Origin of the sequence: Actinomadura sp. 6N118, assembly GCF_044326415.1 — a bacterium.
Lineage (GTDB): Bacteria > Actinomycetota > Actinomycetes > Streptosporangiales > Streptosporangiaceae > Spirillospora.
Window position 1 is genome coordinate 57,223 of sequence record NZ_JBIRAZ010000001.1, and the last position, 57,671, is coordinate 114,893.

The 57,671-nt window shown below is 69.4% G+C and carries 39 protein-coding genes (2 of these 39 only partly in view); 29 read left to right on the top strand and 10 right to left on the bottom strand.

The features are described from left to right. From yicI to ACH34W_RS00285, 9 genes are all read left to right on the top strand, one after another. On the top strand, window positions 1–1,283 hold the 3' portion of the coding sequence (yicI, locus tag ACH34W_RS00245) for an alpha-xylosidase (RefSeq protein ID WP_395958570.1). 1,087 nt of this gene lie to the left of the window's left edge; 1,283 of the gene's 2,370 nt are visible here — the last part of the coding sequence; its start codon lies off the left edge, out of view; it ends in the stop codon at window positions 1,281–1,283. Continuing rightward, window positions 1,283–2,686, top strand: coding sequence for a GH1 family beta-glucosidase (locus ACH34W_RS00250; RefSeq protein WP_395958571.1), 1,404 nt, complete (start codon window positions 1,283–1,285; stop codon window positions 2,684–2,686). Before yicI ends, ACH34W_RS00250 begins: the two co-directional genes overlap by 1 nt. Then, entirely contained in the window at window positions 2,683–3,954 is a 1,272-nt protein-coding gene (locus ACH34W_RS00255) for an MFS transporter (protein ID WP_395958572.1), read from the top strand. Before ACH34W_RS00250 ends, ACH34W_RS00255 begins: the two co-directional genes overlap by 4 nt. Before the next feature lie 70 nt (window positions 3,955–4,024). Next, window positions 4,025–5,119 (top strand): LacI family DNA-binding transcriptional regulator, encoded by a 1,095-nt coding sequence (locus tag ACH34W_RS00260; RefSeq protein ID WP_395958573.1) that lies wholly within the window; start codon window positions 4,025–4,027, stop codon window positions 5,117–5,119. A gap of 185 nt (window positions 5,120–5,304) precedes the next feature. Further along, window positions 5,305–8,304, top strand: a complete 3,000-nt coding sequence (locus tag ACH34W_RS00265) for a glycoside hydrolase family 3 C-terminal domain-containing protein (protein ID WP_395958574.1) — start codon at window positions 5,305–5,307, stop codon at window positions 8,302–8,304. 153 nt (window positions 8,305–8,457) lie between these two features. Beyond that, window positions 8,458–10,998 carry a glycoside hydrolase family 2 TIM barrel-domain containing protein gene (locus tag ACH34W_RS00270; protein ID WP_395958575.1) on the top strand — a complete coding sequence of 847 codons (2,541 nt, stop codon included), beginning with the start codon at window positions 8,458–8,460 and terminating at the stop codon, window positions 10,996–10,998. A gap of 143 nt (window positions 10,999–11,141) precedes the next feature. Then, window positions 11,142–14,006, top strand: coding sequence for a beta-galactosidase (locus tag ACH34W_RS00275; RefSeq protein WP_395958576.1), 2,865 nt, complete (start codon window positions 11,142–11,144; stop codon window positions 14,004–14,006). After that, window positions 14,003–15,457, top strand: a complete 1,455-nt coding sequence (locus ACH34W_RS00280) for an alpha-L-fucosidase (RefSeq protein ID WP_395958577.1) — start codon at window positions 14,003–14,005, stop codon at window positions 15,455–15,457. Before ACH34W_RS00275 ends, ACH34W_RS00280 begins: the two co-directional genes overlap by 4 nt. A gap of 49 nt (window positions 15,458–15,506) precedes the next feature. After that, complete coding sequence (locus ACH34W_RS00285) at window positions 15,507–16,028, top strand: hypothetical protein (protein WP_395958578.1); 522 nt, start codon at window positions 15,507–15,509, stop codon at window positions 16,026–16,028. 386 nt (window positions 16,029–16,414) lie between these two features. Here the strand turns inward: ACH34W_RS00285 and ACH34W_RS00290 are convergent, their stop codons facing one another. The 3 genes from ACH34W_RS00290 to ACH34W_RS00300 all read right to left on the bottom strand — a co-directional run bounded on the left by ACH34W_RS00290 (window position 16,415) and on the right by ACH34W_RS00300 (window position 21,995). Then, window positions 16,415–17,500, bottom strand: a complete 1,086-nt coding sequence (locus ACH34W_RS00290; protein WP_395958579.1) for a cellulose binding domain-containing protein — start codon at window positions 17,498–17,500, stop codon at window positions 16,415–16,417. Window positions 17,501–17,511: 11 nt separating this feature from the next. Beyond that, window positions 17,512–20,439, bottom strand: a complete 2,928-nt coding sequence (locus ACH34W_RS00295) for a glycoside hydrolase family 48 protein (protein WP_395958580.1) — start codon at window positions 20,437–20,439, stop codon at window positions 17,512–17,514. A 257-nt stretch (window positions 20,440–20,696) separates the two neighbouring features. Next, window positions 20,697–21,995: a substrate-binding domain-containing protein gene (locus ACH34W_RS00300; protein ID WP_395958581.1), complete on the bottom strand. Its 1,299-nt coding sequence runs from the start codon at window positions 21,993–21,995 to the stop codon at window positions 20,697–20,699. Window positions 21,996–22,222: 227 nt separating this feature from the next. On the opposite strand from ACH34W_RS00300, the gene ACH34W_RS00305 reads away from it, so the two are divergent. The 5 genes from ACH34W_RS00305 (at window position 22,223) to ACH34W_RS00325 (ending at window position 30,210) form a co-directional block, all read left to right on the top strand. Further along, entirely contained in the window at window positions 22,223–23,020 is a 798-nt protein-coding gene (locus tag ACH34W_RS00305; protein ID WP_395958582.1) for a hypothetical protein, read from the top strand. A gap of 188 nt (window positions 23,021–23,208) precedes the next feature. Further along, window positions 23,209–24,654 (top strand): cellulase family glycosylhydrolase, encoded by a 1,446-nt coding sequence (locus tag ACH34W_RS00310; protein WP_395958583.1) that lies wholly within the window; start codon window positions 23,209–23,211, stop codon window positions 24,652–24,654. Between the two features lie 98 nt (window positions 24,655–24,752). After that, entirely contained in the window at window positions 24,753–26,480 is a 1,728-nt protein-coding gene (locus tag ACH34W_RS00315; protein ID WP_395958584.1) for a glycoside hydrolase family 6 protein, read from the top strand. 365 nt (window positions 26,481–26,845) lie between these two features. Continuing rightward, complete coding sequence (locus tag ACH34W_RS00320) at window positions 26,846–27,604, top strand: alpha/beta fold hydrolase (protein ID WP_395958585.1); 759 nt, start codon at window positions 26,846–26,848, stop codon at window positions 27,602–27,604. A 1,337-nt stretch (window positions 27,605–28,941) separates the two neighbouring features. Continuing rightward, a complete protein-coding gene (locus ACH34W_RS00325) occupies window positions 28,942–30,210 on the top strand; it encodes a DUF222 domain-containing protein (protein ID WP_395958586.1) in 1,269 nt (422 codons plus the stop codon). Window positions 30,211–30,835: 625 nt separating this feature from the next. Here the strand turns inward: ACH34W_RS00325 and ACH34W_RS00330 are convergent. The 5 genes from ACH34W_RS00330 to ACH34W_RS00350 form a co-directional block, all read right to left on the bottom strand. Then, the gene (locus tag ACH34W_RS00330; RefSeq protein WP_395958587.1) at window positions 30,836–31,312 is read right to left on the bottom strand and encodes a hypothetical protein; all 477 of its coding nucleotides are present in this window, start codon (window positions 31,310–31,312) and stop codon (window positions 30,836–30,838) included. A gap of 93 nt (window positions 31,313–31,405) precedes the next feature. After that, window positions 31,406–34,000, bottom strand: coding sequence for a cellulose binding domain-containing protein (locus tag ACH34W_RS00335; protein WP_395958588.1), 2,595 nt, complete (start codon window positions 33,998–34,000; stop codon window positions 31,406–31,408). Between the two features lie 163 nt (window positions 34,001–34,163). Next, the gene (locus tag ACH34W_RS00340; RefSeq protein ID WP_395958589.1) at window positions 34,164–35,702 is read right to left on the bottom strand and encodes a glycoside hydrolase family 43 protein; all 1,539 of its coding nucleotides are present in this window, start codon (window positions 35,700–35,702) and stop codon (window positions 34,164–34,166) included. After that, complete coding sequence (locus ACH34W_RS00345; RefSeq protein WP_395958590.1) at window positions 35,702–38,038, bottom strand: glycoside hydrolase family 3 N-terminal domain-containing protein; 2,337 nt, start codon at window positions 38,036–38,038, stop codon at window positions 35,702–35,704. Before ACH34W_RS00345 ends, ACH34W_RS00340 begins: the two co-directional genes overlap by 1 nt. Beyond that, window positions 38,010–39,140, bottom strand: coding sequence for a LacI family DNA-binding transcriptional regulator (locus ACH34W_RS00350; RefSeq protein WP_395958591.1), 1,131 nt, complete (start codon window positions 39,138–39,140; stop codon window positions 38,010–38,012). Before ACH34W_RS00350 ends, ACH34W_RS00345 begins: the two co-directional genes overlap by 29 nt. A 225-nt stretch (window positions 39,141–39,365) precedes the next feature. On the opposite strand from ACH34W_RS00350, the gene ACH34W_RS00355 reads away from it, so the two are divergent. The 7 genes from ACH34W_RS00355 to ACH34W_RS00385 are packed head-to-tail and all read left to right on the top strand — an operon-like array spanning window position 39,366 to window position 46,841. Continuing rightward, window positions 39,366–40,661, top strand: coding sequence for an extracellular solute-binding protein (locus tag ACH34W_RS00355; protein WP_395958592.1), 1,296 nt, complete (start codon window positions 39,366–39,368; stop codon window positions 40,659–40,661). A 7-nt stretch (window positions 40,662–40,668) separates the two neighbouring features. Further along, a complete protein-coding gene (locus ACH34W_RS00360) occupies window positions 40,669–41,682 on the top strand; it encodes a carbohydrate ABC transporter permease (RefSeq protein WP_395958593.1) in 1,014 nt (337 codons plus the stop codon). Beyond that, entirely contained in the window at window positions 41,679–42,575 is an 897-nt protein-coding gene (locus tag ACH34W_RS00365) for a carbohydrate ABC transporter permease (protein ID WP_395958594.1), read from the top strand. The genes ACH34W_RS00360 and ACH34W_RS00365 overlap by 4 nt, the downstream gene beginning before the upstream one ends. A 51-nt stretch (window positions 42,576–42,626) precedes the next feature. After that, a complete protein-coding gene (locus ACH34W_RS00370; protein WP_395958595.1) occupies window positions 42,627–44,108 on the top strand; it encodes a glycoside hydrolase in 1,482 nt (493 codons plus the stop codon). Then, window positions 44,105–45,202, top strand: coding sequence for a Gfo/Idh/MocA family protein (locus ACH34W_RS00375; RefSeq protein ID WP_395958596.1), 1,098 nt, complete (start codon window positions 44,105–44,107; stop codon window positions 45,200–45,202). The genes ACH34W_RS00370 and ACH34W_RS00375 overlap by 4 nt, the downstream gene beginning before the upstream one ends. Beyond that, entirely contained in the window at window positions 45,199–46,113 is a 915-nt protein-coding gene (locus tag ACH34W_RS00380) for a PmoA family protein (protein ID WP_395958597.1), read from the top strand. Before ACH34W_RS00375 ends, ACH34W_RS00380 begins: the two co-directional genes overlap by 4 nt. Beyond that, on the top strand, window positions 46,107–46,841 hold the full coding sequence (locus ACH34W_RS00385; protein ID WP_395958598.1) for a cupin domain-containing protein: 735 nt from the start codon (window positions 46,107–46,109) through the stop codon (window positions 46,839–46,841). Before ACH34W_RS00380 ends, ACH34W_RS00385 begins: the two co-directional genes overlap by 7 nt. A 141-nt stretch (window positions 46,842–46,982) precedes the next feature. Here ACH34W_RS00385 and ACH34W_RS00390 read toward each other — a convergent pair whose 3' ends face one another. Together ACH34W_RS00390 and ACH34W_RS00395 are read right to left on the bottom strand one after the other, a co-directional pair. Beyond that, complete coding sequence (locus ACH34W_RS00390) at window positions 46,983–48,026, bottom strand: aldose epimerase family protein (protein ID WP_395958599.1); 1,044 nt, start codon at window positions 48,024–48,026, stop codon at window positions 46,983–46,985. After that, complete coding sequence (locus ACH34W_RS00395) at window positions 48,026–49,027, bottom strand: LacI family DNA-binding transcriptional regulator (protein ID WP_395958600.1); 1,002 nt, start codon at window positions 49,025–49,027, stop codon at window positions 48,026–48,028. The genes ACH34W_RS00390 and ACH34W_RS00395 overlap by 1 nt, the downstream gene beginning before the upstream one ends. Before the next feature lie 334 nt (window positions 49,028–49,361). Here ACH34W_RS00395 and ACH34W_RS00400 point away from each other — a divergent pair, with 334 nt between their 5' ends. The 8 genes from ACH34W_RS00400 to ACH34W_RS00435 form a co-directional block, all read left to right on the top strand. Continuing rightward, the gene (locus ACH34W_RS00400; RefSeq protein ID WP_395958601.1) at window positions 49,362–50,282 is read left to right on the top strand and encodes a carbohydrate ABC transporter permease; all 921 of its coding nucleotides are present in this window, start codon (window positions 49,362–49,364) and stop codon (window positions 50,280–50,282) included. After that, window positions 50,279–51,211, top strand: a complete 933-nt coding sequence (locus tag ACH34W_RS00405; RefSeq protein WP_395958602.1) for a carbohydrate ABC transporter permease — start codon at window positions 50,279–50,281, stop codon at window positions 51,209–51,211. The genes ACH34W_RS00400 and ACH34W_RS00405 overlap by 4 nt, the downstream gene beginning before the upstream one ends. A gap of 26 nt (window positions 51,212–51,237) precedes the next feature. Further along, a complete protein-coding gene (locus tag ACH34W_RS00410; RefSeq protein ID WP_395958603.1) occupies window positions 51,238–52,155 on the top strand; it encodes an NAD-dependent epimerase/dehydratase family protein in 918 nt (305 codons plus the stop codon). Then, complete coding sequence (locus tag ACH34W_RS00415) at window positions 52,155–53,066, top strand: 5-dehydro-4-deoxyglucarate dehydratase (protein ID WP_395958604.1); 912 nt, start codon at window positions 52,155–52,157, stop codon at window positions 53,064–53,066. Before ACH34W_RS00410 ends, ACH34W_RS00415 begins: the two co-directional genes overlap by 1 nt. Window positions 53,067–53,137: 71 nt before the next feature. Next, window positions 53,138–54,175 (top strand): mandelate racemase/muconate lactonizing enzyme family protein, encoded by a 1,038-nt coding sequence (locus tag ACH34W_RS00420; protein WP_395959274.1) that lies wholly within the window; start codon window positions 53,138–53,140, stop codon window positions 54,173–54,175. A gap of 29 nt (window positions 54,176–54,204) precedes the next feature. Beyond that, entirely contained in the window at window positions 54,205–55,371 is a 1,167-nt protein-coding gene (locus ACH34W_RS00425) for a Gfo/Idh/MocA family protein (protein WP_395958605.1), read from the top strand. Continuing rightward, the gene (locus ACH34W_RS00430) at window positions 55,368–56,240 is read left to right on the top strand and encodes a PmoA family protein (protein WP_395958606.1); all 873 of its coding nucleotides are present in this window, start codon (window positions 55,368–55,370) and stop codon (window positions 56,238–56,240) included. Before ACH34W_RS00425 ends, ACH34W_RS00430 begins: the two co-directional genes overlap by 4 nt. After that, a protein-coding gene (locus tag ACH34W_RS00435; RefSeq protein ID WP_395958607.1) for a family 43 glycosylhydrolase crosses the window boundary here: on the top strand, window positions 56,228–57,671 show its 5' portion. The gene runs 152 nt beyond the window's last position; only the first 1,444 of its 1,596 coding nucleotides appear in the window; its start codon is at window positions 56,228–56,230; the stop codon falls past the right edge of the window. Before ACH34W_RS00430 ends, ACH34W_RS00435 begins: the two co-directional genes overlap by 13 nt.

The window sequence follows — 57,671 nt, forward strand, 5'->3', positions numbered from 1 at the left end:
GCAAGGCCCGCGGCTACCTGCTGAAGCGGCCGAACGGCGACGTGTGGCAGTGGGACAAGTGGCAGCCGGGATGCGCGGTGGTCGACTTCACCAACCCCGAAGCGCGCGAGTGGTACGTGGCCAAGTTGGACGCGCTGCTCGACATGGGTGTCGACAGTTTCAAGACGGACTTCGGCGAACGCATCCCGACCGATGTCGTCTACTACGACGGCTCCGACCCGGAGCGCGCGCACAACTACTACACGTACCTCTACAACCAGGCTGTCTTCGAGCTGCTGCGCAAGCGGCGGGGTGAGGGCGACGCCGTCGTCTTCGCCCGCTCCGCCACGGTCGGGTCCCAGCGCTTTCCGGTGCACTGGGGCGGCGACTGCGAGTCGACGTTCGAGGCGATGGGGGAGAGCCTGCGCGGAGGGCTGTCGCTGGGGCTGTCGGGCTTCGGCTACTGGAGCCATGACATCGGCGGTTTTGAGGGGACGCCCGACCCGGCGCTCTTCAAGCGGTGGATCGCCTTCGGCATGTTGTCCTCGCACAGCCGCCTGCACGGCAGCCACTCCTACCGCGTGCCGTGGGCGTTCGACGAGGAGTCGGTGGACGTGCTGCGGACGTTCACCAGGCTCAAGATGCGGCTCATGCCCTACCTGGTCGGCGCCGCGCGGCAGGCGTACGAAGGCGGGACGCCCATGATGCGCGCGATGGTGCTCGAGTTCCCGGGCGACCCGGCCTGCACCCATCTGGAACGGCAGTACATGCTCGGCGACGACCTGCTTGTGGCCCCGGTTCTGGACGAGAGCGGGGAGGTTTCGTACTACGTGCCCGACGGCGTCTGGACGCACTACCTGACCGGCGAGCGGGTGCGCGGCGGCCGGTGGGTGAGGGAGCGGCACGGCTTCGAGAGTGTGCCGCTGCTCGTCCGGCCCGGCGCGGTGATCCCCGAGGGAGCCGTCGCGGACCGGCCCGACTACGACCACGCCGAGGGCGTGACGCTGCGGGTGTACGAGCTGGCCGACGGCGCCGCCGTGACGACCGAGATCCCCGCCACGGACGGGACCACCGCCGCGTCGTTCACCACTTCCCGGAGCGGTGCGGCTGTCCGCGTCACGGCGGGCACGGGCGAGGGCACGGCGGCGGGCACGGGTGAGGACACGGCTGATTGGAACGTTCTGCTGGTCGGCGTCCGCTCGGTGTCCGGGGTGTCGGGCGGGGACGCCGAGGCGCATGAGCAGGGCACCATGATCCGCGCGACCGGCGGCTCGGTCGAGATCACCCTGGCCGAGGAGGGCTGATGGTGTTCCCGGAAGGCTTTTTGTGGGGCGCGGCGACCGCCTCGTACCAGATCGAGGGCGCGGCGAACGAGGACGGGCGCGCGCCGTCGATCTGGGACACGTTCAGCCATACTCCCGGCAGGGTCCTGGACGGCGACACCGGCGACGTGGCGGCCGACCACTACCGGCGGTGGCGCGAGGACCTCGCGGCGATGGCCGAACTGGGGCTGGACGCGTACCGATTCTCGATCTCATGGTCGAGGGTGTTGCCCGAGGGCACGCATGGGCCGCTCAACCGCAAGGGCGTCGACTTCTATTCGCGGCTCGTCGACGGGCTCCTGGAGCACGGCATCGCGCCGGTCGCCACCCTCTACCACTGGGACCTGCCGCAGGACCTGGAGGACGCAGGCGGGTGGCCGGTGCGCGACACCGCGTTCCGCTTCGCCGAGTACGCCGAACGGATCGGGGGCGAACTCGGCGATCGCGTGCAAATGTGGACGACGCTGAACGAGCCGTGGTGCTCGGCGTTCCTCGGCTACGCGTCCGGGGTGCACGCCCCTGGCCGCACCGACGCGGCCGCCGCGCTCGCCGCCGCCCACCACCTCAACCTCGCGCACGGGCTGGCGGTGCGCGCGCTGCGCGGCGTCGTGTCGCCGGACGCGCGGCACTCGGTCACGCTCAACCTGCACCACCTGCGGGGCGAGCCGGAGGCCGTGCGCCGGGTGGACGCGGTGGCCAACCGGGTCTTCCTCGGCCCGATGCTGGGCACCGGCTACCCCGCCGACCTGCTGGAGGACACCGCGTCGATCACCGACTGGTCGTTCGTCCGTGATGGGGACGCGGAGACCTGCGCCCCCTTGATCGACGTCCTTGGCGTGAACTACTACCAGCCGACCCTGGTCTCGCTGGGACCCTCCTCAGCTGAGCCGGGGGCCGACGGGCACGCGGTCAGCGAGGCAACGCCGTTCGTCGGCTGCGAGGACGTCGCGTTCCTGCCGCAGGAGGGGGAGCACACCGCGATGGGCTGGGTCGTCGACGCGACCGGCCTGGACGAGATGTTGCTCCGGCTGCACCGCGACTATCCCGGGCTGCCCTTGATGGTCACCGAGAACGGCGCGGCGTTCGACGACACGGTGGACGACGACGGCCGGGTGCGGGACGAGCGGCGCGTCGCCTACCTGCGCGATCACGTCGCGGCGGCCGAGCGGGCGCTCGACGCCGGGGTGGACCTGCGGGGCTACTTCGCCTGGTCGCTGATGGACAACTTCGAATGGTCCTACGGGTACTCCAGGCGGTTCGGCATCATCCACGTCGACTACGCGACGGGCACGCGCACGTGGAAGGACAGCGCGTTCTGGTATCGGGACCTGATCACCACGGGCGGGCCCGGATGTGTCCGAAGCCGGGGAGCCAGAAGCCAATGAGCCGGAAGGCCGTGGGCGGGAAGGGCGTGCGCGGGAAGGGCGTGGACGGGAAGGGCGCGGGCCTTAGGTCGGGGAGGCGGAATCTCTCCGGCGCGGCGGCCGTCGGCGCTCTGGCGGTCGCGGCCTTCTGCTACGGCTCCACCGAGACCCTCCCGATCGGCCTGCTGCAACTCGTCGCTGCGGACTTGCAGACTTCGCAGACCGCGGTGGGGATGCTGGTGACCGGCTACGGGCTGATGGTCGCGGTGGTGTCGGTGCCGCTCACCCTGGTGGTGGGCCGGGTCGACCGGCGGCGGCTCATGCTTGTCGTGCTGGCGGTCTTCGTCGCGGCGACCGCGGTGACAGCCGTCGCGAACTCCTACTGGGTGCTGCTCGCGGCCCGGATCACGACGGCGCTCGCGCACGCGGTGTTCTGGCCGGTGGCCGTGGTGGTGGCCGCCGGGTTGCTGGCCCCGGAGATCCGGGGGAGGGCTGCGGCGTTCGTCTTCACCGGGGGATCGCTGGCGGTGGTGCTCGGCGTCCCGGCCGGGACCTGGCTGGGGCAGCAGGTGGGCTGGCGGTGGTCGTTCGCGGTGCTGAGCGTGCTCGGCACGCTGGCCCTGGCCGCCACCGCCGCGTTGCTGCCCGCCACGCCGCCGGGGGAGAGCCATGCCGACACCGCCACTGCTCCGGACCGCCGCCGCTATCTGCTCCTGGTCGCGGTGACGGTGCTCACGGTGGCCGGCACGTTCACGTTCTTCACCTACATCACCGCCTTCCTCACCGAGGTGAGCGGCGTGCCGGAACACGCGATCAGCGTTCTCCTGCTGGTGAACGGGGTGGCGGACATCATCGGGCTGGCCTGCGCGGGAGCGCTGGTCGACCGGGGGCCGCGGGCGATGCTCGGGGTCGCCGCCGCGCTGCTGACGGCGGCGCTCGCGATGTTGTACGTGGCGGGCACGACACCGGTGATGGCGGCAGGGGCCCTCGTGCTGCTCGGGTTGGGCCTGCCCGCGCTGGCCACTGCCATGCAGGCACGGGTCCTGGAGACGGCACCGGGCAGTACCGATGTCGCCTCGGCGGGCACCTCGGCCGGATTCAACCTCGGCATCGGCGGCGGAGCGCTCCTCGGCGGTCTCCTGCTGCCGGTCGCGGGTGCCCGGTCGACGGCTCTCGCGGGCGCCGTGCTGACCGCCGCGGCGCTCGCTATCGTGCTCGGTGAGCCCGCGATCGCAAAGCGTTCCGGCCTGAAGGAATTACCGGCAAGATGGCCCGGATGTTCTGGCTGAACGGCATTGTGTCCGCGATGTGACACACTTATCATTCACGTAATCGAAACGCTTCAAATAGGGACGGTCCGTGGTCAAGATCACTGACGTGGCGCGCCATGCCGGAGTATCGCCGAGCACGGTCTCCTATGTGCTGAGCGGCAAGCGCTCGATCTCCGCGGAGACGGTCCGCCGGGTGCGGGACAGCATCCGGGAGCTCGGCTACCGGCCGCACGCGGGGGCCCGCGCGCTGGCGAGCAGCCGGTCCAACGTGCTCGCGCTGGTGATCCCGCTGCGCACCGGCATCCACGTGCCCGTCATCATGCAGTTCGCCGTCTCGGTCGTCACCACCGCGCGGCGGCACGACCACGACGTGCTGCTCCTCACCCAGGAGGAGGGCGAGGAGGGCGTGCGCCGTGTGGCCGACAGCGCCCTGGTGGACGCGGTGATAGTGATGGACGTGCAGTTGCACGACGAGCGCCTGCCCATGCTGCGCTCGCTGGACCGGCCCTCCGTACTCATCGGCTTCCCTGCCGAAACCGAGGGCCTGACCTGCATCGACCTGGATTTCCGGGCGGCCGGGGAGGCGTGCCTGGAGCATCTGGCCGGCCTGGGGCACCGCGCGGTCGGCCTGATCGGCTCGCCGCCGGAGGTGTACGAACGGGAGACCGGTTACGCACAGCGCACCGCCGAGGGGTTCCTGGCGGCGGCGGAGCGGCACGGCGTCGCGGGCACCGTGCACCCGTGCGAGGCCACCAGCGAGGCGGCCCGCGCGCTGGTGGACCGGCTGCTCGCCGAGCAGCCGGAGCTGACCGCGGTGGTGATCCACAACGAGTCGGTCCTGGCCCCGCTCGTCAAGGCGTTCCAGGACGCGGGACGGCGCGTGCCCGGCGACCTGTCCGTGGTCGCGATCTGCCCGGACGATCTCGCCGAGCACGCCGAGCTGCCGCTGAGCTCGGTCGCCATCCCCGCCGAGGAGGTGGGGCGCCGGTCGGTGGAGCTGCTCATGGCCAAGCTCGACGGCGCGGAGGTGCCGCCGGCCACACTCCTGCCGCCGCGGTTGACCGCACGAGCCAGTACCGCACACGTCGGCAGTGCGCACGCCGATACCGAACGCGCCGGCACCGCGCACGTCGGCACTGAACGCGCCGGCGCTGAACGCGCCGACACCGCGCCCGCGAACTGACGAGGAGACCTTCGCGCAGATCTTTTTCGACCTTCAATCGAAGCGCTTCGATTTAGTGCGATGTGCACTCGAGGCGCCCGGAACAACTGAATTCAACTGAATACGAAAGACCAACACATCGGGGGCGGGGGCCAATCCGTTAGTGCGTCCGTAAGTGCACAGCTTCGACGATGAGGAGAATCGTTGTGGCATCCACCCGTTCACCCGGCCGGTTCCGCCGGCCGCTGATTCCCTTGCTGTCCGTGGCCCTGGCGGCCTCGGTCGGCCTTGCCACCCCCGCCACCGCGCGGGACAGCCTGCCCTTCCAGAACCCGGCGCTCTCGCTCGACACGCGGGTCGCCGACCTGCTCGGGCGGCTGACGCTCGACGAGAAGATCTCACTGCTCCACCAGTACCAGCCGGCCATCCCGCGGCTGGGCATCAAGGCGTTCAAGACCGGCACCGAGGCGGTGCACGGTCTCGCGTGGACCAGCTGGGGCGACCAGAAGATCGACGCAGACAAGGGCACGGTCTTCCCGCAGGCCGTCGGGCTCGCCAGCACCTGGGACCCGAACCTGATCAAGCAGGTCGGCAAGACGACGGGCGTCGAGGCCCGCGGCTACCACTCCACCAACGACGAGCGGATGTACTGGGGCCTCAACCTGTGGGCCCCGGTGACCAACCTGCTGCGCGACCCCCGGTGGGGCCGCAACGAGGAGGGTTACTCCGAGGACACCGCGCTCACCGCCGCGATCGCCAACGCGTACGGCAAGGGCATGCAGGGAGACAACCCCAAGTACCTGCTCACCGCGCCCACGCTCAAGCACTACCTCGCCAACAACAACGAGACCCTTCGCTCCACCACGGACGTGCAGCTGCGCGAGCGGGTGCTGAACGAGTACGACCGCCAGGCGTTCAAGCCGATCCTCGCCGCCGACGGCGCGACCGGCGTGATGTCGGCGTACAACCTCGTCAACGGCCGGCCCAACGCGGTCAACCCCGACCTCGCCGGGCTCGTGCGGTCCTGGACGAAGAAGGACCTGTTCAACGTCACCGACGCCGGGCTGCCCGACAGCCTGGCGGCTCCGGGCACCGACCCGCGGTGGAACACCAACTACTACCCCGACTTCACCCAGGGCGACGCGGCGATCCTCAAAGCCGGCAACGACAGCTTCACCGCCAACAACCGGGACGCTTCGATCACGGTCACGGCGATCAAGGACGCGCTGGCCAAGGGGCTGGTCAAGGTCGCCGACATCGACGCGGCGGTCAAGCGCGCCCTGTCGATCCGGGTACGGCTCGGCGAGTTCGACCCGGACGGCGGCCCGTACGGGAAGATCGACACCTCGGTGCTCAACACCGCCGCGAGCAAGCAGCTCAACCGCCGCACCGCCGCCGACGCGATGGTGCTGCTGAAGAACTCCGGCAAGGCGCTGCCCTTGGCAAAGGGGGCGGCGAAGAAGGTCGCGGTCGTCGGGCCCCTCGCCGACGTCGTCTACACCGACTGGTACTCCGGCCAGATGCCGTACAAGGTCACGCCGGTGGACGGCATCAAGGCCAAGCTCGGCCCCGGCGCCACGGTCACCGGCGTGCGCGGTGACGACCGGATCGCGCTCAAGGACGTCAAGAGCGGAAAGTACGTCACCGGCGGTTCCGACGCCTCCGGTGCCGCGCTCTCGCTGAGCGACGCCGCGCCTGCCGCCACCTCGCAGTTCGACGTCACCGACTGGGGCGACGGGATCGTCACCCTGCGCAGCGCGGCCAACGGCAAGTACGTCGGCTGGAACTGGTCGAGCTTCGTCAACGACCAGGTCGAGCCGAACGGCTGGTTCGTCCAGCAGCAGTTCTCGGTGGAGAAGCAGTCCGACGGCAACGTCAAGCTGCGGTACGCGGGCTACGAGACCCACGAGTCGTGGTTCAGCTCGGGCAACTACGTCGCCATCGGCGAGGACGGCAAGCTGAAGCTCGGCACCAAGGACGCCGCCGCCGTCTTCGCCCAGGAGACGCTGGTCAAGGGCGCCGAGGCGGTGGCCAAGGCGGCCAAGGGAGCCGACCAGGTCGTCTTCCTGGCGGGCAGCAACCCGACGATCAACGGCCGTGAGAACTACGACCGGCCCTCCACCGAGCTGCCCGCCGGGCAGCGGGCGCTGATCCAGGCCGCGCTCCAGGCCAACTCCAAGACCACCCTGGTCCTGGAGAACAGCTACCCGGCCGCGATCAACTGGGAGCAGGAGCACGTCCCGGCCATCGTGTGGACCTCGCACGCAGGAGCCGAGACCGGCAACGCCCTCGCCGACGTGCTCTATGGCGACGTCAGCCCGTCCGGTCACCTCACCCAGACCTGGTACCGGTCCGACCGCGAACTGCCGAGCATCTTCGACTACGACATCATCAAGTCCAACCGGACGTACCTCTACTACCGCGGCAAGCCGCTCTACCCGTTCGGGCACGGCCTGTCGTACAGCACGTTCCGGTACGGGCGCCCGCAGGTCTCCGGGTCGGGCGCGAACGTGACCGTGAGCGTGCCCGTCACCAACACCGGCAAGGTCGCGGGCTCGGACGTCGTCCAGCTCTACACGCACCAGCGGACCTCGCGCGTCAAGCAGCCGCTCAAGCAGCTGCGCGCGTTCCAGAAGGTGCACCTCGCCGCGGGCAAGACCACGACAGTGCGGCTGACCTTCGCCAAGGCCGACCTGGCGCACTGGGACGTGACGCGCGGCAAGGAGATCGTCGAATCGTCCACGTATGACCTGATGGTCGGCGCTTCGGCGGGCGACATCCGGCAGCGCGCGTCGATCCGGGTGAACGGGGAGCGTGTCCCGGCCCGCGACCTGAGCAAGACCACCCTCGCGGCGAACTTCGACGACTATTCCCGCGTGAAGCTGGTCGACGAGTCCAAGGCGAGCGGAACGGCTGTCGGCGGCGCCGCGGGTGCGTGGATCAAGTTCGCGGGAACCGACCTCGGGTCCGGCTTGACCGGCGTCAAGGCCCGTGTGGCCAAGGCGGGTGAGGGCACTGCGACGATCCAGATCCGTCTGGGGAGCCCGAAGGGGCGTCTTGTCGGCACTGTTTCGGTGCCGTCCACGGGAGACAAGTACGCCTACCGCGATGTCACCGCGGCAGTCAGCCGGGCCACCGGCCGCCAGGACGTCTACCTGGTGTTCGGCGGCGATGTACGGCTGAGCTCCTTCTCCTTCACCAAGTAACGGCTGCTTCATCCGGTAACGAACTGCTTCACCAGGTAACGGACTGGGCGCCCCGCCTCAGAATCCGCCTCCGCCTCCGCCGAGAGGTGGAGGCGGATGCGGGGCGCCCCAACCTCCCACCCCAGGGCCATACGAGACCCCGGAGGCTCGTCCATGTGCTCGTTCCCGTACCTGCTCACACGCTCGTTCATGCGCACCCGTGTCCTTCTCTCCGCCCTGATGATCACCCTCGCCGCGATCCTGGTCCCCTGCGGTGAATCGGTCCTGGCCGACTCTGCCGGCGCCGCCTCTGCTGGCCAGGGTGGATCCGCCCCCCGCAAAGAGGTGTCCCTGGACCGTGGCTGGCGGTTCCACCTGGGCGACGTGCCCGATGCCGAGAAGCCCGGCTACGACGACACCGGCTGGGGCCGGGTCACCCTGCCGCACACCTGGAACGCCACCGATGGTGAGGACGGCGGCGACTACCACCGTGGCGCGGGCTGGTACCGCACCCGCGTCCCGATCCCGGCGTCGGCCGCGGGGCGCCGCGTGTTCCTCCAGTTCGACGGAGCCAACCTCGTCACCGACGTATGGGTGGACGGCCGCCGGGCCGGCCGTCATGAGGGCGGCTACGCGGCGTTCCGGTTCGACGTCACCGAGCTCCTCGTGCCCGGCCGCACCGCGCTGGTCGCAGTCCGGGTCGACAATTCCAACAACCCCGGCGTCCCGCCGCTGATGGGCGACTTCACCATGTTCGGCGGGCTGCATCGCGGCGTCCGGATGCTGGTGACGGCCCCCGTGCACGTGGACGCCCTCGACCACGGCGGGCCGGGCGTGTACGTCCGGCAGACCGGCGTCGGCCGGGCCCGCGCCGATCTGGCGGTCACCACCCGGGTCACCAACGACACCGGCACCGCCCGGCGAGCCCAGGTGCGCACGGTCGTCACGGACGCGGCCGGACGTCCCGTCGCCACGATGTCGGCGACAGCGGAGATACCGGCCGGCCGGACGCTCCCTGTCATCCAGCACGCCACCATCGACCGGCCCCGGCTGTGGGACGGCCGTGCCGACCCCTACCTCTACCAGGTGCGGGCCGACGTGACGGCGGGCGGCACCGGCGACCGGGTGGAGATCCCGCTCGGCATCCGCACCGTCGCCGTCGACCCCGCCCGCGGCTTCCTGCTCAACGGGCGGCCGTACCCGCTGAACGGCGTCAACCTGCACGCGATGCGGCGGGGCAAGGGCTATGCGATCAGCGACGCCGACGTCGACGCGGACGTCGCCATGATCGAGGAACTGGGCGCCACCGCGATCCGGCTCGCGCACTACCAGCACCCCCAGCGCGTCTACGAGCTGGCCGACCGGCGAGGCCTGGCGCTCTGGACCGAGATCCCGCTGCTCGGCGCGGTCACCGACTCCGATGCGTTCCGTGCCTCGACCGCGCGGCAGACGCTGGAGCTGATCCGGCAGAACCAGCACCATCCCGCCGTGGTGGTGTGGGGCGGCGGCAACGAGATCTACAACCCCAACGCCGCGGCCAACCGGGTCCTGAGCGAGGTCGCCGCGCTGATCAAGGCGGTGGAGCCCGAACGGCCCTCGACGTACGCCTCCTGCTGCTTCTCCGACACCGACCCACTGACCGGGCACACCGACACCATCGGCTACAACCGCTACTTCGGCTGGTACGACGGTGCCCCGGCCGACATCGGGCGGTGGGCCGACGGCCTGCACGCGCAGGACCCGGGCCGGCGGATCTCGGTCAGCGAGTACGGAGCAGGGGCCAGCGTCGTGCATCACCAGAACCCGCCGGTGAAGCCCGACCCGCCGGGGGAGTTCCACCCCGAACAGTGGCAGGCGGCCTACCACGAGGAGAACTGGCGGCAGCTGCGTGCCCGGCCGTATCTCTGGGGCAGGTTCATCTGGCTGATGTTCGACTTCGCCTCCGACGGCCGGGACGAGGGCGAACGGCCGGGCTTGAACGACAAGGGCCTGGTCACCGCCGACCGGAAGATCCGTAAGGACGCCTTCTCCTGGTACCAGGCGAACTGGTCGTCGAAGCCCGTCGTGCACATCACGTCGCGGCGCGACACCCCGCGCTTCACCGGCACGACCGACGTGCGGGTGTACGCCAACACGGGGGCGGTGGAGCTGACCGTCAACGGCGAGCGGCTCGGGCGCAGGACCCCGGACGACCACGTGGCGACCTGGACCGGCGTGCGGTTGCGGCCCGGTGCCAACACCGTCATCGCCAGCGGCGGCGGCCGCACCGACCGGGTGACCTGGTGGCGGGACGCCGGAGGAGCCAGGACCGAGGTCCACGTCGACGCGGGCACCGGCCGGCCGGCGCCGGGATACGCCGCCGACCGGAACGCCTCCGACGGCGTTACGGGACGGATCCGGACGCCCATCGCGGCCCCGTACCGCACCCACCGCAAGGGCACGTTCGCCTACCGGCTGCCGGTGGCGAACGGCACGTACCACGTCGATCTCAAGTTCGCCGCCCCCGCCGGGGCCGGGATCTTCAACGTCAACGCCGAGCGCCGCAGGATGATCGCCGGCCTGGACGTGGCCGCCGTCGCGGGAGCAGACGCCCCGCTCGACCGGCGCGTCACGGTCGAGGTCACCGACGGCGTGCTCGATCTGGAGTTCGTGCCTCGGCTCGGCGATGCGACCGTCTCCGCCATCACCGCCATCCGATCTGCGGAAGGACGCTAGCGATGCGACCACCCCTCAGAAAAGGCAGTCCCGGCAAAGACAGCGCTGGCAAGGGCAGCCCCGGCAAGGGCAGCGCTGGCAAAGACAGCATCCGAAGAAAGGGCTCCCGTAGAAGCGGCTCCCGAAGCGGGGGCTCCCGCAGGATGCTTGCGCTGCTGCTCGCGACGCTCATGGTGGCTGCCACGTTCTGGGCACCCGCGTCCCCTGCCGCCGCCACCAAAGCCCCCGCTGGGGCGACCCCGGCCCTGGCTTCGGCCACCTCGGCCACTAAGGCCCCGACCTCCCCGGCCAGGGTCACTTATGACAAGTACTCGCTCATGGTCAACGGCAAGCGGGTGTTGTTGTGGTCGGGGGAGTTCCACTACTTCCGGCTGCCCAGCCAGGAGCTGTGGCGGGACACCCTGGAGAAGGTCAAGGCCGCCGGCTTCAACGGCGTCTCGCTCTACTTCCACTGGGGCTACCACTCGCCTAAGCAAGGCGTGTACGACTTCACCGGCGTCCGGGACGTCGACCGGCTGCTGCGGTTGACCGAGGAACTGGGCCTCTATGTCGTCGCCCGCCCGGGCCCGTACATCAACGCTGAGACGACGGGCGGCGGTCTGCCCGCCTGGCTGAAGAACGTGCCGGGACGCGCTCGTTCCAGCGACCCCGGCTACACCGCGGCCTACCGCGAATGGCTTGACCACATCAACCCGTTCATCGTCCGCCACCAGGTGACGCGCGGCGGCTCGGTCATCGCCTACAACGCCGAGAACGAATACGCCGTCAACACCGACCGCGCCTACATGGCCGACATCTCGGCCAGAGCGCGCGCGGCCGGGATTGACGTACCCATCACGCACAACCAATGTTGCGACGCCGCCGACTGGACCACCGACTGGTCTACGGGACAGGGCGCCGTGGACATCCTCGGCGTGGATGACTATCCGCAGGCGTTCAACTGCCCTGACCCGCGTACATGGGGCACCTGGGGGACGGGTGTCACCGAACGCAGGAGCAGGGAGGCACCCGTCTACGCCGCCGAATACCAGGCAGGCGCGATCGACCTGAACGACGCGGGCTACGAGAAATGCCGGGAGCTGACAGGCCCGGACTACATGAAGGTCTATTACAAGTCCAACCTCGTTACCAGCGGCGCCACCATGTTCGGCTACTACATGGCGTACGGAGGCACCTCGTGGGGCTGGCTGCCCCAGCCGAACGACGTCTACACCTCCTACGACTACGGCGCCGCCATCACCGAGAACCGGCAGCTCACCACCAAATACGACGAGTTCAAGCGGCAGGGACTCTTCCTGACCACGGCGGCGCCGGTGACCAAGACCGACCCCGCGTCCGCCCCGGCTTCCAGCAACGCCGCCGTGCACACCGAGGCTCGCGCCAACCCGGACACAGGCACCCAGGTCGTGCTCGTACGCCACGCCGACCGCACCACCGACGCCGATGAGTCCGCCACCCTCACCTGGGCGGCGCCCGACGGCTCGTACACCGTGCCGGTCCGCGTCAAGGGCCGCGACGCCAAGCTGCTGCTCGCGGGCTACGACATGGGCGGCCAGCGGCTGGCGTTGAGCACCTCCGAACTGCTCACTCACACCGAGTCCGGCGGCCGGGACGTCGCCGTGCTCTACGGCAAGGAGGGGACGCAAGGCACCACAGTCCTCCGTTACGGCTCGCGCCCGACGGTCAAGGTGCTCTCCGGCTCGGTCCAGACCTCGTACGCCAACGGCAACCTCACGCTGGACTACGACCACAAGGGCCTCGCCCGCGTGCTCATCAGCGACGGTGGCCGCCGGCCGCTCCTGCTGCTCCTCGGCACTGACGCTGAGGCGGCGAAGTTCTGGCGTGCCGACGGCGTGCTTGTCCGCGGCACGTCCCTCGTCCGCTCGGCAAAGGGCCAGAGCACCATCCACCTGCGCGCCGACCTGGCCAAAGCGGGTGACGTAGAGGTGTTCGCCCCGGCCAAGGGCCTCACCCTCAACGGCAAGCGGCTCACGGCCCGGCGTACCGCGAGCGGTTCGCTCCTAGCTCATGCGGCAGGCCCCAAAGCCGTCCGCCTACCTGAGTTGACCCGCTGGCGGAGCGCTGAGGGAGCTCCCGAGGCCAAGCCAGGCTTCGACGACTCCCGCTGGACCGTGGCGGACAAGACCACCACGGTGAGCCCGATCAAGCCGAAGACGTTGCCCGTCCTGTACGCCGACGACTACGGCTACCACCACGGGCACGTCTGGTATCGGGGACGCTTCACGTCCAACGGCCAGGAGAAGACCGTCGACCTCAACGCCATCACCGGCCGGAAGGGCGTCTACCAGGTCTGGCTCAACGGCAGTTACCTGGGTTCGGCCGCCGGAGGTGTCCAGGCCGACGCCGGCGACGCGTCCACCCCGCCCAACCCCGACCCCGGACCGGGCCACTTCACGATCCCGTCCGGCCTGCTGAAAGCCGGGAAGCCCGCGACCCTCGCCGTTCTCGTCGGCAACATGGGCCACAACGACGACTGGACCGCCGAGGACGTCCGCCAGAAGCAGCCGCGCGGCCTCGTCGGCGCCTCGGTCGGGGACGCGGCCATCACCTGGAAGATCCAAGGCGCCCGCACCACCGACCCCGTCCGGGGTCCGCTCAACAACGGCGGCCTCATAGGCGAACGCCTCGGCTGGACCCTCCCCGGTTATCCCGACCGCACGTGGCGTTCAGCGCAGTCCACCATCGCCCCGGGCTCGTCCTGGCTCCGCACCACGTTCAACTTGGACCTGCCGAAGGACCAGGATGTTCCCCTGACCCTGCGCTTCCCGCAGGGCAGCGGAAAGTACCGCGTCCTCCTCTTCCTGAACGGCTGGAACATGGGCCAGTACCTTTCCACCGGCCCCCAGCGGGACTTCGCACTGCCCGCAGGCATCCTCCGTGAGCGGGGCCGCAACACCCTGGCCCTGGCCGTCATCGCCGAAGAGAACGCCACTATCGGCAAGCCCACTCTCGTCCCCGTCGCCAACCATCGAGGCGGTGCACGATGACACTCCACCGGAGAACCTTTCTCGGAGCGGGCGCCGCTCTACCCCTGCTCGCAGCCACGCCCGCGTCCGCGTCCCGTTCCATGGGCAACCGCTACCGCCTCCAGAAGCGCTTTGTCGACTGGCGCTTCGGGATGTTCCTGCACTTCAACATGGGCACCTACCACGACGCGGAGTGGGTCGAGCCCGACCAGGACCCGCGTTCGTTCAACCCGACCCACCTCGACTGCGGCCAGTGGGCGGACGCGGCCAAGGCAGCAGGTATGAAGTTCGGCGTCCTCACGGCCAAACACCACGACGGCTTCTGCCTGTGGCCCACCAAGAAGACCGACTACAAGGCCCAGCGCGATATCGTGCGCGAATACGTCGACGCCTTCCGGTCCCGAGGCCTCACACCCTGCCTCTACTTCTCGATCTGGGACCGCACCAACGGCGTCGGCCCCAAGGGCTTCGACGACCGCCCGCCGATCACCCGCGAAGCCATCGACTTCGTCAAGGCCCAGCTCACCGAACTGCTCACGGGCTACGGCCCCATCCCCCTGCTGATCCTCGACGGCTGGGCCTGGCACTGGGCGTTCAACCACCAAACGATCCCCTGGCACGAGATCCGCGAGCACATATCCTCGCTCCAGCCCAACTGCCTGGTCCTAGACCTCAACGGCCTCGCCGTGCCGTGGCACTCGGACCTGCTCTTCATCGAGGAGACCAAGGGCGGCGTCTTCTGCCCGCCGGGCAATACCTACGCCGCGTCCCAAGGCCAGACGATCGCCCCCGCAGGCTGGTTCTGGCACCCCTCAACGCCGACCAACCTGCTCACGCCCAGCCAAATCGTCGACGGCCACCTAGCCAAGCTCGAACCCCGCTACTGCACGTTCATCCTCAACTGCCCGCCCAACCCGCAAGGCCTCCTGGACGACACAGTCGTCCAAACGCTGCAGGAAGTAGGCCGCCAGTGGCGCCCCGCGAAACGCCCACCCCTCCCACGCCAACCCGACGTGGTGAGCCACCCCCTGACCCCCACCACTGCGACCGCGACAACCGGTGAGGCCGCCAACGCCATCGACGGCCACAGCGACTTCGGCTGGAACGGCCAAGCCGACCAGACTCTCTGGACAACCTCAGAAGGGCCGCAGTCCATCACCATCGACCTGGGCAAGGTCTTCGTGGGCATAGATGTCCTGACTTACCTCCCGCGCCAGGACACCGCCAAGGATTTCGTCCTAGAGGATTTTGTAACGACCGGCAACATCACGTCCTACCGAATATCCGCAAGCACCAACGGCAAGACGTTCCGCCCCCTAACCCAAGGCACGTGGTCGAAAGACCACACCCTCAAAGAAGCGCGCTTCCGCCCCACGATCGCCCGTTACCTGCGCCTAGAAACCCCTGGCCCAGCCATAGCAAGCGAAATAGGGTGCGGCGGCCTCAGAGCCAAACCCAGACCCCTCCGCTAACCAGCCAGCGGGCGCCCGGCTCGTCCCGGGCGCCCGCTACCCTCGCGCGATGGCCCCCCTCCTCAGAACCATCGAAGAAACCCCCTGGATCGCCGGCATGCTCGCGGCGATCTTCGATTTCGACGTCACCGACCCCTCGCACACGCCCGTCGAGCCCCTCCATCTCGCCGGCGGCGACCGCCTGGACGCGATCGCCCGAGACGGCGCGGGCGGCACGTACTACCTCTGCGGCGATGGCGAGGAGCGCCCCGTCCTCTACGCCGACTCAGAAGGCGGAGCAACCCTCCTGGCCCCCTCCCTGGCGGCCGCGCTGGCGATCATCATCCAGCTGCCCTTCTGGCGGGACTGCCTGGGCCCCGGCGACCTGGAAGAGTCCCGCCTCTCCGCCCTCGAACAGGAGTACGTAGACGACGAACCGGACCTCCCCCTCCACCGCACCCAGCTCCTGGCTGCCCTAGATCTCACCCCGGGCGACGGCCTCTCACTGCTGCGGGCCACAGCGAGAGGCGCCGGCCCCGAGTACGTGGTGCTCACCGAAGACGGTCACCCGTACGAATCACTTTGTACGTAACGTGCGTGACGAGATTCGTCCCCCGACGCTCACCGGCTCCAGCAAAGCGACTCCGACAGAGAGCAAGCTGACGACCAAGCCCATCGCGTCGTCCCTTCACAGACCTCAGCCAGTCGGACGCGCTGTCACGGGAGGTGGTTTCTTCGGGATGCAAACCTGCGTTCAGTGGGGCGGAAGGAAGAGGTCAGTTAGTGGGGGAGCGGCGCGGCGAGGCCCTTGTCGTCTACGACCTGGGCCTCGCCGCGGCGCATGCGGACTGTGTCGCCGTGCTGATGCGGCCTGCCCGCCGAGGTGTTGACGGCGGAGCTGCTCAGCTTGGTCTACCAGTGCGACATCGAGGTCCTAGCGCATCCGCGTATCTCCCGTCTGTTGGTGATTTTCCGGCGTCATGACACTGCGCAGGGGGTGCCGTTGAGGGTGAAGGTGTCCGGGCGGGTGAACGTGCCCGTGTAGGTGCCCTGGAAGCCGAAGGACTGGCTGCCGTTGGGCGGGATCGACGCGTTGTGGTCAACGGCGCGGGCCGTCACGGCGCCGGTGGCCGGTGTGACGGTGGCGTTCCACGCGTTGGTGATTCTTTGGGTCGAGGGCAGCGTGAAGTTGAGCGACCAGCCGTTGACCGGGGTCGTGGCGGAGACGTTCACGTTCGCCGTGAAGCCGCCTGACCAGGTGCTTGTTGTGTAGGCGACCTTGCAGGACGGAGGTGGATCCTCACCGCCGTTCTCCGTGGTCGCGGTGAAGGAGTTCACCGCCAGCCCGGTGCCGTTCTGCCACGGCTCGAAACCGGCCTGCACGCTCGTCACGTACCAGCTGGGATTGGCGAGGCCGTGGCTGATCGCCTGGTCGACGAAGTCCATGACATCGAAGCTCCAGCTGCTGATCGCCGCCGGGGCCACGAACGAGATCACGTCGTTGCCGCCGTTGTTGCCGGTCCAGATCTCCCAGCTCCGGCCGCCGACGGTGGTGGTGCCGACCGGCCTGCCGATGGGCTGGATCGGCCCCACACGGTTGAACCAGATCATGATCTCGGTCTTGTTGACGCCGTCCCGTTTCGGTGTCGGGTCGAGCCAGATGTCGTAGGACGCGTTGTAGATCGAGTCGCCGGTGTAGGTGTAGGAGATGCTGCTGTTCAGCCTGCCGATGGTGCTGATCTGCGCGGGCAGGGTGCTGCCCGGCGAACAATTGGTGTAGTGACAGCCGAGGAAGACCGACGGATAGGACTTCGGTGCTCCATTGGTCGGCACCGAGCCGTCGGCCCGGACGATCCGGAAGCCGGACCCGGTGGTCTCGATGCACTGTGTGGCGGACGTTCCCCAGCGGTTGTTCTGCACCACGTACTTGCCCTGGATGGTGGCGCTGCCCCATTGCTCGCAGAGCTGGACGTCGGCGCGGGCGGGCGCCGCGGCCGCCGGCGGTGCCGGCATCGTCAGTGATGCTGCGGCGAGGATCGCCACGAGGAATAGCCGGTGGACCATGCTCCCTCCCTTCACTCGTTGAAGAGGCGGGCGTAGTCGGCCATGGCCATGGCTATGTCTGCCTGCGCCCAGAAGCGGTGGAACTTGAATGCGGGCGGTGTGGTGCTGGCGCCGGTGGCGTAGGCCCAAACCCGGTTGTAGTCGGGGTCGGTCTTGAGGAACGAGCGGATGGACATGAACGTGGAGCTGGAGTTGATCGGGTCGCCGTTGGGCATCGTGCCGGTCCAGCCGGCGGGGACGTAGACGGGGTCCTTGACCCGGCTGTAGTCGGCCTTCGTTTCTGAGACCGAGATTCCCTTGGTGTCCTGGTGCTTCCAGAGCGCGTCGAGGAGATTCTTGGCGGTCTGCTTGGCCTGGGCGTGGTTCGCCCGTGCTGCGTAGGCGGTGAGTGTGCGGGCCAGAGCCGCTGTGGTCCCGACGTCGTCGGTGTGGTCGGCGACGGTGACGTGCAGGCCTGTGTTGGCCGGCGGCATGCCGGACGTACCGGACCAGTCGGCGTCCGGCTGGCCGTTCCAGCGGAGTGTGGAGGGCACCCGGTAGTCGCCGGTGGCGGGGTCGGCGGTGGTTTGCGGAAGCACCCAGGAGACCCACTTGTCGAGGATCGACTTGGCGTTCGCGTCACCTGTGACCTGGTAGTACTCGGCGACCCGCTGCATCGACCAGACCTGGAACCCGAACCACTGGTTGCTGGGCGGGTCGTGGTAGACGGGCTGCCAGTCGTAGGCCATGCCGAAGAACTTCGTCAGGCCGGCGGGTGGTGAGTTGTAGCTGCCGTCCCAGCTGTTGGTCACGCCACCCGCGATGGCGCCTTCCTCGGATTGCAGCCACTTGTAGAGCTGCAGCTGGCGGGTGAGGCTGGCCTGCCAGTCGGCCTTTGCGGTTGAGCCCTTGGGGGCGAGTGCGGGATCGTTCACCAGCGCGTACGCGGCCATCGGGTTCTGGTAGCCGAAGTGCGAGGCGCCGTCGCCGATGCGCCACGACCAGCTGCCGCTGGTGCTCAGTGAGCCGCCCCAGGCGTAGTACCAGGAGAGGAGATAGTGCGCGCTGTTCTTGCCGGTCGCGCCGGGGCACGTCGCGGCGGGGTAGCAGTTGCCGATCTTCTTGAAGTACTTGTCGAAGAACGCGTAGCGCAGGTAGTCGCCCATCTTGCCGGCTTTGCCGACGGTCGAGGAGACGTCGCCGGTCTTGCCCTGCTCCTTGGCCCAGATGTTCGCCCAGTACGCGGCCTGGACGGCTCGCGCGTCGGCGTCCGGGGCGTTGGTGAACTTCCACTGCTTGGCGTAGCTGGCGTCCTTGATGAACAGGTCAAGGTAACCGTTGGGGCCGCCGTACTTGAACGCGTCGCACGTCGGCTGCGGGATCGTCTCGAAGACCGACTCCTGCGGTCCACGCTGGTAGGTGTTGATGTACGAGGGGCCGTCGGCGCTTGGCCCGTTCTCGCATCCACCGCCGGGGGTGTTGCCGTAGCCGTAGACGTTGTCCACGTCCTGCAGCCAGTGCATGCCGTAGATGTCGTCGGTGCCGTACGCGGACTTGAGCTCACCCGCGATGGGGTCCTGGCCTACCGGGATGTTGCCGTCGATGGGGGATGGATAGGACGTCACCTGGGGATGTTCGGCCGCGTAGGTGGCGGGCTTGCTCGCCTGGTACGAGGCGTTGGTGGGCTGGTCGGCCTTGGTGGGGATCATGTACTTCTCCATCAGCGCCCACGAGGCGTTGAAGGGTGCCCAGTCCTTGCTGACCCTGCCGTACATCGCCTCCAGCCAGATGAGGTAGCTGTAGGCCTCGGAGGTCGTCTCGTGGCCGTGGTCGGGCGCCTCCACCAGGAACGTCTCGACCGAGTGGTACGGGATGCCCTCGGGGCTGAAGTAGCCGTTCGCCGGGTTCTTGATCTTGTTGTACTGGTCGATGAAGCGTTGCTCGTAGACGCCGCCCGCCCCGTCGATCTGCCGGACGGTCACCTTGCCCGCGGCGTATCCGGTGGCCGTTGAGGTGAAGGTGGCCTCCCCGCTGCCGGTCGCGGCCGCGGTGATCTCCACGTTCTGCGCGGCGGACCAGTTCTGGGGCGTAAAGGTGAGCGTCGCCCCGGCGGTGACCGACAGGCTGGTGACGCCTGCGGTCCGGGCCGTCGTCACGGTCACGTTCGCGGCGGGCGCCTCGGACAACGTGACGCCGTAGGTCACCTTGGCGCCGGACGCGAGGCTGAAGGTGGTCGGGCTCGCCACGATGCTCGCGCCCTGCGTGACCGTGATGCCGACGGGTGCGGACTCGGCGGTCGCGCCCGTGCTGTCGGTGACCTTGGCGTAGAGCGAGTGGTTCCCGGCCGTGGTCGGCGACCAGGACAGGGAGTAGGGGGCGGTGGTGTCACCGGGGGCGAGCAGGCCGTCCTGGTTGTAGAACTCCACCTTGCTGACCGTCGCCCCCGATCCGGCGGCGGCCGTCGCGGCGAGCGGCACCGTGCCGCCCACCGAGTAGGTCGCGCCGGCGGCCGGGCTGGTCAGCGCGACGGTCGGCTGTGACGAGGTCTGGTTGCAGCGGACGCCGTTGAACGTGAAGGCCGTCGGGTCGTCGTTGGCTCCGCTGAAGTTGAACTGCGCGCCGACGTTCAGGGTGGCGCCGGAGGCGAGCGTCTTGTTCCAGGTCTCGTTCTCGACCGTCACCTGCTGGCCGGACTGCGACCACTTGCCGCTCCAGCCGTTCACGAGGGTCTGGTTGCCCGAGTAGGAGTAGGTCAGCTTCCAGCCGTCGACCGCGTCACCCTGGTTGGTGATGTCGAGGCTCGCGGTGAAGCCGGTGCTCCACGCGTTCTTCGCATAGACGACCTTGCACGCCACCGCCGCCTGGGCGGGGGACGCGGCGACGGCCGCCAGGCCGCCGCAGAGCAAGGTCAACAGCACGCTCACCGCCGTGAACGCGCGCCATCGATGCCGTCTTCTCACCGGGATTCCTTTCATTGGTGCCCTGAACAGGGCGAACAGGGGCATGGAGGGACCAGGAAGGTCGTGCCGGCAGGTCGGCGAACGCACTGTGTCTGGCGCGGTGCCTGGCGCGGTCTCAGCCGGACCGGCCGGCCCCCACGGGGGGCCGGACCGGTCAGGCGGAGTCTCGTCAGGCTGACTGGTCGGGCGGCTGGTCGAGCAGGCTGATCGGCTGGCTGGTCGAGCAGGCTGATCGGCTGGCCTATCGGGCGGGCTGGTCAGGCGGAGTCTCGGATGATCAATTTGGTCTTGAGCACGACGCCGCGATCGGCGGTGGCCCGTCCCGCGATGCGGGCGCGCAACTCGCGGACGAGCCGGGCGCCCAGCTCCTCCACCGGCTGCCGTACCGTCGTCAGCCGGGGAAGTGTGCGCTGGGCGATCGGGGCGTCGTCGAAGCCCACGACGGCGACGTCGTCGGGCACCCGGCGACCGGCCCGGCGCAGCGCGCGCAGGGCCCCGGTGGCCATCAGGTCGGACGCGGCCAGTACCGCGTCAAGGTCGGGCCGCCGTTCCAGCAGCCGGTCCATCGCGTGCTCGCCGGAGAGCGGGCCGAAGTCGCCGTGCCCGACCATCCCGGTCACGTCCATCCCGGCCTCCCGCGCGGCCCCCCGATAGCCGGCCAGCCGGTCGGCGCCCGCGCCCATGTCAGCGGGGCCCGCGATGGTGGCGATGCGGGAACGACCGGTTGCGAGCAGATGGCGGACCGCCGCCCGCGCGCCGCCAAGGTTGTCGACGTCGACGTACGGCAGGGCTGGATCGCCCAGGGGCCGTCCGGCCAAGACCACCGGGGCGCCCGCGGTCGCATGCACCAGCGCGGCGGGGTGGTCGCGGTGGGAGCCGATCAGCAGCACGCCCGCCACATTCCCGCCGCGGAGGTAGTCCGTGGTCACCCGCCACTCGTCAGGCTTGCCGACCATGAGGATGGCCAGCGGGGCCCGGCCGTCGAGCTCCCGGCGGACGCCCCACAGCAGGCGGGAGAAAAAGGGGTCGGCGAACACGCGGGCGCTGTCCTCGCAGAGCACCGCCGCGATCGCTCCTGAAGGGACCGTGCCAAGCGCGGGCTGGCGGCGCCGCACGTAGCCGAGCAGTTCCACCGCCTTCTCGACGCGGAGGCGTGCTTGGTGGCTGACCCTGGCCGAGCCGGTGAGGACGCGGGACGCGGTTGCCGGAGAGACACCGGCGAGCTCGGCCACATGCGCGAGCGTGGGCGGCCTGCTCTCGGTGATCGTGTCGCCCGCGATGAGTGGCTCGCCCGCGGTGATCGTCTGGCCTGCGCTGATCGGCTCGCTTGTGCTGATCGGCGGGCTTGCGGCGATCGGCTCGGTTGTGCTGGCCGCCTGTCCTGCGGTGATCGGCTCGCCTGTGCTGATCGGCGGGCTTACGCTGATCGGCTCGCTTGGGCTGGCCGGCTGGCCTGCCTTGATCGGTCGGCTTGCGCGGATCGACTTGCTTACGCGGATCGGCCGGTTTGCGCGGATCGTGACGGCTGGATCGGTGGACGGTTCGAGGATCGTCACACTGGCACTCCCTTCGGGGTGCTCCGGCCGTCGGGATCGGCCGGAGGAGGGGAGTAGTGGGAGCGCTCCCAAGAATCCGTTCATGAGCGGAGACTGTCAAGAGCCGTCACGGGACTTGTGAAAAGCCGTGGAACATCTCTTTCCGCTCGGTGCCCGCGCGTTCTACGGTCACGTCGCAATCAGGAGTGGGAGCGCTCCCAAGCACTGTCGACGCACCAGGAGGTTCGATGCAGCCCTTGCCGAGGTCGGCGGTGCCGACGGTGGTGGTCGTGGCGGCCGCGTCGCTGCTCGCGTCCAGTTGCGGCGGGTCGGCCGACCCGCAACAACGGGCCGCCACGACACGCTTCCCGCACGACGCGCCCACCCTGCTCGCCGCGGGCACCGGCAACCTCGAAGGCTCCGCGTCGTTCCGGCTGACCACGCGGATCGCCGTGCCCGCCGAGAAGGGACGTCCGGCGTACCGGCTGGACATGGCAGGTGTCTGGGACGCCCGGCGGCAGGCCGGGCGGATGGACGGCGTTCTCAAGGACGCGCACGCCACGGTCTTGTCGATCGGAGGCAACGAGTATGTCTCGGTGCCGCCCAACATCCGTAAGCGGACCGGCCGGACCTGGCTCCGGGCGGCCCGCGGTACCAGCACGTTCGCCGACTTCCCCGACGTGCATCGGCTCGCCATGGTGCTGCGCACCGCCGAGCGCCCGTCGGTGACCGCCGAGGCGGGCGCGACCTGGCATGTGCGCGGCACGGTCCACCGGGCCGCAGCGCTGCGGAAGATCCCCGACCCGGCGGTACGGGCGTTCGCGGGCGCGCTGCCCGCCACGACCGGCTTCGACCTGTGGACCGACGACGCCGGCCGCCCGAACCGCATCCGCCTCACCCCGGCCGGCGACGCCAAGAAGATCACCGGGACCGTCGAGCTGTCGGACTTCGGCGCCCGCCCGAACGTCCAGGAACCCATCGCCGCGCAGATCCTCGACTCCCTCCCCACGACCAAGCGCGCCCCCAACACGACCAAGCGCGACTGAAGGTGAGGGACGTCATGAGACCGTTCTCTGCTCGTGCCGGCTCTGCCCGTGCTGCCGCTGGCCGTGCCGCCTCTGCTCGTGCCGCATCTGCCTGTGCTGGCTTTGCTCGTGCTGCCGCTCGCCGTGCCGCTTCTGGCCGTGTCGGCTTTCCTCGTGCTGGCTCTGCCCGTGCCGCTGCGGCCGTTTCGTTGGCCGGGACCCTCTGCCTGGCGGGTTCTCTTGTCACCGGGCTCGGCTCGCTCGGCACCACCGCCGCCCATGCCGCGGTGTCCTGCAAGGTGGACTACACCAAGAACGACTGGGGCTCGGGCTTCACCGCCGCCATCGGCATCACCAACCAGGGCACGGCGCCGCTCAACGGCTGGGAGCTGACGTACTCCTACGCCGGGAACCAGAAGCTCACCAACGGCTGGAACGGCCGGTGGTCCCAGGCGGGCGCGACCGTCACCGTCGGCAGCGAGGGCTGGAACGGCGCGATGGCTGCCGGGGCTACGGTCCAGGTCGGCGCCAACTTCACCTACAGCGGCACCAACACCGACCCGACCACGTTCAGCGTCAACGGCACCACCTGCGGCGGGACGCCCCCGACCGACCCACCCACCGACCCGCCCACAGGCCCCGCGCCCAAGCTCAAGGTCTCCGGCAACACGTTCGTCGACGCGAACGGCAAGGCCGTCGTGCTGCGTGGCGTCAACCGTTCCGGCGGCGAGTTCGCCTGTGTCCAGAACAACGGCTTCTGGGACGGCCCGATGGACGCCGCCTCCGTGGCCGCCATCAAGACGTGGCGTGTCAACACGGTGCGGGTACCGCTCAACTCCGACTGCTGGCTCGGCCTACCGAACGTCAACGCCGCCTACCGGGGCGCGGCGTACCAGAACGCGGTCAAGAACTACGTCGGACTCCTTCTGGAGAACGGCATCACGCCCATCCTCGAACTCCACTGGAGCAATGGACTCTGGACCGGCTACAACAGCCACTGCGCCACGGCCAACGCCGAGTGCCAGAAGCCAATGCCCGACGCGCAGTACTCACCGGAGTTCTGGAAACAGGTCGCGACCACCTTCAAGGGCGACACCGCCGTCGTCTTCGACGTCTTCAACGAGCCGTACCCCAACAACCTCCAGGTCATGGACTACAACCAGTCCTGGAAGTGCTGGCGCGACGGCGGCGACGCGTGCCCCGGCCTGACCTACGAGGCAGCCGGGATGCAGGACTTGCTGGACGCCGTACGCAGCACCGGTGCCACCAACGTCGTCTTGATCCCGGGCACCAGCTACTCGAACGACCTCAGCCAATGGCTCGCCAACAAGCCGTCCGACCCCACCGGGAACGTGGCCGCGGCCTGGCACTCCTACAACTTCAACTACTGCAAGGACGTCGCCTGCTGGGACCAGCAACTCGCGCCGGTCGCCGCGCAGGTGCCGTTCGTCGCTGGTGAGATCGGCGAGAACACCTGCGGCCACGCCTACATCGACACGCTCATGGCCTGGCTCGACAGGCACGGCGCGTCGTATCTCGGCTGGACCTGGAACACCTGGAACTGTGCCAGCGGCCCCTCCCTGATCAGCTCGTACGACGGCACGCCCACGCCATACGGCGCGGGACTGCGCGAGCACCTCCGATCCCTTTCCTGACCAGAGCACCGAGGCCGTTTGGCTCCCACTACGGACGGCCCCGGTGCCCGGCTCTGCTCTTCAGTCGCCCCACCACCCCCGAAAGGTTGCCGAACCGCATGACACATGTACCGAAAAGCTCGCCACCGAAGAGTCCCCGCGGGTCGTGGCTGCGCGCGGCCGCGGCCGGCGCGGCGTCGCTGCTGCTCGCCGGCGGGGCCGTCGCGCTCACCTCGACCCAGGCGGGCGCGGCCGCCGGTTGCAAGGTCGACTACACCGTCAACCAGTGGAGCACCGGCTTCACCGCGAGCGTGTCGCTCACCAACCTCGGCGACTCGCTCAACGGATGGACCCTGGAGTGGGACTTCGCCGGAGACCAGAAGGTGACGGGCGGCTGGAACGCCACGTTCAGCCAGTCGGGCAAGCACGTCACCGTGAAGAACGCCGACTGGAACACCACGCTCGCGACGGGGGCGTCGATCAATCCCGGATTCCAGGCCACCTACTCGGGCACCAATGACAAGCCCGCGCAGTTCAAGCTGAACGGCGTGGTGTGCACCGGTACCACCGGCCCGACCGACCCGCCCACCGATCCGCCGGCCGGCAGCCGGGTGGACAACCCCTACGCGGGCGCCAAGGTGTACGTGAACCCCGAGTGGGCCGCCAAGGCCACGGCCGAGCCGGGCGGGAGCCGGATCGCCAACCAGCCCACCGGCGTCTGGCTCGACCGCACCGCGGCGATCCAGGGCGTGAACGGCGGCATGGGCTTGCGCGCCCACCTCGACCAGGCCGTCGCACAGGGCGCCGGCCTGATCCAGCTCGTCGTCTACAACCTGCCCGGCCGTGACTGCTCCGCGCTCGCGTCCAACGGCGAGCTGAAGGCCGACGAGATTGACAAGTACAAGACGCAGTTCATCGACCCGATCGCCGCGATCCTTGCGGACACCAAGTACGCGAACCTGCGCGTCGTCACGGTGGTCGAGATCGACTCGCTGCCCAACCTGATCACCAACGTGTCGCCGCGGCCGACGTTCACCCCCAACTGCGACACCATGAAGGCGAACGGCAACTACCAGAAGGGCATCGCGTACGCCCTCAACAAGCTCGGCGCCATCCCGAACGTCTACAACTACATCGACATCGGCCACCACGGCTGGCTCGGCTGGGACGACAACCTCGGCCCGACGGCCGATCTGCTCGCCCAGGTGGCGCGGGACTCGGGCTCGGTGTCGAACGTGCACGGCTTCATCACCAACACCGCCAACTACGGCGCCACGAAGGAGCCCTACTTCACCATCAACGACTCGGTGGGCGGCACGTCCGTACGCCTGTCCAAGTGGATCGACTGGAACCGCTACGTGGACGAGACCTCCTACGCCCACGGCATGCGCCAGCGGCTCTCCCAGGCCGGCTTCGGCGACAGCATCGGCATGCTGATCGACACCAGCCGCAACGGCTGGGGCGGCACCGCCCGGCCCACCGGCCCCGGCCCGCAGACCTCGGTCGACGCGTACGTCGACGGCGGCCGGACCGACCGCCGCATCCACCTCGGCAACTGGTGCAACCAGTCCGGCGCCGGGATCGGCGAGCGCCCGAAGGCCGCACCTGAAGCGGGCATCGACGCCTACGTGTGGATCAAGCCGCCCGGTGAGTCCGACGGCGCCAGCAAGGAGATCCCGAACACCGAGGGCAAGGGCTTCGACCGCATGTGCGACCCAACGTATGAGGGCAACGCACGCAACAACTACAACATGAGCGGAGCCCTTGGGGACGCGCCACTGTCCGGCCACTGGTTCTCCGCGCAGTTCCAGGAGCTGATGAGGAACGCCAACCCGCCGCTCAACTGACACTCCCTGTCAGCAGGCCGCCCAGGAACAACGGCCCCAGCCCCTGGGCGGCCTGCCGACGCCCGCCCCAGTCCCCGGGCGGCCTGCCGACGCCGCCTACATCGCACGCATCCGGGCCGCTTTCATCCGGGCCGCTTTCATCCGGGCCGCTTTCATCCGGGCCGCTTTCATCCGGGCCGCTTTCATCCGGGCCGCTTTCATCCGGGCCGTCTTCATCCGGGCCGCAGTGCCTCGTGCCCGCTATGCGTCGAAGCAACAGACATTGGGAGTGTTGATACTGCTCCCTGATTCGTCATCAGGGAGCAGTAGTCAGGACTTCCGTGGTTGAGGAACGTGTCTTACGGAGGCGTCGTTATGCTCGCCTCGTGGGCGAAATCGTGGTGGTGCGCGATGGCTCTGGGCCGGAAGTCCTGCTTGTGCATGGCGGAGCCGGCCCGCGGACGACATGGGGCGCTTTGGCTCCGCTGGCCGATCGGTGGACGCTGGCATACGTCCATCGCCGTGGCTATCCGCCGAGTCCACCACCGCAGAAGAGTCAGGACTTCGAGGTGGACGCCCTGGACCTGGCGCCACTGCTCATCGGCCGCCCGCACGTTGTCGCCCACTCTTACGGCGTCCTCGGGACGTTGATCGCGGCCGCTGCCGCGCCGGGCAGCGTGCGTTCGCTCACCTTGATCGAGCCGCCGCTCAACTACCTTGTCCCTGACGATCCCGAGGTGGCGCGGCTCGAGCGCATCGGCGATGCCGTCCTCACCCACGGGATGGACATGGACCCGACTGAGTTGCGCGAGTTTCTCCGCCTGGCGGGCGCACCCATCGGCGACGGCCCTCTCCCCGAGTACGTGGTCGCCGGCGTTCGGCGGGCGCATGGTGGTCGGCCACCCAGCGAAGCGCGCCCCAAGCTCGACGTGATCCGTGACGCCGGCGTCCCGGTGCTCGTCGCGTCCGGAGATCACACGGCCGCGATCGAGCGGATCTGCGACGCTCTCGCGGATGCGCTCAGCGGCGAGCGCAGCGTGCATCGGGGCGCTGGTCACTTCGTCGCGGCAGCATCGGGCTTCGCCGAACGGCTTGAGGCCTTCCTGCGCAAGAGCCGCACGCGGCGAGCTTCTTCCAGCACGTGAGTGTGGCGGCGATGGTGAGCATCGCGGCGAACAGCTTGGCCGAGCGTTCGTAGCGAACGATGAGCCAGACGATGATGCCTTCGATCTTCCAGCGGCAGTGGCAGTGGCAGTGGCAGCGGCAGCGGCCGAGGCGTTCGCCGGCTTTGATAACCGCCGCGCGATGCGTGGCGTGATGCCGGGCTGGCGCAACCAGCGGTGGTGATGTCGAGTCGTAGCCCTGTCGAGTCGTAGCCCTTGTCGGGGCGGAGCTTGCCGGGGTCGTTGACGGCGCGGCCCGCCCCGGGAACGACCGCGAATCCCCGCGACCAGGGGCTGGAGGGCCAGGCTGTTGTAGATCCTTAGCTGGTGAGCTGGTGAGCTGGTGAGCTGGTGAGCTGGTGAGCTGCTGAGCTGCCGGGCCGCCGGTGGCCGAGCCCTCGAGCCGCCTACCACGAGCGGGAGGTCGCCTGCGTCGGGGAGCAGGTGCAGCTTTGAGCCGCGTTTGCCGCAGTCGACCGGGTGCCGTTCGGCCAGAGCCCCGGCACGCCGTCGACCGGCGCGAGCATGTTCGCGCCCCTCGCCCGGACGCCGCCGCGTCCAGGATCGCCGCCGATCAGTCCAGCTCTCCGATCGCGCCGAGCCGAGCCAGAATGCGGTGGTCCAGCGCGTTCAACGAGCTGCAGTGCCTTGTGTCCGTTGTGCCCTTTGTGCATCAGGGCATTGGGAGTTTGATTCTGATCCCTGCTCTGTCATCAGGATTAGTGGTCAGCATTTCCGTGGTGGTTTATTGGACGGGTCAGGCCGCCCCTTTGGCTCTGCTTTCTGTCCGGCTGCATGCAGTTGCATCTTCTCTTCAAGCGTCGGCAGCGAAAGAAGGAAGTTGCAGGGCTCGGGGTCTGCGGTTATCTGCGGATTGGTGTATCTCCGGTTAAACCCGGCGCTTCGCGTTTTGCGGCATCGGTCGCCCATTTGGTGGCGCCTGTTGTCCGGGTGTGGGCAGGTGATGTCGTCTGTTCAAACTCGGCAGCGACAGGAAAGTGGGCGGGTGGTCAGGGTTCGTTCTCAGGCTGTGGGTGTGCTGGTGGCTGATGTTCGAACCCTTGGCCGCGCGAAGCGCGGTTGAGTGCGAGCTCAGGTGGCATCCTTCGCCATTTCGCGTGGTTGGACTGTGACAGTTGCGCTCGGCGCGTGGAGCGTGCGCGGTCCGGCATCATTGAGCCATCCACTTGCACAAGCCGAGTGGGTCTCTGACTCGTGGTATGCACAGGCTACGACGACAGAGAATGGATGGTCACATACAGTCAACTTTCTGCTGTAATCAGTTGCTAACTGTGTGTGGTGGACGATAGTATCGTCACATGAATTCGATCGTGGCGAATCTCAGTGCCGCTTCTGCTGATCAATTGGTGGAAGCGGCAGTCGCGATCGTTGCCGAGCTTGCGCAAAGGTCTGCACCTGACTCAGGTCCCGCGTGCATGGAATTGGCAGAAAATTTGGCGGGCGTGGTCGACCGGGCCGAATATGCGCTGGCCGGAATGATCGCCGTCGTTGACCGCGTTGGTGAGATGAAGCACTGGGGATTCCCGTCCACGCAAGCTTGGCTACAGTGCCGCCTTGGGATGCGTGAAGGCCGAGCCAAGGACCGCGTCACCCTGGCCCGGCAATTGCCCCGACTGGGCCGGGTCAGCCAACTGATGGCCGCCGGCGACCTTTCCTTCGGCTACGCGACCACCGTCGCCGATGCTGTCCAACGGCTGAACGATGACGATTGCTCGGCTGCCGAAGACATCTTGCTGAACGCCGCGAACGATGGTCTGACAGCGGGCAAGGTGGCCCAGCTCGGGCGCAAGGTCCATGACCTGGTGGCCGAGGCCGACGGGACCGAGAAACCGCCTGAGGATGTCAAGCGCGGCTATGAACGCTCCTGGCTGGTGTTGAGCCGGTCGCTGGACGGCGGCTCCTATGTCAAGCGGTGGCTCAACCCCGAAGACACGGCCATTCTCGACGGCAGCCTCGCCCCACTCGCCAAGCCTGCTGGCGCTGACGACCGGCGCGACCTGGGTGAGCGCACCGCCGCTGCACTTTCCACGGTGCTGTCCGGTGGACACAAGAACACCCACGTCACTGTCATCGCCGACCTCGACACCCTGATGGGTGATGACGCACCTGGCCGCCTGCGCGACGGCACGCCGATTCCGGCCGAGCAGGTGCGGCGGCTGGCGCTTACCGCCAGAGTCTCACCCCTCATCATGGGATCCGAGCACGTGCCCCTCTACCTTGGCCACGCAGTTCGGATCGCCAGCGCAGGGCAACGGCGGGTCCTGGAGACCCTGTACGACACCTGCGCCGTGCGTGGTTGTGAAGTGCCCGGCTTCCTGTGCGAGGTCGATCATGTCGATGGGTGGGCGCTGGGCAACAGCCCCACCGACATCGACAAGCTGTCGCTCTGTTGTGGGTGGCACAACAGGTGGAAACATACCCACCCCGAACAAATAGAGATCAGCAAGAGCGACGGACGCTACGTCTACCGGGCGCTGCCACCCGATGGCGTCGCAAGATCCAGACGCCGGAGAGATCCAGTGGATGACCCCGCCAACCCGTGGCACGATCACAATTTCGCTGCCTGACCGATCACCTACGGGTCATGCCCTCATCGACCGCCGGGCGCAGCAGCATCTGGCGGTCCTGAGGCATGCCGAGAAATGGCCGTGCCAAGGCAACCATCGCAGTCCACAGCGGGTGCCGCTGGGTGCACAGGCTGTCGGGAGGGACCGCGCTTGCGTGTGCTTTTACTCGTCCTGGTCGCGCAAGATCGGACTCCTCCAGGGCTTGGATGTAGCGGGCGAGACGCAGGTGCTCGGCTGGCCCTTGAGGCGGCGACAAGGTGGGTGCGTTCACGCCTGCGCGGACTCCAGTTTGAATGCCAGCGCCGGCGCAGATCGACTCGATGCGTAGGTAGGTCTGGTGCCCGGCTGTGGAACGCCAGCACGGGACAGGCGCTAGTTTGAACGACGTCCGGTGTGGAGTGTCCCGCGCGGAGCGCGGCATGGGTTTTCACCGGTGCCGCGCTGGCAGCAAGAGGCACGGGCGCGTGTTGCTGCGCCCCTCACTCGGCCTCGCTGACATGTTTGAGCCTCAGCCTGGCACCGGCCTGCAGGCGGGCGGCGGGCGTTGCCAAAGGGGTGGCGGATGCCGCGCTTTAGACCTTCACGCGCTGCCTTCCAGAGTCAGTGAGAGGAGTTGTCGATCAAGTCAGCTTGGCCGCTCCAGTTGGTGTAGCCGTTGGCTTGCTGCGTTGCGGATACGGCGGGTTCGTCCGTGTTCGGCAAGCAACCGGAGTGCGTCGGGGTCGGTCACGATCTGCGCGGTCACGGTCGTGCGCTGAAACCAGTCGGTGGCCCCGGTGAGTTCCTCGGCGGCCCACGGCTTTCCCAGGACGATCAATCTGAGCAGGCCCCACTCGTGGAGGCGGCGGGTGAGGAAGTCGCGTTCGGCGATCACCTTGGCCATGGTCTGTGCCCAGGAGGTGAATGTCTGGTCGGTCAGCAGTTGGGTGGCCCGACGGTCCAGATGACGGCCCACCGCGCTGTCGGCCATCGTGGCGTCCTGGTCGCGCAGCACGGCTGCCACCAGGTCGGCCTCTTCGGCCTCCGTGACCTCCTCCAGGGCTTGGACGTAGCGGGCGAAACGCAGGTGCTCGGCTGGCTCTTGGCCGATGTGGCCGGTCATGCCGCCATCCTTCCTGCAGCTGAGCACGGGCGTGTCTTCCCGATCACTCGGGAAGGCACGCCCTTCGCGGTGTTCGCGGGGTTCCTGGGTGGGTTATTCGGTGGTGCAGGTTGGGGTGATCGGGGCTGCTGCGCCGGTGGCTACGAAGCCGAACTGGGTTGTGCCGAGGGTTCCGTTCCAGGACTCGTTGGCTGCGGTTACGGCCGAGCCCTGTTGGGTGAGTTTGGCGCTCCAGTGCTGGGTGACCTTCTGGTCGCCGGGGAATGTCCAGCTGACCTTCCAGCTCTTGGCCGGTGTGGTGCTGGTGACGGTCACCTCGGCCTGGTGGCCACCCTGCCATGAGCTGGTCGTCTTGTACGTGGCGGTGCAGCCGGAGGGTGGCGGTTCGGTTGGTGTGGCGCTGGTGTCGCCGTAGATGATGCCTCGGCCGTTCGTGCCCAGGTAGACGCGTCCGTAGACACGCGGGTCGCCGGTCAGGGCCTCGCCCATGTTTCCGTACTGGTGCTGGTCGTCGTTCACGCGGAGCCAGGTGGCGCCGGTGTCGTCGGAGCGGAAGAGGCCGGTGACGTTGTTGATGGTGGCGACGGTGTAGAGGGCCTGGTCGGTCCGGCCGGGGGCGGGTTTGCCGAATCCCACGTTGATCGCCTTGGACACGTTGGGCTGTTTGGTGAACGTGGCGCCTGAGTCGGTGGAATGGAGGAGTCCGGTTTCACCGGCTAGCCATATGTCGCCTTCCTTGCCGGGTAGTGCCTTGAAGTGCACTCCGGTCGTGGGCAGGCCTGTGGCGGCGGGTGTGAAGCTCTGGCCTCCGTTGGTGCTCACGTAGAAACGTCCGTTGGAGAACGCGTAGAACCTGTTCGGGTTTACGCGGTCTGACTCGATGATGGCGTTGGCGGGGACGCCGGAGGAGGGGCTCCAGGTTGTGCCGAAGCCGGTTGAGTGGACGACCTGCTGTCCGGAGTCGCCTGGCGCCCAGACGAACCGGGAGCCGTCTGCTGCGCCCGCGACTGTGCCGCCCTGGTTGACGCCGCTTGGTTCGGTGCCCTGGAACCAGTTGGCACCGCCGTCGGTCGAGAACGCCACGTGGCTGTCGTTCGGGCGATCGGAGTCGGTGAAGTTGCCCGTCCGCACCATGATGTTGGGATTGGACTCGGCGTAGTCCAGGCTGGTGGTGGTCGTGAAGACGGGTTGCGTGAAAATTGTGGCGGGGACCGCTGTGAGGTCGGGGTGGCGGAAGCCGCCTATGTCGCCAAGGGCACTGACCAGGGGGGCTCCGGAGGGTGGGCTGATCAGGTCTAGGACGGCTGTTTCTTCTAGGCCTTTGACCATGGGGGTGATGGTTATTTTGCCCCCCGCGTCCCATTGGGTGAGGTTCTCGGTGCCGTAGATCGTTGCCCCTGTCCCGTACATCAGGCGGTCGGAGTCGAAGGGGTCGATCTCGACTGATTCGTTCATCCAGCCCAGCTTGGGGGTGACCTCGGGCGGTGACGGGTTGGCGCCGAACGTCAGCCACGGCACGGACGAGATGTCGTGGGTGTAGCGGAAGCTGCGGTTGGGGTAGCCGTTCCAGTCCCAGATGCGGGTCCAGGTCGCGCCGCCGTCGGTGCTCCGGAAGAGGATCATGTCGGGCCACCAGGACACCTGTGTCGCGACCATGAGGGTGTTGGGGTGCTGGCGGTCGATGGTGAGCCCGCTGTAGCCGAAGTAGTCGTCGGAGCTGCTGGACGGGATCGGGCTGATCTGCGTCCATCCGCCGGTCTTGGTGTCGTACTTCCAGACGTCGCCCTTGGCGCCGGTGTAGGGGCCGCCGGTATCGCTTGTGGCGATGTAGAGGGCGTTCCCGGCTAGCACGCCCTTGTGGGCGATGTAGCCGGTCGGCTGGCCGGCGAGGCGGGTCCAGGTCGCGCCTGCGTCGGTGCTCCGGTAGACGGTGTTCGCCTTGTCGGCTACGCCGGCGTAGATGGTTTTCGTGGGGGTGCCGGATGTGCCGGTGCTCTCGTCGAACGTCACCCAGACGACGCCGGGACGATGGCTGCCGTAGCCGTTGGGGTCGCTCGGGTTCTCGGCGTAGTCGCCGGGGTTGGTGAACGAGGAGACCTTGGACCAGGTCACGCCGCGGTCGGTGCTCTTCCAGAGACCGTTGCCCTCAGGGGCGCCGAGGTAGAGAACGCGATTGTCGTTCGGGTCGACCACGAGCCGTTCGCCCATGCCGCGGCCAGGCATGTTCCCGCCGAGTTTGAACGGGAGTTCAGTGGCCTGCCACGTTCTGCCGCGGTCTGATGATCGAAGGATCGCCCCTTTGTTGGGGTCCCAGGAGTTGGTGTACATCCCGGCGGCCACGTAGACCCGGTCGGCGTCCACCGGGTCGGCGGCCATGCTGACCACGCCGTTGTAGCCCCACTTGTCCCAGCCCACCCAATCGAGGAGGGGGATCCACTTCTTCGCGGACTGGTCCCACCGGTACGCGCCGCCTATGTCGGTGCGGGCGTAGATGAGGTTCTTCTCCTTGCGGCTGAAGACGATCCCGGGCACGAAGCCGCCGCCGTCGATCCGGACGTTCTTCCAGGAGTACGACTCGGCGGCCGGGACCGGGGCGGATGTTGCGGTGGCGGCCGGCACCAGGGCCGCCGCGGTGATGGCCAGCGTGGCCAGCCCGGCCGTCATGCCACCGGCGAGCGCTCTTCGCATGGGCGGTTCCTCCTCGTACTACGACTGGCCGGAGGATGGTCGAATCGCTTCGATGAGGCAAGGGTGGGGCTGGCCGGATGGCGAATTTCAGCGGCTGTGAGTGGGGGCGTTGGGTGTGAGCTGCGCAAACGCCCTATGCGTGTGAGTGAACGCGTGAAAGTCGTCAGTGGTCCAGCGACGTGTACTCGAACCAGGCGAAATCGGCGACGCCCTCGGCGGGGTGATTCTGCGAACTGGCGTACATCCCGAGGTAGGCACCGGTGAACCCGCCGGCGACCTCGGAACTGAGCAGCCGGCCGTCGACCGGGTCGCCCAGTGACTGCCAGCGGCCGGGTTCCACGGCGTAGCGCATCTGGTACGACTGGCCGCGCGCCTCGACGCCCAGGTAGAGGCGGCCCGGGGGGATTGGTTGCTTGGCCAGCACCGTGTCGATTCCCTGCTCGCGCCGTACGACCTGCAATCCGTCCGAGCCGAGCACATGCAGGACATGGAAGTTCTCGTTCTGGACCAGCGCCAGGCCCGCGTGCGCGTGCTCGTTGGCGGGGGTGAAGTCCAGCGCGGTGAACGCGGCGAAGTCCCGGTGTTGTTGCCGCCGTCCCACGAAAGAGGGGCAGCTTGTTTCGGCCAGGCTCTCCGGGCGGACGCGCAGGCGCAGGTGCCCCGGGCGTTCGCTCAGGGTCCACCAGCGTTCACGCGGGGTCCGCGGCACGTTCCACCATGGGGCGAGGTCCGGGGCGTCGAAGTGGTCGCATGAGGGTTCCACGGGCCATCGGTGCTCGGGCAGGTCGGGCATGGCATGGAACGGCTCGACGGGCCCGGCCATAGGCCAGCCGTCCTCCCATCGGACAGGGGTCAGGAACGTCTCGCGGCCCAGGTTGGCGAAGTAGCCGCCGTACGGGCGGACGGCCAGGAGCACCATCCACCATTCCCCGCGGGCCGTCTCCACCAGGTCGGCGTGACCGGTCGCCACGATCGGATGGTCGAGCCCGAGGTGCCGGTGGGTGAGCACGGGGTTGCGGGGACATCCCTCGTACGGTCCGGTGATCTGGTCGGCGCGTGCGGCGATGACGGCGTGGTCCTCGGCGGTGCCGCCTTCGGCCGTGATGAGGAGGTAGCGGCCGCCGACCTTGTAGAGGTGGGGTGCCTCCGACCAGATCGCGCCCCGCACCGCCCCGTCCCAGATCACGTGCTCCTCGCCGGTCAGCCGCATCCGCACCGGGTCGAACTCGCGCAGCCAGATCTCGGTGTGCCCCTCATACCGGCCGGTGAGCCGGGTGGCGGTGAGCCAGGCGCGGCCGTCGTCGTCGAAGAACAGCGAGGGATCGAAGCCCTCGCCCTCCAGCTGGTGCGGCTCCGACCATGGCCCGGCGGGATCGGTGGCCGTCACCACGAAGTGCCCGGACCACTGGGTCCCGTCCACGAGGGTGCAGACCACGTAGAACACGCCGTCGTGATGGCGGATGGCGGGCGCGTACAACCCGCCGGACGCCCGAATGCCGTCGAGCGGGAGTTGTTCCGGCCGGTCCAGGACGTGGCCCAGCGGGCGCCAGTGCACCAGGTCCCGGCTATGGAAGACCGGCAGGCCGGGAAACCACTCGAACGACGAGATGACCAGATAGAAGTCGTCGCCCACCCGGCAGATCGACGGGTCCGGATGGCAGCCTGGCAGGATCGGGTTCTGGAACATCGGCTTGCCTTGCATCAGAGCATCGCTACGTGGACGGGGACGGTGAGGACCCGGTCGTCACCCGGCTCCCGTATCGGTCCTTCCAGAGTGAACGCTCCGCGCAGCACCAGGTCCTCGTCCGCGCTGGAGCCGCCGACGGCCACCTCGATGACGCCGGGCTCCACGATGCGGCGCATCGCGGGCCCGGTGAAGGACGTGCGGTCGGCGTGCACCTGGAACTCGACCCGTGCGGACCGGCCGGGCTCCAGCCGGACCCGGGCCCAACCCGCCAGCCACCGGACCGGACGCACCACCGAGGCGACCGGATCGGACAGGTAGAGCTGGACGACCTCGGTGCCCGCGCGGTCTCCGGTGTTGGTGACGGTCAAGGCGACGTGCACGGTGCCGTCGGTCGGCGCGGCGGGGTCGACGCGCAACTCGTCGTAGGAGAAGGTGGTCCAGGTCAGGCCATGGCCGAACGAGTAGAGCGGCGTCGGGTCCACCGTGCTCCACTCGTGCGGGCCCTCCATCAGGGAACGCAGGTTGCCGCCGGCCGGATCGTCCGCGTGGCGCAGGAGATTCATCGGGAGCCGGCCGGACGGCTCGGCCCGGCCGGACAGGATCCCGGCGATCGCGGAGCCGCCCTCCTCGCCGGGGAAGAACGCCTGGACCACCGCGCCCGCCTGTTCCACGAGCCCGCCCAGCGCGTAGGGGCGGCCGGACAGCAGCACGATCACGGTGGGCGTTCCCGTGGCCAGCACCGCCTCGGCCAGCTCGCGCTGGCGGCCGGGGAGTGCGAGGGACGCGGTGTCGCAGCCTTCGCCGGAGGTGCCCCGCCCGAACAGGCCCGCGCGGTCGCCGAGTGCGAGCACGCACACCTCGGCCTCCCGAGCGGCCCGCACGGCGGCCGTGATCTCGGCGTCCTGGTCCACCAACAGGCTTGAGGGCTCCACCTTGACGTCCGCACTGGACAGTTCGGCGCGGAGAGCCTCCGCCAGGGACGGTACGTGTACGCCCGGCGGTGCCTCGGGATGCTGGGGGCCCACGTGGTTGGGGAAGGAGTAGCACCCCGTCATGGCGAGCGGGTCGTCGGCGAGCGGCCCCGCGAGGGCGATCCGTCCGGCCCGCAGGGGGAGGATGCCGTCGTTGGCGAGCAGCACGACCGACTCCTCGGCGAGGCGGCGGGCCAGCCTCCGGTGCTCGGGCGGATCCAGCAGGGCCGCCGGCTCCGCGGACGCCGCGAATCGTTCCGCCTCGTCCAGTTCGGCACGCCAGCCGTCGTCGAGCAGGCCGAGCTCGGCCTTCATCGTGAGCACCCGGGTGGCCGCCCGGTCCAGTAGATCCTCCGGAACGGCACCGCCGCGCACCGCAGCGACGAGGGGCTCGCCGTAGCACCGTGTGGTGGGGAGCTCGACGTCGAGCCCGGCGCGCAGCGCGGCGGCGCCGGCCTCGGCGCGGGACCCGGCGATCCCGTGCCGGCTTTGGAGGAACGAGACCCCGAAGTAGTCGGCGACCACCGTTCCGGTGAAGCCCAGCGTGTCGCGCAGCAGGCCGGTGAGCAGCCGCTCGTCGGCCGTGGCGGGCACGCCGTCCACATCGGTGTAGGACGGCATGACCGACCGTGCGCCGCCTTCGCGCAGCGCCAGCACGAAAGGCTCCAGGACGACATCGGCCAGCTCCCGGGGGCCCATCGCGGCGGGGGCCATGTTGCGGGCGCCGCGCGACGACGAATAACCGGCGAAGTGCTTGAGTGTCGCCACGATGCCGGAACGCTCCAGCCCCCGGACGTAGGCGGTGCTGATCACCCCGACGAGGTAGGGGTCCTCGCCGACGCACTCCTCCGTACGGCCCCAGCGTGGGTCGCGGACCACGTCCAGCACGGGGGCCAGTCCCTGGTGCACGCCCAGCCGCCGCATGTTCGCCCCGATCGCCGCGGCCATCTCCTCGACGAGTTCGGTGTCGAAGGAGGCACCCCACGCCGGCGGGCCGGGGAAGACGGTCGCCTGCCAGGTCATGAAGCCGGTCAGGCACTCCTCATGCACGATCGCCGGGAGGCCGAACCGGCTCGCGGCCGAGATCTGCTCCTGGAGGTCGCGCAGCCGGGCGACGCCGTCGGCGGGGGAGACGGGCGCGGTGCCGAACACCCGGGTGAGCTGGCCGAGCCCGTGCTTGGCCAGCTCGTCCAGCGCGGGCGCGTCCTCGCCGCTGTCGTCCTCCATCGGCGAGACCGGGGCACCGGCCTCGGCGGTCATCGCCCAGAACGAGGAGAGTTGTCCCGCCTTCTCCTCCAAGGTCATCCGGGCGATCAGGTCGGTGACCCGGTCGGCCACGGGAAGGCGGGGGTCACGCCACGGCTCGGCGGCGTCCGTCATGGGGTCCTCCGGGGGGTTCGGGCGGGCTGGTCGGAGCGGGAGGCGCGGGCGGGTCGGGGGGAGACGGGACGGTGGGAGACGGGACGGTGGCCGGCGGGGCAGTGGAGTGCCGGATGCGCAGGTCGGTGGCGAGCTCGATCCGGGAGGACAGCAGCGGCTGCCCGTCCAGAAGCTGGAGCAGCGTGCGCGCGGCGACGCGGCCCATCTCCTCCAGCGGCTGGCGCACGGTGGTGAGGGGCGGGGAGAGCCATTCGCACATCGGCAGATCGTCGAAGCCGACGACGCTGAGGTCTTCGGGGATGCGCAGCCCGGCCTGCCTGGCCGCCTCGTAGGCGCCCATGGCCTGCTGGTCGCTGCCCGCGAAGATCGCGGTCGGCGGGTCGGGGAGGGCCAGCAGTTCCCGGGTCCGGGCGAAGCCGCCCTCATGCCTGAAGTCGCCGTAGCGGATCAGTTCCCGGTCGACCTCGAACCCGGCCCGTTCCAGCGCGCTGCGGTACCCGTCCACCCGCGCCTGGGTGCACAACATGCCGGCGGGACCGCCGATCATCCCGATCCGGCGGTGGCCCAGCGCGAGCAGATGGTCGGTGGCCGCGGTCCCGCCCGCCCAGTTGGTCGCGCCGATGCTGGCGATGTCGCCGTCGGGCAGGTTGACGGGATCGATCAGCACCAGTGCCACACCGGCGAGCTCCAGCTGCGCGCGCTGCTCCGCCGTCATCCGGGAGGTCACCAGGATCACGCCGTCGCTGTGGTGCAGGACCGGCAGGTTCTGCCAGCTCGGCGGACGCGCGTCGTCCTCGTAGACCTGGGAGACGACCACGCCGGTGCCCTGGATGGCGCACTCGGCCTCCACCCCGCGAAGGATCTCGACCGCCCAGGGGCTGTCGAGCCCGGCCAGGACCAGGTCCACCAGGCCCGAGCGCCGAGCCCGGCGGGCACCGCCGGGTGCGAGGTAGTTGTGCGAGCGCAACAACCCCTCCACCCGCTCCCGGGTCGCCGGGGCCACGTCGGTCCGCCCGTTGAGCACCTTGGACACCGTGGCGGGCGACACCCCCGCCTCCGCCGCGATCACCGCGAGCGTGGGGCGCGACGACCGGTCGCTCATGGTCCTCCCTCGACTGTTGAACATGACGACAGCGAACAGTATCGCAATGTTTCGAAGACGAATACCCGTCCACAAGGGGACAAGATTGGGGTCTTGACCGCATGAATGCGTTTTCTTAGAGTTCCGGCCACAGAGATGTTTCCGACAGATTTCGAAACATTTTCGACGACTGTCTCAGTTTTTGATCTACCTGTTCCCGGCATTGGCCCACCGTCAGGAGGCCCCATGGGCACCGAACCTTTCTCCCGCCGCTCGTTCCTCGCCGCCGCCGGACTGGCCGGCATCTCCGTGCCCGTTCTCGGTGCGTGCGGCGGCGACTCCGACGACTCGGGCGGCTCAGGCAAGAAGGTCACCATCGAGTGGTGGAACATCGCCACCACCGAGCCGGGCCGGACGTTGTGGCCGCAGGCAGCCAAGGCCTACGAGGCCGCGCACCCCAACGTGCAGATCAAGATGACCTCGCTGGAGAACGACGCGTACAAGTCCAAGATGACCGCGCAGACCGCCTCGGGGAAGCTGCCGGACATCTTCCACACCTGGGGCGGCGGTGTGCTGCAGCAGCAGGTCGAGGCGGGCCTGGTGAAGGACATCACCGGAGGCGTCGCGCCCTGGATCGGCAACCTGTCGCCGATCGCGGTGCAGCCCTACCAGCTCGACGGGAAGACCTACGCCGTCCCGTACGACATCGGCATGGTCGGGTTCTGGTACAACAAGGCGCTGTTCGCCAAGGCAGGGATCAAGGCCCCGCCCGCCACCTGGGCCGAGCTCATCGAGGACGTCCGGAAGCTCAAGGCCGCCGGTGTCACCCCGATCGCGCTGGCGGGCAAGGAGAAGTGGCCCGGCCACTACTACTGGTCCTACCTGGCCATCCGCATCGGCGGGGTGGCCGCGCTCAAGCAGGCCGCCCAGACCAAGGACTTCAGCGGCGCGCCCTTCGTGCAGGCCGGTCAGCGCCTCAAGGAACTGGTCGACCTGGCCCCGTTCCAGAACGGCTTCCAGGGCGCGGCCTACCCGTCGACCGACGGGCAGGCCGCCCAGATGTCCAACGGCAAGACGGCGATGGAGCTGATGGGCCAATGGGCCCCGAACGTGCAGAAGGAGATGGGCAAGGGCCTCGGTGACGACCTCGGCTTCTTCCCGTTCCCCACCGTCCAGGGAGGCAGCGGCGCCGTGACCGAGGCCTTCGGCGGCGGCGGCGGGAACGCGCTCAGCAAGGACGCCCCCGACGAGGCGCTCGACTTCCTCAAGTTCTTCGCCTCGGTCGAGAACGACCGCAAGCGCGTGGCCTCCAAGGCGTTCCTGCCCATCGCCAAGGGCGCCGAGAGCGCGATCACCGACCCCAACCTCAAGACCGTGTCGCAGACGCTGAACAGCGCGAGCGGGTTCCAGCTCTTCCTCGACCAGGCGTTCCCTCCAGCCGTCGGCCAGGAGGTCAACGACCAGGTCGCCGCGCTCGTCGGGGGCAAGGCCAGTCCCGAGCAGGTCGCCCAGGCGATCACCAAGACCGCCAAGAGCCAGTAGCCGCCCGATGGCACACTCAGCCGTCAAGAACTCATCCCTCAAGAAGCGGCCTGCCGGGAAGGCGACGGCGCCGGGCCCCGCGGGCGGGGGCCCGCGTGGCCGCACGGCCCGCCGCCGTCGCCTCGCCAACTCGGTGACGATCGCGGCGTTCCTGTCACCGGCAATGCTGCTGTTCGCCCTGCTGGTGCTGGTGCCGATCCTCTACGCCCTGTACACCAGCCTGTTCAAGTGGGGCGGCTTCGGTGCCCCGGAGAACTTCGTCGGCCTGGAGAACTTCAGGACGCTCTTCAAGGACGAGGTCTTCCTCGGCGACCTGTGGCGGGGCTTCGTCCTGATCGCGTTGTCGGTGGGGGTCCAGCTGCCGTTCGCGCTGTCCATGGCCGTGCTGCTCAACCAGAAGCTGCGCGGCCGCGCGTTCTACCGGCTGCTGTTCTTCGCGCCGTACGTGCTGTCCGAAGTGATCACCGGTGTGCTCTTCACCATGATCTTCGCGCCGGACTCCGGGCTCGCCGACCACGCGCTGGACCTGGTGGGGCTGGGCGATCTCGGGATCACCTGGTTCGCCGACTCCTCGACCGTCCTGGTCACCCTGTTCCTGGTCATGACGTGGAAGTACTTCGGCTTCCACATGATCCTCTACATGGCCGGGCTGCAGAGCATCCCGCGGGACGTGCTGGAGGCCGCCGCGATCGACGGCGCGAGTGCCTGGCAGCGGTTCCGTCACGTCACGCTGCCGCTGCTCGGGCCGACGATCCGGATCAGCGTCTTCCTGTCCATCATCGGGGCGATCCAGCTCTTCGACCTGGTGTGGGTGATCACCGCGGGTGGTCCGGTGCACGCCTCCGAGACGATGGCGATCACGATGTTCCAGTTCGGCTTCAAGCGCTACCAGGTCGGCTACGCCAGTGCGATCAGCGTCGTGATGTTCCTGATCTGCTTTGTCTTCGCCCTCGTCTACCAGCGCTACGTCCTGCGGCGCGATCTCGAGGGCGCCGTCACCAGCATGCGAGGCCGCCGATGACGCTCTCCCCTCCCCGCCGTCCGCCACGCCACCGCACGGACCGTCCCGATGCCCGTCCCACGGGCCGCTCCGCCGCCAGGCTCCGCGGCCTGTCGATGCACGCGCTCATCTGGATCGTCGGCGCGCTCATCGTCGTGCCGCTGCTGTACGGCCTGCTGTCCGGCTTCAAGAGCACCAGCGAGCTGTCGACCAACCCCTTCGGCCTGCCGGAGGACTGGATCCCGGAGAACTACACCGGCCTGCTGGGCTCCGGCTCGTTCTGGCGGCAGATCTTCAACAGCACGTTCATCGCGGCGGCGACCGCGCTGGTGACCGTCGCGGTGTCGGCGCTGGCGGCGTACGTCTTCGCGCGCTTCGCCTTCCGCGGCCGGGAGCTGGTGTTCACGTTCTTCACGATCGGGCTGATGTTCCCGTTCGCCGTGGCTGTCCTTCCCCTGTTCCTCATGCTGCGGGCCCTCGGCCTGCTGGACAACCCGCTCGGGGTGATCCTGCCGCAGGCGGCCTTCGGCCTGCCGATGACGATCATCATCCTGCGCGGGTTCTTCCGGACGATCCCCGGCGAGCTGGAGGAGGCGGCCATCATCGACGGCTGCAGCGCGTTCGGCTTCTTCTGGCGCATCCTGCTGCCGATGGCGCGGCCCGCGCTGGCCACGGTCTCGGTGCTGGCGATCGTGACGAGCTGGAACAACTTCTTCCTGCCACTGCTGGTCTTCACCGAGCCGGACTGGTGGACCATCCCGGTCGGCGTGCAGCAGTTCAAGGGGCAGTACGCGGAGGACACCGCCCGCATCCTGGCCTACGTCGTGCTCGCCATGGCGCCCGCGCTGGCCTTCTACTCCGTCGCCGAACGCCAGCTCATCGGCGGCCTCACCGCCGGCGCGACGAAGGGCTGACCGACGAAGGGCCGGCCGACGAAAGGCTGATCGATGGAACGGAGGAACGGCATGGGGAACGGAATGAGAAACCGCGTGCTGAAGCGCTGGACGACTCCCGTGGCCGCCGTCGCACTCTGCGCGGGAACGCTGCCCGCCCAGGCCGCCGTGACCACGACCACGACGACCACCACCGCCACCACCGGCAGAGTCGACTTCTCGGCGCGAGCGCAGACGATCGACGGCTTCGGGTTCTCGCAGGCCTTCCAGCGTGCCGCGGTCATGCACGGTGCCCGTGGACTGCCGCCCGCCAAGCAGCGCGAGGTCCTCGATCTGTTGCTCAGCCGCCAGAAAGGCGCGGGCCTGTCGATCCTGAGGCTGGGCATCGGGTCGTCGGCGGACGACGTGTACGACCACATGCGTTCGATCCAGCCGGTCAATCCCGGCGGCCCGGACGCTCCGCCGAAGTACGTCTGGGACGGCGACGACGGCGGCCAGGTCTGGCTCGCGAAGGAGGCGAAGGCGTACGGCGTCAAACGGTTCTACGCCGATGCCTGGAGCGCCCCCGGCTACATGAAGGACAACGACTCCGACAGCAACGGCGGCACGCTGTGCGGCCTGGCCGGGACGAACTGCGCGAGCGGTGACTGGCGGCGGGCTTATGCGAACTACCTCGTGCAGTACGCGAAGTTCTACCGGAAGGAGGGCATCGCGATCACCGACCTCGGGTTCACGAACGAGCCCGACCTGACGGTCTCGTACGCCTCGATGCGGTTCACCCCGGCTCAGGCCACCGAGTTCACCAAGGTGCTCGGCCCCGTCGTCCGCCGATCCGGGTTGCCGATGAGGCTCGCCTGCTGCGACGTGGCCGGCTGGAACGAGCAGCGGCCCTACACCGAGGCGATCGAAGCCGATCCGCAGGCGCGGCGCTGGATCGCCACCTACACCGGCCACCCGTACGTCAGCCCGGTGAACGGGCCGCAGCCGGTGGCCGACCAGCGGCGGCGCCACGTATGGATGTCGGAGTGGTCGCCCAACGGGACCACCTGGAACGAGAACTGGGACGACGGCAGCGGCTACGACGGTTTCACCGTGGCCGAGGACGTCCACCGCACGCTGACCACCGGGAACGCCAACGCCTACGTCTACTGGTTCGGGGCGTCGCTCGGCACCACCCGCGGCCTGATGCAGCTCGACGGCGAGAACTACCGGGTCTCCAAGCGGCTGTGGGCGCTGGCCGCCTACAGCCGGTTCATCCGGCCCGGCGCAGCCCGAGTCGCCGCCTCCGTCACCGACCCGGCCCTGAAGATCTCCGCCTTCCGCAACCGCGACGGCTCCCGGGTCGTGGAGATCCTCAACTCCGGCACCACGGTCACCCAAGCCGACCTGTCCGTCGGCCGGACCGGGCGGATCGGGCGGGCGACCGCCTATCTCACCGACGCGACCCACTCGCTGGAGCGGACCGGCGCGGTCACGACCGGTCCCGGCGGGCGGCTGACGGCGCGCCTGGCACCCCGGTCGCTCACCACGATCGTGCTGGACCGGGCCCCGTGACGGTCCGGGTGGCACTGGTGGGGACCGGCGGCATCGCCGGGATCTGCCACCTGCCCGCGCTGCGCGCCGAACGGGACCGGGCCGAGCTCGTCGCGGTCATGGACGTGGACGCCGCCCGGGCCAAGGCGTTCGCGACCGAGTACGGCGTGCCCGCCGTTCATGACGATCTCGACCGCATGCTGGCGGAGTCGGCACCCGATCTCGTGCACATCTGCACCCCGCCCAGCGTGCACGCCCAGCAGGTGGTGGCCTGCCTGGCGGCGGGCGCCTGGGTGTGGTGCGAGAAGCCGCCCTGCCGGTCGCTGGCCGAGTACGACTCGATCACCGCGGCCGAGAGCGAGGGCGGCCCGTACGCCGCGTTCGTCTTCCAGCACCGGTTCGGATCCGGCGCCGTCCGGCTGCGCGAGCTGATCGCCGCCGGGGACCTGGGCAGGCCGCTGGTCGCGCAGTGCGTGACCGCCTGGTACCGCGACCACGAGTACTTCGAGGTCCCGTGGCGTGGACGGTGGGACACCGAAGGCGGCGGCCCCACGATGGGGCACGGCATCCATCAGATGGACCTGATGCTGGCGACGCTGGGGGAGTGGTCCGAGGTGCGAGCCATGGCGGGCCGCAGGGATCGCCGGGTCGAGACCGAGGACGTGTCGCTGGCCATGGTGCGGTTCGCCTCCGGTGTCATGGCGAGCGTGGTCAACAGCGTGGTGTCGCCGCGCGAGGAGAGCTACCTGCGCTTCGACTTCACCGACGCTTCCGTGGAGCTCCGGCACCTGTACGGCTATGGCGACGCCGACTGGACCTACACCCCGGCCCCGCACGTCGTCGCTGACCGGGCCGGGGCCTGGCCGGTGACGGTCCGGGAGACGCCCAGCTCGCACACCGCCCAGCTGGCGGCGCTGCTCGACGCGTATGAACGCGGCGAGCGGCCCTCCACCAGCGGTGACGGCGGCAGGCAGACGCTGGAGCTCGTCGCGGCCCTCTACAAGTCGGCGTTCACCGGGCGGCCGGTCTCACGTGGGGAGATCGGGCCGGACGACCCCTTCTACCACCGGATGCACGGCGACGTGCCCGGATGGGCCCCGGAGGTCCCGCGATGACGCTACGGCTCGACCGTTCCGGCGACACGATCTCGATGCGTGTGGGTGAGGTGGAGATCCTCCGGTACGTGCACCGGCCCGTGATGGATCCGTTCGAGGGGCCCAAGCCCTATCTGCACCCAGTTCGTACCCTTGCCGGGGACGTGGTGACGGCATACCGGCCGCACGATCACCGCTGGCACAAGGGCATCCAGATGACCGCGTCGCACGTCTCCGGGCAGAACTTCTGGGGCGGCGGCAGCTACGTGCGCGACCGGGGCTACGTGGACCTGCCGAACGTGGGCACCATGCGGCACGAGGAGTTCGTCGAAGCCGCCGCACACGACGACGGTGGCCCGGTCCAGCTCGTCGAGCGGCTGAGCTGGCACACCCAGGGCGGCGAGCATTGGGTGGACGAGACGCGCTCTCTCACGGTCAGCGATGTCGACAAAGCGTCATACTCCCTGCGTTTCGCCACCTCGCTGCACAACGTACGCGGCGAACCGCTGGTGTTCGGCAGCCCCGCCACCAATGGCCGGGAGCTCGCGGGATACACAGGACTGTTCTGGCGCGGCCCTCGCGCGTTCACCGACGGCCAGGTCATCGCCGCCGACGGGCAAGGCGGCCCGGAGATGATGGGGCGGCCCGCCCGCTGGCTCGCCTACGTCGGCCATCATGACGAGGTGGACCGGAGTTCCACGCTGCTGTTCATCGACGGCCCAGAGGGCGATGGCCCAGAGGGAAAGGCGGAGCCCGCCGACTGGTTCGTGCGGACCACGCCGTTCGCCGCGGTGAACCCCTCGTTCGCCTTTCACCGTGAGCTCACCCTCGCGCCAGGGGAGACCCTCGACCTCACGTACCGGATCGTGGTCGCGGACGGTGCCTGGGACCGGGACCGGCTGGAGACCTACGTGGAGGCGCACCCATGGTGAGCACCTTCCCCGGCGGCGTCGGCGTGTCCGGGCTCTCGGTGTACGACTGGCCCACCGCCGACGGGCTCTGTGGCGGCTCCCCGCACATCCATCTGGCCTGTGCGGAGGCGTACGTCGTGGTCGGCGGAGCCGGGCGGGTACAGACCCTCACCCGGAGCGGGTCCGCCGAGATCCCGCTGGAGGCCGGGGCCGTCGTGTGGTTCACGCCGGGCACGATCCACCGGCTGATCAACGACGACGGTGCGCTGCGCATCGTCGTCATCATGCAGAACGGCGGCCTGCCCGAGGCGGGCGACGCGGTCTTCACGTTCCCCGCCGCCACGCTCGCCGACGCGGAGGCCTACCACCGGGCCGCCGCGCTCGCCGACGGCACCCACGTGCACGCCACCGGTGAGGACGCCGCGCGCCGTCGCCGTGACCTGGCGATCGAGGGATTCCTTGAGCTGCGGCGCGCGACCGAGGCGGGCGATCCGGCGGCGCTGGAGGACTTCTACCGGACGGCGGTCCGGCTGAAGGCCGCCCGGTTCGCCGAGTGGGAGGAACGCTGGCGCTCGGGCGCGCTCGCCACGGCCGAAGCCACAGGCGCGCAGCTCACCGCATTGCGGCGCGGCGACCACAGCCATCTCGGACGGGCCGTGGTGCGCATCGGCCAGACTCCGGAACCCGCCGGTCCCAGGCTCGGGATGTGCGGGCGTCTCGACGTCTACGACCTCGGAGGGGACGGCTGACCCATCACTCTGGGGGGACGACCCCCCAGACCCCCGGCAACCCCAGCGCAGATGCCCCTCGCTGCGCTCGGGGCATCTGCGGGCCGCCGGAGGACACCGGCCCCGTTCTCCGGCGGCCACGTTCCACCCACCCACTTTGTCCTACTCCGCGGAGGGGAAGCGGAAGACGGTCGCCGACTCGTGCACCTCACCGGGCCGCAGCACCGTGGACGGGAAGGCGGGCTGGTTGGGGGAGTCGGGGAAGTGCTGGGTCTCCAGGCAGAAACCCGCGCCCTGCCGGTAGGTCCGTCCGCTGGTGCCCACGATGGAGCCGGTGAGGAAGTTGCCGGAGTAGAACTGCACACCCGGCTGGGTGGTGAGCACCTCCATCACGCGGCCGGAGGCCGGGTCCTCGGCGCGGGCGGCGGGCGCCGGCTCCGCGTCGCGGGACCCGTTGAAGACGAAGTTGTGGTCGTAGCCCCCGCCGATGAGCAACTGGGGGTGCGCCTCGCGGATCCGGGCACCGATGGGCTGCGGCTTCCGGAAGTCGAACGGCGTGCCGTCCACGGGGGCGAGCTCCCCGGTGGGGATCTGGTTCTCGTCGACCGGGGTGTAGCGGTCGGCGTCCAGGGTGAGGAGCTGGTCGTAGACGTCGCCGGAGTCCTCGCCGGCGAGGTTGAAGTAGGAGTGGTTGGTCAGGTTGACGACGGTGGGGCGGTCGGTGGTGGCCCGGTAGCCGATGTGGAGCGCGTCGCCGTTGAGGGAGTAGCTCACCTCGGCGCGCAGCGTGCCCGGGTAGCCCTCTTCGCCGTCGGCGCTGACGTAGGCGAGCGTCAACGAGGTCGCGTTCGCGCTGGTCACCTGCCAGATCTTCTTGTCGAATCCCTGCTCGCCGCCGTGCAGGCTGTTGGGACCGTTGTTGCGCGGCAGCCGGTGCTCCTGGCCATCGAGCTGGAAGCTTCCGCCCGCGATCCGGTTGCCGTAGCGGCCGACGACCGCGCCGAAGAACCGGCTCTTGGTCAGGTAGTCGTCAAGGGTCGAGCACCCGAGGACGATGTTGGCCCGCTCGCCGTGCCGGTCCGGGACCTCCAGCGTCTGCAGCACGCAGCCGTAGGTGAGGATCTGGGCACGCAGCCCGTGGCCGTTCTCCAGGGTGTACCGATCCACGGTCGCGCCGTCGGGCGTGACACCGAACTGTTCGATCATCAGGTGACCTCGCGGGGCAGTCGGATGGGTGCCGCGGTCGAGTCGCGGACGACCAGCGTCGTCTGCAGGCTGGTCACGGCCGGTCCCACGTCCGTGGTGCCGACCACCTGGAGCAGCATGTCCACGGCCGTGCGGCCGGCGGCGATGGTCGGCATCGCCACCGTGGTGAGCTTGGGGCGGTTGAGCCGGCCCTGCATGATGTCGTCGATGCCGATGACGCTGATCTCGGCGGGCACCTCCACGCCGAGTTCCTCCAGCCCCTCGACGAGCCCTATGGCGACCAGGTCGTTGTAGGCGAGCACCCCGGTCACCTCGGCGGCCATCACCTCCGCGGCGGCGATCTGGCCGCCCTGCTCGGTGGGGGAGTTGGGGCCGATGACGGTCAGGTCCGCGGCGCCGGCGCTCGCGGCCGCGGCCGCCGCGTCGTGGATCAGTCGGCTGTTCGAGGAGCCCGGCGGCCCTGACAACAGTCCGAGCCTGCGGTGCCCCAGGGCCACCAGGTGCTCGATCGCCTGCTGGGCACCGTGCCCGACGTCCATCAGGACCGCCGGGAGCCCCTTGACGTGGCGGTTTATCACGACGAACGGCACGTCCTCGCGGAGCCGGTCGATCGTGCGGTTGGACAGGCGGGGACTACATAGCAGCACCCCGTCCACCTGCTTGGCCAGGGCCTGGATGAGCTCTTCCTCGACTCGCGGGTCCTCGTCGGTGTCGGCGACGAAGACGTGGTAGTCGCGCTGGCGGGCGTGCGACTGGGCGGCCTTGATGAGCGGGGGGAAGAACGGGTTGGCGATGTCGGCGACGATCAGGCCGATGTTGTGCGTGCGGCCGGTGGTGAGGGCACGGGCGGCGCGGTTGGGCCGGTAGCCGAGCTGCTCGGCGACCGCCAGGACACGGTTGCGGGTCTCCGGGTTGACCAGGTGGGGTGCCGAGAAGGTGCGCGACACCGTGGAGACGTGCACGCCGCAGGCCTGGGCGACGTCACGGATCGTTACGGCCACGGTGTTTCCTCTCCTTGGGGCGGGGCCATTATGCAACCGATTGCAGCTTGTGCAAAGCCCTTCCGGGAACGGTTGCGGACGGTGATGACCGGCATCTTCTCGTGCTCGTAGTGTCTGAGCTGGTGGAAAAGGTCACGGTTGGATCTACCTCTTGACGTTTCCGGCGGATGACGTCATGGTTTCCTGCAACCGGTTGCCGTGTGATGAGGCCCACAGTTCATCGCTCGTGCACTCGCAGACCCCGATGTCCCGATGTCCCGACGAAGCTGCCCGTCGCTCAGGAGAGTAAGCGCTTTCCGAAGGTGGGCCCGCCGACGAGTGAGAGGAGGTGCCCGTGGCGACCGCCGAGGTGAGCGGGATCCGGCGCAAACGCCGTCGATCGACTCGCGGGCCCCGTACGCCCTACGCGCTGATCGCACCCGCCGTGCTGCTGATGCTGGGCTTCCTGGTCTATCCGATGGCCAGCATCTTCTACTACAGCCTGCAGCACTACAACGTCACCAAGCCGTGGGACAACGGGTTCGCAGGGCTGGACAACTTCCGGCAGATGTTCGGCGACGACCTGTTCTGGCAGAGCCTTGGCTTCAGCGCCAAATGGGTAGCGGCGACGGTCGGATTCCAGTTGCTGCTGGGCCTCGGACTGGCGCTCCTGGTGAACGAGTCGTTCGTAGGCCGGGCGCTGTCCCGGGCCCTGGTGTTCTCGCCGTGGGCGGTCTCCGGCGTTCTCACCACCAGCATCTGGGTGCTGCTCTACAACCCGACTACGGGATTCACCAAGTACCTGGCCGACCTGGGGCTGGTGCAGCACGGCTCGTCCCCGCTGGCCGATCCGGGCGCGGTGTTCCCCGCCGCCGTCCTCACCGAGCTGTGGCGTGGCGTGCCTTTCTTCGCCATCCTCCTGCTCGCGGATCTGCAGAGCATCCCCAAGGACCTGTACGAGGCGTCGTCGGTGGACGGGGCGTCGCGGTTGCGCCGCTTCTGGCACATCACGCTCCCGCACCTGCGGGACGCCATCGTCCTCTCGACCCTGCTGCGAGCGGTCTGGGAGTTCAACAACGTGGACCTGCTCTACACGCTCACGAACGGCGGGCCCGCGAACCAGACCACCACGTTGCCGCTCTATGTGGCGCACAAGGCGACGGTGGCGCACGAGTTCGGGTACGGCTCGGCGCTCACCGCGGCGGCGTTCTTCATCCTGCTCTTCTGCTCCATCCTCTACCTGCGCCTCAGCAAGTTCGGTGGTGATCGCAAATGACCCGGTTGACGACCACGACGGCCGGCGGCCAGGCGGACGCCGAGGCACCGGACCCTGCCGCGGCTCCGCCGCGCCCCCCGGCCGCCCGCCGGCGGGCGGCGGCCAAACGGCGCCGGAACGAGGAGAACGTCCGCAAGTGGGAGATCTGGCTCCCGCTGGGCCTCTACCTGCTGTTCACGCTCATCCCGTTCTATTGGATGTTGCTCTACGCGTTCCGGCCCAACGGGACGACGGGGCTGGCGCCCTGGCCGCTGACCCTGGACCACCTGCGGCACGTGTGGACCGACGTCGGCTTCGGCACCTACTTCGCCAACAGCGTCAAGGTCGGCGTCATCTCGATGGTCGCCACGTCCTTCGTCGCACTCGCCGGCGGGTACGGGCTCGCGCGCTACGACTTCCGCGGCAGGAAGACCTTCATGCTCGCGATGTTGTGCACGCAGTTCATCCCCGGCGCGCTGATGCTGGTCCCGCTCTTCGAGATCTTCAAAAAGCTCGAACTGGTCAACAGCCTCTGGAGTGTGATCGTCGCCGAGACGGTCTTCCAGCTGCCGCTCTCGCTCATCCTGATCAGCGGCTTCATCAGGAACGTGCCGATGGAGCTGGAGGAGGCGGCCTGGGTCGACGGCGCCTCGCGGCTGCGCGGGTTCCTGGTCACGGTGCTGCCGCTGCTGCGTCCCGGGCTGATCGCCGTGAGCTCCTTCGCCTTCATCCACAGCTGGAACCACTTCCTTTTCGCCCTGATGTTCCTCAGCGACCAGGAGAAGTACACCGTGCCCGTCGGGCTCAGCTACACCATCGGCGAGTCCGGGAGCGATCTGGGTTCGCTGGCGGCGGGCGGCGTGGTCGCCGCGCTGCCGGTCATCGTGATCTTCGCGCTGATCCAGCGGTACCTGGTCAAGGGCCTGAGCGCCGGCGCGGTGAAGGGATGAGCGGGCAGGCAATGAGTGGACAGGGCATGACCGGGCCGCTGGAGCCCGGCAGCCGGGTCCTCGTCACCGGCAGTGCCGGACGGTTCGGCCGGAGTGTGGTGGCGGAGCTGGTGGCCGCCGGACACGAGGTGATCGGGATCGACCCGGCTCCGGGAACGCCGGTCGGCTGCGCGAGCGTGCTTCCGGCCGACCTCACCGACCTGGGCGAGGCGTACGGGGTGCTGTCCCGATTCCGGCCGTCCGCCGTGGTGCACCTGGCGGCCATCGCGACTCCGTTCAGCCGCACCGACGCCGTGACCTACCGAACCAACACCCAGCTCGCCTTCAACGTGTGCGAGTCCGCGGTGCACAGCGGGGTGCGGCGGGTGGTGGTCGCCAGCAGCCCGACCGTCATCGGCTATGGCGCGCCGCACGGCTGGAGGCCCGCCTACCTGCCCATCGACGAAGACCACCCGGCCGAGCCCTGGAACGCCTACAGCCTTTCCAAGCTGGCCGCCGAACAGACGATGCGGACGTTCGCCAGGGCCGCGGGCGACCGGATCAAGTTCGCCGCCGTACGGCCCTGCTTCGTGGTCGCGCCCGAGGAGTGGAAGGGCGCCCCCACGCAGAGCGGCCACTCCATCGCCGAACGGCTGGACCGGCCCGAACTGGGCGGGGTGTCCCTGTTCAACTACATCGACGCACGCGACGCGGCGGAGATGCTGCGCGTCCTGCTGGACGCGCTGCCGGAGCTGCCCAACGGCGAGGTCTTCTTCGCGAGCGCGGCCGACGCGCTGGCCCGCGAACCCCTCGCGGAGTTGCTGCCCCGGGTCCTTCCCTCGACCGCACCGCAGGCCGCCGCCCTGACCGGTACCGCACCCGCGTTCAGCAGCGCGAAGGCGGAGCGGCTGCTCGGCTGGCGGCCCGAGCGCAGCTGGCGGACCGAACTTTCGACGGAGATCTGATGCAGCTCAGCGGAGTCCTCTTCTTCCCGGTGACGCCCTTCGCCCCGGAGGGCGGCGTGAACGCCGGAGTACTGGCCGAGCACATCCGTACCGGCCTGGAGCACGGGCCCGGCGGGGTCTTCGTCGCCTGTGGCACCGGGGAGTTCCCCTCGCTCTCCAACGCCGAGCATGACCTCGCGGTCCGTACCGCGGTCGAGACCACCGCCGGCGCGGTCCCGGTGATCGCCGGTGCGGGCGGGCCGCTCGGCTCCGCGCTGGAGCAGGCCCGCCAGGCCGCGGCGGCCGGGGCGGACGGCCTGCTCCTCATGCCGCCGTATCTGGCGCAGGGACCGGCCGAGGGACTGCGGTCCTACGTGACCGCCGTCGCCGAGGCGGCCGGCCTGCCGGTGATCCTCTACCAGCGTGGCGGGGTGGTGCTCGACCCGGACTCCGCCGTCGAGCTGGCCCGTGTCCCGGGCGTGACCGGCCTGAAGGACGGCAACGGCGACATCGACCGCATGGCGCGTATCGTGCTGGCGATCCGGCGTGAGATCGGTCCGGAGTTCACGTTCTTCAACGGCCTGCCCACCGCCGAGCTCACCCAGCCCGCCTACCGTGCCATCGGCGTCGGCCTCTACTCCTCGGCGGCCTTCTGCTTCGCGCCGGAGGTGTCCGCCGCCTTCTGCAAGGCCCTGGACGGCGCTGACCTCGCGCTCGCGGAACAGCTCATCACCGACTTCTACGCCCCGCTGGTGGAGTTGCGCAGCAAGGTACCGGGCTACGCGGTGTCGCTGGTCAAGGCCGCCGTGAGGCTGCGCGGCCTGGACGCAGGCACGGTGCGTGCACCGCTGGTCGAACCCGCGCCCGAGCACCTCGCTGAGTTGGAACGGCTGACGAAGGCAGGTCTCGCCATAGTCGGGGCGACCCTGTGAATACCAACGCAGGGACCACCAACGCAGGCAGCACCATCGCCGAGGTGCGCAGCACCGTGCATCGGGTCCCCATGACCCGGCCGTGGAACCCCACCCGGCCGCACATCGACCTGGTGGTCACCGCGGTGACCACCGGCGACGGGCGGACCGGCACGGGGTTCTCCTGGGCGCCGAACGTCGGCGGACGGGCCGTGCACGCGCTGCTGGAGACCGACGTGCGCGAGGCCGCGCTCGGGCTGCCCGCGCACCCGGCCGTCGTGTACGACCGGCTCTGGTGGCATCTGCACGAGGCAGGCCGCGGCGGGCTGACCACGATGGCGCTGGCCGCCGTGGACCTGGCGTTGTGGGACCTGACCGCGACGGCCGGCCTGACCGCCGCCGTCGGCCGGCGGCACGAGGCCGTCCCGGTCTACGGCAGCGGCGTCAACCGGCACTACTCGCTGGACGAGCTCATCGCCCAGGCCAAGCGGTGGTCCGAGGCCGGGACGCGGGCCGTGAAGATCAAGGTCGGTGGCCGTGACCTGGCGGAGGACGTCGAGCGGGTCGAGGCCGTGCGGCAGGTGCTGGGGCCGGACGTGCGGCTGATGCTGGACGCCAACCAGCTGTGGGACCTGCCTGGCGCGCTGCGGGCCATCGAAGCGCTTCGCCGGTTCGAACCCGGCTGGATCGAGGAGCCCCTCCCCGCCGACGACGTCCAGGCCTACGCCCGGCTGCGGGCGGCGGCCTCGGGGATCCCCATCGCGCTCGGCGAGAACACCCATACGCCCTGGCAGTTCCGCGACCTGCTCACCGCCGGGGCCTGCGACATCCTCCAGCCCAACGTGGTCCGGGTCGGCGGGATCACCCCGTTCCTGCGGATCGTCGAACTGGCCCGCACGTTCGACATCCCGGTGTACCCGCACCTGCTGCCCGACATCTCCGGGCAGCTGGCCTGCTGCCTGCCGCTCCCGGCGATGGTCGAGGACGTCGAGGACGCGTCGTTCGCCGCGCTCGGGCTGCTCACCGAGCCCTATCCGGTGCGGATCGAGGACGGGCTGCTGCGCCCCGGCGACCATCCGGGGCTGGGCCTGCGCTTCGACGAGGACCGCCTGAAGAGCACCCGGATCTGACCAAGCCGGATCTGACCAAGGGAGACCCGATGGACCCAGTGAACGTGGTGCTCGTCGGTGGCCACGGCCATGGTCGCTGGCACCTGGACAACCTGCGCCGCCTGACCGGCACCGGGCTCGTCCGGCTGGCCGGGATCTGCGATCTCACACCGGTGGGCGCCGAGGCGCTGGCGGGCCTGGGCGGGCCGGAGCAGGGCCCGGACCTCGCCGGGCTGCTGGACCGTACCGGGGCGGAGATCACCATCGTGGCGACGCCGATCCACACCCACGAGGACTTGACGCTCGCGGCGGTGGCGGCCGGCTCCCACGTGCTGCTGGAGAAGCCGCCCGCCGCGACGTACGCCGCTTTCGACCGGACGCTGGCCGGGGTGCGGGAGGCGGGCCGGGCCTGTCAGGTGGGTTTCCAGAGCCTGGGTTCGGCCGCGATCCCGGCGATCCGCACGCTGGTGGACGACGGCGCGATCGGCCGCGTGCGCGGCATCGGTGTGGCCGGGGCCTGGTTCCGGGATTCCTCCTACTTCGCCCGGTCGCCATGGGCCGGCCGGCGCCGGGTGGACGGCACGGACGTGGTGGACGGCGCGCTCACCAACCCGTTCGCGCACGCCCTGGCCACGGCGCTCGCCATCGACGGCAGCGAGGGGCCCGACGACGTGGGTGACGGGGCGGGTGACGGGGTGGGCGACATCGAGGTCGAACTCTTCCACGCGTTCCCGATCGAAAGTGACGACACCGGCTGCCTGCGGCTGACCACAGCCCGGGGCACGGTCGTCTCCGTCGCGGTGAGCCTCTGCGCCCCCAAGCGCAATGAGCCGTACGTGGTCGTCCACGGCGAGCGAGGCCGCATCACGTTCACCTACACGCTGGACCGGGTCGTGCTGGAACGGGACGGCGGCACCGAGACCTTCGACCACTCCCGGACGGACCTGCTGGAAAACCTGGTCGCGCACATTCGCGGCACGGCGGACCTGCTCGTGCCGCTGCACCGGACCGCGGCCTTCATGCGCGCGGTGGAGGCGGTGCGCGTCGCCGCCGAGCCGCTGCCGATCCCCGAGGAGGCACAGGACGTGACCGTCGTGGACGGAGTCACGCGCCGGATCCTTCCCGGCATCGAGGACCAGGTCGCCGCGAGCGCGGAGCGGCTCGCGCTGTTCTCCGAACTCGACCTCCCCTGGGTGACCCGGAAGGAGCTCGCGTGAGCGACCCCATCAAGATGAGCGACCCCATTGAACTGAGAATCGCCGGGCGGCCGGTGGCCAGATACGTCACGCGGTCGTACCTGGCGGCGGGCCTGGCGCCACGGCCCTACCTGCATCCCGTCCGGACCCTCGGCGGCACAGAGGTCACCGAACTGTCGCCCGAGGATCACCCCCACCACCTGGGTGTCTGCGTCGCCATCGCGGACGTGAGCGGCCGCAACTTCTGGGGCGGGCGGACCTACGTCCGCGATCGCGGACCCGTCTGGCGGGACGACCACGGCCTCCAGCGGCATCTCAGCTGGACGCGCCGCGCGGCGGATGAGTTCGGCGAGTCGCTGGCCTGGATCGACCGGGAGAACGCGGTGGTGCTCCGCGAGCAACGGGAGGCCACAGCGGTCCCGCTGGGGGATCACTGGGCGCTCGACCTCACCTTCCGGCTGACCAACGTGCTCGGCACGCCACTGCAGCTCGGCAGCAGCGCCACCAAGGGGCGCGCCGGCGCAGGCTACGGCGGCTTCTTCTGGCGCGCGCCCGGAACGTCCACGGACATCAGGGTGTTCAGCGCCGACGCGGAGGGCGAGGAGAAGGTGCACGGCGCCGTGACCGGCTGGGTCGCCATGAGCGGCACCGACGCCAAGGGGAAGCCATGGACGCTGGCCTTCGCGGGCGGCGATGAGGCCACCCGGCGTGACCCGTGGTTCGTCAGGGCCGCCGAGTATCCCGGGGTGGGCTCCGCGCTCGCCTGGGAACACGGCGTGGAGGTGCCGCCCGGGGGAGTGGTGGCGCGCCGCATCGGCACGATCGTCGCCGACGGCGTGCTCTCGCCCAGCGACATCGAGGCCGGGCTGGAGGAACTATGGGCCCGCTGAGCGCCGCCGCCCTTCCCTGGACCGCGGACCTGGGTGACGGCGGCTACCGCAACCCGGTGCTGAACGCCGACTGGTCCGACCCTGACGTCGTCCGGGTCGGCGCCGACTACTACATGACGGCGTCCAGCTTCCATCGGGTACCCGGCCTGCCGATCCTGCACTCCCGCGACCTGGTCAACTGGACGATCATCGGGCACGCGCTGCCCACGCCCGAGCCTGCCGAGGCTTACGCCCGCCCCCGGTGGGGATGCGGCGTCTGGGCCCCGGCGATCCGCCACCACGCCGGGCTGTTCTGGATCTTCTATCCCGATCCCGACCACGGGCTGTACGTGGTGACGGCCGAGAATCCGGCCGGGCCGTGGAGCCGTCCGCGCCTGCTCAAAGCCGGCCGGGGGCTCATCGATCCGTGCCCCCTGTGGGACGCGGACGGCAAGGCCTACCTCGTGCACGCCTGGGCCAAGAGCCGCGCCGGGTTCAACAACCGGCTCACCCTGCACAAGATGAGCCCGGACGCGCGGCGGCTGCTCGACGCGGGCACCGTCGTCGTGGACGGCGACCTGATCCCGGGCTGCCGCACGCTGGAGGGCCCCAAGATCTACCGGCACGGCGGCGAATACTGGATCTTCGCACCGGCCGGGGGCGTGGAGCACGGCTGGCAGTCGGTGTTCCGCGCCGGCGATCCCTTCGGGCCGTACGAGCACCGCATCGTGCTCGCGCAGGGCGACACCGAGATCAACGGGCCCCACCAGGGTGTCTGGGTCGACACCCCCAGCGGCGAGCACTGGTTCCTGCACTTCCAGGACCGCGGCGCGTACGGCCGTGTCGTTCACCTGCAGCCCATGCGGTGGCGGCCGGACGACGGCTGGCCCGTTCTCGGCTCGGACGGGACGCCCGTGCTCGGCCACCGCAAGCCGGACACAGGCTGGGTGGGACCGCCGTCCGCACCTGCGGCGAGCGACGACTTCACCGGCGTCACCCTCGGACCGCAGTGGGGCTGGCATGGCCTCCCCGACCCGGCGTGGTGGTCGCTGCGGGAGCCGGGCCTGCTGCGGCTGGCCTGCCGCCAGGACACCGCGTGCGGAGACCTGCGCGCGTTGCCCAACGTGCTCACCCAGCGGCTGCCCGCCACCACGTTCACCGCCACCACGAGCGTGACGCTCGCGGCCGCTTCGCCGGGCGCACGCGCCGGGCTGACCGTGATCGGTGATTCCTACGCCTGGGTCGGCCTGGAGGAGACCGGTGACGGGCCGTCCCTGGTGCACCGTGTCGCCCCCGCCGTGGACGAGCCGGAGCGCGACGCGTCCGCACCGCGACCCTTGCCTTCGGGCACGACGACCGTACGGCTGATGGTCCAGGTGAGCGGGGGTGCCCGGGTGACGTTCCGGGCGGATCGCGGAGCCGGATGGGAGCCGCTCGGCGGGGAGTTCACCG

Bases quoted from the DNA above. Each gene is read 5' to 3' on its own strand.
- ACH34W_RS00250 (WP_395958571.1), top strand. From the start codon at position 1,283: ATGGTGTTCCCGGAAGGCTTTTTGTGGGGCGCGGCGACCGCCTCGTAC.
- ACH34W_RS00380 (WP_395958597.1), top strand. From the start codon at position 45,199: ATGACGCTACGGCTCGACCGTTCCGGCGACACGATCTCGATGCGTGTG.
- ACH34W_RS00255 (WP_395958572.1), top strand. From the start codon at position 2,683: ATGAGCCGGAAGGCCGTGGGCGGGAAGGGCGTGCGCGGGAAGGGCGTG.
- ACH34W_RS00280 (WP_395958577.1), top strand. From the start codon at position 14,003: ATGACACTCCACCGGAGAACCTTTCTCGGAGCGGGCGCCGCTCTACCC.
- ACH34W_RS00415 (WP_395958604.1), top strand. From the start codon at position 52,155: ATGCAGCTCAGCGGAGTCCTCTTCTTCCCGGTGACGCCCTTCGCCCCG.
- ACH34W_RS00330 (WP_395958587.1), bottom strand. From the start codon at position 31,312: ATGACCGGCCACATCGGCCAAGAGCCAGCCGAGCACCTGCGTTTCGCC.
- ACH34W_RS00270 (WP_395958575.1), top strand. From the start codon at position 8,458: ATGTGCTCGTTCCCGTACCTGCTCACACGCTCGTTCATGCGCACCCGT.
- ACH34W_RS00360 (WP_395958593.1), top strand. From the start codon at position 40,669: ATGGCACACTCAGCCGTCAAGAACTCATCCCTCAAGAAGCGGCCTGCC.
- ACH34W_RS00345 (WP_395958590.1), bottom strand. From the start codon at position 38,038: ATGACGGACGCCGCCGAGCCGTGGCGTGACCCCCGCCTTCCCGTGGCC.
- ACH34W_RS00305 (WP_395958582.1), top strand. From the start codon at position 22,223: ATGCAGCCCTTGCCGAGGTCGGCGGTGCCGACGGTGGTGGTCGTGGCG.
- ACH34W_RS00325 (WP_395958586.1), top strand. From the start codon at position 28,942: ATGAATTCGATCGTGGCGAATCTCAGTGCCGCTTCTGCTGATCAATTG.
- ACH34W_RS00350 (WP_395958591.1), bottom strand. From the start codon at position 39,140: ATGAGCGACCGGTCGTCGCGCCCCACGCTCGCGGTGATCGCGGCGGAG.
- ACH34W_RS00425 (WP_395958605.1), top strand. From the start codon at position 54,205: ATGGACCCAGTGAACGTGGTGCTCGTCGGTGGCCACGGCCATGGTCGC.
- ACH34W_RS00285 (WP_395958578.1), top strand. From the start codon at position 15,507: ATGGCCCCCCTCCTCAGAACCATCGAAGAAACCCCCTGGATCGCCGGC.
- ACH34W_RS00315 (WP_395958584.1), top strand. From the start codon at position 24,753: ATGACACATGTACCGAAAAGCTCGCCACCGAAGAGTCCCCGCGGGTCG.
- ACH34W_RS00390 (WP_395958599.1), bottom strand. From the start codon at position 48,026: ATGATCGAACAGTTCGGTGTCACGCCCGACGGCGCGACCGTGGATCGG.
- ACH34W_RS00420 (WP_395959274.1), top strand. From the start codon at position 53,138: ATGACCCGGCCGTGGAACCCCACCCGGCCGCACATCGACCTGGTGGTC.
- ACH34W_RS00370 (WP_395958595.1), top strand. From the start codon at position 42,627: ATGGGGAACGGAATGAGAAACCGCGTGCTGAAGCGCTGGACGACTCCC.
- ACH34W_RS00355 (WP_395958592.1), top strand. From the start codon at position 39,366: ATGGGCACCGAACCTTTCTCCCGCCGCTCGTTCCTCGCCGCCGCCGGA.
- ACH34W_RS00340 (WP_395958589.1), bottom strand. From the start codon at position 35,702: ATGCAAGGCAAGCCGATGTTCCAGAACCCGATCCTGCCAGGCTGCCAT.
- ACH34W_RS00385 (WP_395958598.1), top strand. From the start codon at position 46,107: ATGGTGAGCACCTTCCCCGGCGGCGTCGGCGTGTCCGGGCTCTCGGTG.
- ACH34W_RS00290 (WP_395958579.1), bottom strand. From the start codon at position 17,500: ATGGTCCACCGGCTATTCCTCGTGGCGATCCTCGCCGCAGCATCACTG.
- ACH34W_RS00410 (WP_395958603.1), top strand. From the start codon at position 51,238: ATGACCGGGCCGCTGGAGCCCGGCAGCCGGGTCCTCGTCACCGGCAGT.
- ACH34W_RS00275 (WP_395958576.1), top strand. From the start codon at position 11,142: ATGCTTGCGCTGCTGCTCGCGACGCTCATGGTGGCTGCCACGTTCTGG.
- ACH34W_RS00335 (WP_395958588.1), bottom strand. From the start codon at position 34,000: ATGCGAAGAGCGCTCGCCGGTGGCATGACGGCCGGGCTGGCCACGCTG.
- ACH34W_RS00405 (WP_395958602.1), top strand. From the start codon at position 50,279: ATGACCCGGTTGACGACCACGACGGCCGGCGGCCAGGCGGACGCCGAG.
- ACH34W_RS00365 (WP_395958594.1), top strand. From the start codon at position 41,679: ATGACGCTCTCCCCTCCCCGCCGTCCGCCACGCCACCGCACGGACCGT.